At 63.3% G+C, this 56,809-nt stretch carries 50 protein-coding genes and 1 other RNA gene; 32 read left to right on the top strand and 19 right to left on the bottom strand.

Annotated elements, in window-relative coordinates; all coding sequences use genetic code 11:
- Positions 1-50: 50 nt before the first annotated feature.
- The 4 genes from B0G73_RS21420 to B0G73_RS21405 form a co-directional block, all read right to left on the bottom strand.
- Positions 51-1,430 (bottom strand): amidase, encoded by a 1,380-nt coding sequence (locus tag B0G73_RS21420; RefSeq protein ID WP_106283291.1) that lies wholly within the window; start codon positions 1,428-1,430, stop codon positions 51-53.
- 101 nt (positions 1,431-1,531) lie between these two features.
- Entirely contained in the window at positions 1,532-2,212 is a 681-nt protein-coding gene (locus tag B0G73_RS21415; RefSeq protein ID WP_106283290.1) for a GntR family transcriptional regulator, read from the bottom strand.
- A 208-nt stretch (positions 2,213-2,420) separates the two neighbouring features.
- Positions 2,421-3,770 carry an MFS transporter gene (locus B0G73_RS21410; RefSeq protein WP_106283289.1) on the bottom strand — a complete coding sequence of 450 codons (1,350 nt, stop codon included), beginning with the start codon at positions 3,768-3,770 and terminating at the stop codon, positions 2,421-2,423.
- 7 nt (positions 3,771-3,777) lie between these two features.
- Positions 3,778-4,467, bottom strand: a complete 690-nt coding sequence (locus tag B0G73_RS21405) for a DUF2848 domain-containing protein (protein WP_106283288.1) — start codon at positions 4,465-4,467, stop codon at positions 3,778-3,780.
- 205 nt (positions 4,468-4,672) lie between these two features.
- On the opposite strand from B0G73_RS21405, the gene B0G73_RS21400 reads away from it, so the two are divergent.
- The 3 genes from B0G73_RS21400 (at position 4,673) to B0G73_RS21390 (ending at position 9,327) form a co-directional block, all read left to right on the top strand.
- Positions 4,673-6,430, top strand: coding sequence for a cation:proton antiporter (locus B0G73_RS21400; protein ID WP_106283287.1), 1,758 nt, complete (start codon positions 4,673-4,675; stop codon positions 6,428-6,430).
- A 150-nt stretch (positions 6,431-6,580) separates the two neighbouring features.
- Positions 6,581-8,077, top strand: a complete 1,497-nt coding sequence (locus B0G73_RS21395; RefSeq protein WP_106283286.1) for a gamma-glutamyl-gamma-aminobutyrate hydrolase family protein — start codon at positions 6,581-6,583, stop codon at positions 8,075-8,077.
- A 524-nt stretch (positions 8,078-8,601) separates the two neighbouring features.
- A complete protein-coding gene (locus B0G73_RS21390) occupies positions 8,602-9,327 on the top strand; it encodes a DUF2968 domain-containing protein (RefSeq protein ID WP_106283452.1) in 726 nt (241 codons plus the stop codon).
- Between the two features lie 102 nt (positions 9,328-9,429).
- Here B0G73_RS21390 and B0G73_RS21385 read toward each other — a convergent pair whose 3' ends face one another.
- Complete coding sequence (locus B0G73_RS21385) at positions 9,430-10,539, bottom strand: hypothetical protein (protein WP_106283285.1); 1,110 nt, start codon at positions 10,537-10,539, stop codon at positions 9,430-9,432.
- Between the two features lie 302 nt (positions 10,540-10,841).
- Positions 10,842-11,366 (bottom strand): GNAT family N-acetyltransferase, encoded by a 525-nt coding sequence (locus B0G73_RS21380; protein ID WP_106283284.1) that lies wholly within the window; start codon positions 11,364-11,366, stop codon positions 10,842-10,844.
- A 300-nt stretch (positions 11,367-11,666) separates the two neighbouring features.
- Between B0G73_RS21380 and B0G73_RS21375 the strand changes: the two genes are divergently transcribed.
- Positions 11,667-12,968, top strand: coding sequence for an MFS transporter (locus B0G73_RS21375; protein ID WP_106283283.1), 1,302 nt, complete (start codon positions 11,667-11,669; stop codon positions 12,966-12,968).
- Positions 12,969-13,080: 112 nt separating this feature from the next.
- On the opposite strand, the gene B0G73_RS21370 is transcribed toward B0G73_RS21375, so the two are convergent.
- Positions 13,081-14,928 carry a tetratricopeptide repeat protein gene (locus tag B0G73_RS21370; RefSeq protein ID WP_106283282.1) on the bottom strand — a complete coding sequence of 616 codons (1,848 nt, stop codon included), beginning with the start codon at positions 14,926-14,928 and terminating at the stop codon, positions 13,081-13,083.
- A gap of 137 nt (positions 14,929-15,065) precedes the next feature.
- On the opposite strand from B0G73_RS21370, the gene B0G73_RS21365 reads away from it, so the two are divergent.
- The 3 genes from B0G73_RS21365 to B0G73_RS21355 all read left to right on the top strand — a co-directional run bounded on the left by B0G73_RS21365 (position 15,066) and on the right by B0G73_RS21355 (position 18,380).
- Positions 15,066-15,425: a helix-turn-helix transcriptional regulator gene (locus B0G73_RS21365; protein WP_181196614.1), complete on the top strand. Its 360-nt coding sequence runs from the start codon at positions 15,066-15,068 to the stop codon at positions 15,423-15,425.
- On the top strand, positions 15,422-16,519 hold the full coding sequence (locus tag B0G73_RS21360) for a cation diffusion facilitator family transporter (protein WP_106283280.1): 1,098 nt from the start codon (positions 15,422-15,424) through the stop codon (positions 16,517-16,519). The genes B0G73_RS21365 and B0G73_RS21360 overlap by 4 nt, the downstream gene beginning before the upstream one ends.
- 136 nt (positions 16,520-16,655) lie before the next feature.
- Entirely contained in the window at positions 16,656-18,380 is a 1,725-nt protein-coding gene (locus B0G73_RS21355) for an FAD-dependent monooxygenase (RefSeq protein ID WP_106283279.1), read from the top strand.
- A 237-nt stretch (positions 18,381-18,617) separates the two neighbouring features.
- On the opposite strand, the gene B0G73_RS21350 is transcribed toward B0G73_RS21355, so the two are convergent.
- From B0G73_RS21350 to B0G73_RS21335, 4 genes are read right to left on the bottom strand one after another with little or no spacing between them, the layout of a single operon-like run.
- Entirely contained in the window at positions 18,618-18,869 is a 252-nt protein-coding gene (locus tag B0G73_RS21350) for a formate dehydrogenase subunit delta (RefSeq protein ID WP_106283278.1), read from the bottom strand.
- Positions 18,870-18,877: 8 nt separating this feature from the next.
- Positions 18,878-21,826: a formate dehydrogenase subunit alpha gene (fdhF, locus tag B0G73_RS21345; protein WP_106283277.1), complete on the bottom strand. Its 2,949-nt coding sequence runs from the start codon at positions 21,824-21,826 to the stop codon at positions 18,878-18,880.
- A gap of 14 nt (positions 21,827-21,840) precedes the next feature.
- Positions 21,841-23,406 (bottom strand): NADH-quinone oxidoreductase subunit NuoF, encoded by a 1,566-nt coding sequence (locus tag B0G73_RS21340; RefSeq protein WP_106283276.1) that lies wholly within the window; start codon positions 23,404-23,406, stop codon positions 21,841-21,843.
- Positions 23,403-23,888, bottom strand: coding sequence for an NAD(P)H-dependent oxidoreductase subunit E (locus B0G73_RS21335; protein WP_106283275.1), 486 nt, complete (start codon positions 23,886-23,888; stop codon positions 23,403-23,405). Before B0G73_RS21335 ends, B0G73_RS21340 begins: the two co-directional genes overlap by 4 nt.
- Before the next feature lie 134 nt (positions 23,889-24,022).
- Between B0G73_RS21335 and B0G73_RS21330 the strand changes: the two genes are divergently transcribed.
- Both B0G73_RS21330 and B0G73_RS21325 read left to right on the top strand, forming a co-directional pair.
- The gene (locus B0G73_RS21330) at positions 24,023-25,102 is read left to right on the top strand and encodes a substrate-binding domain-containing protein (protein ID WP_106283274.1); all 1,080 of its coding nucleotides are present in this window, start codon (positions 24,023-24,025) and stop codon (positions 25,100-25,102) included.
- Between the two features lie 108 nt (positions 25,103-25,210).
- On the top strand, positions 25,211-25,477 hold the full coding sequence (locus B0G73_RS21325; RefSeq protein WP_106283273.1) for a hypothetical protein: 267 nt from the start codon (positions 25,211-25,213) through the stop codon (positions 25,475-25,477).
- Between the two features lie 106 nt (positions 25,478-25,583).
- On the opposite strand, the gene B0G73_RS21320 is transcribed toward B0G73_RS21325, so the two are convergent.
- From B0G73_RS21320 to ompA, 5 genes are all read right to left on the bottom strand, one after another.
- Positions 25,584-25,943, bottom strand: coding sequence for a hypothetical protein (locus B0G73_RS21320; RefSeq protein WP_106283272.1), 360 nt, complete (start codon positions 25,941-25,943; stop codon positions 25,584-25,586).
- A gap of 273 nt (positions 25,944-26,216) precedes the next feature.
- Positions 26,217-26,586, bottom strand: a transfer-messenger RNA (tmRNA) gene (ssrA, locus tag B0G73_RS21315).
- 125 nt (positions 26,587-26,711) lie between these two features.
- Positions 26,712-27,425, bottom strand: a complete 714-nt coding sequence (gene gph / locus B0G73_RS21310) for a phosphoglycolate phosphatase (protein WP_106283271.1) — start codon at positions 27,423-27,425, stop codon at positions 26,712-26,714.
- A 31-nt stretch (positions 27,426-27,456) separates the two neighbouring features.
- The gene (gene ubiG, locus B0G73_RS21305) at positions 27,457-28,155 is read right to left on the bottom strand and encodes a bifunctional 2-polyprenyl-6-hydroxyphenol methylase/3-demethylubiquinol 3-O-methyltransferase UbiG (RefSeq protein ID WP_106283270.1); all 699 of its coding nucleotides are present in this window, start codon (positions 28,153-28,155) and stop codon (positions 27,457-27,459) included.
- A gap of 193 nt (positions 28,156-28,348) precedes the next feature.
- The gene (ompA, locus tag B0G73_RS21300) at positions 28,349-28,996 is read right to left on the bottom strand and encodes an outer membrane protein OmpA (protein WP_106283269.1); all 648 of its coding nucleotides are present in this window, start codon (positions 28,994-28,996) and stop codon (positions 28,349-28,351) included.
- A 488-nt stretch (positions 28,997-29,484) separates the two neighbouring features.
- Here ompA and gyrA point away from each other — a divergent pair, with 488 nt between their 5' ends.
- Together gyrA and B0G73_RS21290 are read left to right on the top strand one after the other, a co-directional pair.
- The gene (gene gyrA / locus B0G73_RS21295) at positions 29,485-32,121 is read left to right on the top strand and encodes a DNA gyrase subunit A (protein ID WP_106283268.1); all 2,637 of its coding nucleotides are present in this window, start codon (positions 29,485-29,487) and stop codon (positions 32,119-32,121) included.
- Positions 32,122-32,244: 123 nt separating this feature from the next.
- The gene (locus B0G73_RS21290; protein ID WP_106283267.1) at positions 32,245-32,847 is read left to right on the top strand and encodes a DUF2059 domain-containing protein; all 603 of its coding nucleotides are present in this window, start codon (positions 32,245-32,247) and stop codon (positions 32,845-32,847) included.
- Between the two features lie 45 nt (positions 32,848-32,892).
- Here B0G73_RS21290 and B0G73_RS41375 read toward each other — a convergent pair whose 3' ends face one another.
- On the bottom strand, positions 32,893-33,303 hold the full coding sequence (locus B0G73_RS41375) for a hypothetical protein (RefSeq protein WP_258193416.1): 411 nt from the start codon (positions 33,301-33,303) through the stop codon (positions 32,893-32,895).
- On the opposite strand from B0G73_RS41375, the gene serC reads away from it, so the two are divergent.
- The 15 genes from serC (at position 33,193) to cysM (ending at position 49,300) form a co-directional block, all read left to right on the top strand.
- Positions 33,193-34,239 (top strand): 3-phosphoserine/phosphohydroxythreonine transaminase, encoded by a 1,047-nt coding sequence (gene serC, locus B0G73_RS21285; protein ID WP_258193410.1) that lies wholly within the window; start codon positions 33,193-33,195, stop codon positions 34,237-34,239. The genes B0G73_RS41375 and serC overlap by 111 nt on opposite strands.
- A gap of 78 nt (positions 34,240-34,317) precedes the next feature.
- On the top strand, positions 34,318-35,400 hold the full coding sequence (gene pheA / locus B0G73_RS21280; protein ID WP_106283266.1) for a prephenate dehydratase: 1,083 nt from the start codon (positions 34,318-34,320) through the stop codon (positions 35,398-35,400).
- Between the two features lie 78 nt (positions 35,401-35,478).
- A complete protein-coding gene (gene hisC / locus B0G73_RS21275; protein WP_106283265.1) occupies positions 35,479-36,591 on the top strand; it encodes a histidinol-phosphate transaminase in 1,113 nt (370 codons plus the stop codon).
- A gap of 52 nt (positions 36,592-36,643) precedes the next feature.
- Positions 36,644-37,585 carry a prephenate dehydrogenase/arogenate dehydrogenase family protein gene (locus B0G73_RS41370; protein ID WP_258193409.1) on the top strand — a complete coding sequence of 314 codons (942 nt, stop codon included), beginning with the start codon at positions 36,644-36,646 and terminating at the stop codon, positions 37,583-37,585.
- 18 nt (positions 37,586-37,603) lie between these two features.
- Positions 37,604-38,908 carry a 3-phosphoshikimate 1-carboxyvinyltransferase gene (aroA, locus tag B0G73_RS41365; protein ID WP_258193408.1) on the top strand — a complete coding sequence of 435 codons (1,305 nt, stop codon included), beginning with the start codon at positions 37,604-37,606 and terminating at the stop codon, positions 38,906-38,908.
- Positions 38,909-38,943: 35 nt separating this feature from the next.
- The gene (cmk, locus tag B0G73_RS21265) at positions 38,944-39,630 is read left to right on the top strand and encodes a (d)CMP kinase (protein WP_106283264.1); all 687 of its coding nucleotides are present in this window, start codon (positions 38,944-38,946) and stop codon (positions 39,628-39,630) included.
- Between the two features lie 164 nt (positions 39,631-39,794).
- Positions 39,795-41,528, top strand: a complete 1,734-nt coding sequence (gene rpsA / locus B0G73_RS21260) for a 30S ribosomal protein S1 (protein ID WP_106283263.1) — start codon at positions 39,795-39,797, stop codon at positions 41,526-41,528.
- A gap of 21 nt (positions 41,529-41,549) precedes the next feature.
- Positions 41,550-41,873 (top strand): integration host factor subunit beta, encoded by a 324-nt coding sequence (locus B0G73_RS21255; RefSeq protein ID WP_012433973.1) that lies wholly within the window; start codon positions 41,550-41,552, stop codon positions 41,871-41,873.
- A gap of 600 nt (positions 41,874-42,473) precedes the next feature.
- Positions 42,474-42,767: a lipopolysaccharide assembly LapA domain-containing protein gene (locus B0G73_RS21250; protein WP_012433972.1), complete on the top strand. Its 294-nt coding sequence runs from the start codon at positions 42,474-42,476 to the stop codon at positions 42,765-42,767.
- Positions 42,768-42,835: 68 nt separating this feature from the next.
- Positions 42,836-44,011 carry a lipopolysaccharide assembly protein LapB gene (gene lapB, locus B0G73_RS21245; RefSeq protein ID WP_106283262.1) on the top strand — a complete coding sequence of 392 codons (1,176 nt, stop codon included), beginning with the start codon at positions 42,836-42,838 and terminating at the stop codon, positions 44,009-44,011.
- Positions 44,012-44,167: 156 nt separating this feature from the next.
- The gene (locus B0G73_RS21240; RefSeq protein ID WP_106283261.1) at positions 44,168-45,571 is read left to right on the top strand and encodes a UDP-glucose/GDP-mannose dehydrogenase family protein; all 1,404 of its coding nucleotides are present in this window, start codon (positions 44,168-44,170) and stop codon (positions 45,569-45,571) included.
- Entirely contained in the window at positions 45,537-46,544 is a 1,008-nt protein-coding gene (gene rfaE1, locus B0G73_RS21235) for a D-glycero-beta-D-manno-heptose-7-phosphate kinase (RefSeq protein WP_106283260.1), read from the top strand. The genes B0G73_RS21240 and rfaE1 overlap by 35 nt, the downstream gene beginning before the upstream one ends.
- A 145-nt stretch (positions 46,545-46,689) precedes the next feature.
- Positions 46,690-47,682 (top strand): ADP-glyceromanno-heptose 6-epimerase, encoded by a 993-nt coding sequence (gene rfaD / locus B0G73_RS21230; RefSeq protein WP_106283259.1) that lies wholly within the window; start codon positions 46,690-46,692, stop codon positions 47,680-47,682.
- A 77-nt stretch (positions 47,683-47,759) separates the two neighbouring features.
- The gene (locus B0G73_RS21225) at positions 47,760-48,125 is read left to right on the top strand and encodes a helix-hairpin-helix domain-containing protein (protein ID WP_106283258.1); all 366 of its coding nucleotides are present in this window, start codon (positions 47,760-47,762) and stop codon (positions 48,123-48,125) included.
- A 272-nt stretch (positions 48,126-48,397) separates the two neighbouring features.
- The gene (cysM, locus tag B0G73_RS21220) at positions 48,398-49,300 is read left to right on the top strand and encodes a cysteine synthase CysM (RefSeq protein WP_106283257.1); all 903 of its coding nucleotides are present in this window, start codon (positions 48,398-48,400) and stop codon (positions 49,298-49,300) included.
- 106 nt (positions 49,301-49,406) lie between these two features.
- Here cysM and mltB read toward each other — a convergent pair whose 3' ends face one another.
- Positions 49,407-50,585 carry a lytic murein transglycosylase B gene (gene mltB / locus B0G73_RS21215; RefSeq protein WP_374957026.1) on the bottom strand — a complete coding sequence of 393 codons (1,179 nt, stop codon included), beginning with the start codon at positions 50,583-50,585 and terminating at the stop codon, positions 49,407-49,409.
- 264 nt (positions 50,586-50,849) lie between these two features.
- On the opposite strand from mltB, the gene B0G73_RS21210 reads away from it, so the two are divergent.
- Both B0G73_RS21210 and B0G73_RS21205 read left to right on the top strand, forming a co-directional pair.
- On the top strand, positions 50,850-51,773 hold the full coding sequence (locus B0G73_RS21210) for a histone deacetylase family protein (protein ID WP_106283255.1): 924 nt from the start codon (positions 50,850-50,852) through the stop codon (positions 51,771-51,773).
- A gap of 48 nt (positions 51,774-51,821) precedes the next feature.
- Entirely contained in the window at positions 51,822-52,622 is an 801-nt protein-coding gene (locus B0G73_RS21205; RefSeq protein WP_106283254.1) for an enoyl-CoA hydratase, read from the top strand.
- Between the two features lie 28 nt (positions 52,623-52,650).
- Here B0G73_RS21205 and B0G73_RS21200 read toward each other — a convergent pair whose 3' ends face one another.
- A complete protein-coding gene (locus tag B0G73_RS21200) occupies positions 52,651-53,562 on the bottom strand; it encodes an alpha/beta hydrolase (protein ID WP_106283253.1) in 912 nt (303 codons plus the stop codon).
- Between the two features lie 240 nt (positions 53,563-53,802).
- Here B0G73_RS21200 and B0G73_RS21195 point away from each other — a divergent pair, with 240 nt between their 5' ends.
- From B0G73_RS21195 to B0G73_RS21180, 4 genes are all read left to right on the top strand, one after another.
- Complete coding sequence (locus B0G73_RS21195) at positions 53,803-54,837, top strand: methionine ABC transporter ATP-binding protein (protein WP_106283252.1); 1,035 nt, start codon at positions 53,803-53,805, stop codon at positions 54,835-54,837.
- A complete protein-coding gene (locus B0G73_RS21190) occupies positions 54,827-55,480 on the top strand; it encodes a methionine ABC transporter permease (RefSeq protein ID WP_106283251.1) in 654 nt (217 codons plus the stop codon). Before B0G73_RS21195 ends, B0G73_RS21190 begins: the two co-directional genes overlap by 11 nt.
- Positions 55,481-55,514: 34 nt before the next feature.
- Complete coding sequence (locus B0G73_RS21185; RefSeq protein ID WP_106283250.1) at positions 55,515-56,312, top strand: MetQ/NlpA family ABC transporter substrate-binding protein; 798 nt, start codon at positions 55,515-55,517, stop codon at positions 56,310-56,312.
- A 237-nt stretch (positions 56,313-56,549) separates the two neighbouring features.
- A partial coding sequence (locus B0G73_RS21180) for an electron transfer flavoprotein subunit beta/FixA family protein (RefSeq protein ID WP_374957025.1) occupies positions 56,550-56,809 on the top strand: 260 nt, incomplete at its 3' end.

Genomic DNA, 56,809 nt, shown 5'->3' with positions numbered 1-56,809 from the left:
ATCCTGCTTTTACGGCGTATTTCCCGATCGAGCGCGTTGGCGTCGCTCGGTCAGCGAATCGCCTTGAGCACCGCTTCGGCGCCGCGGCCGATGGCCAGCAGCGCGTCGTCGGCGTGCGGCGCGCCGGCCAGCATCAGGCCGACCGGCGCGTCGCCGCGCAGATGGCACGGCAGCGACAGCGCGCAGGTGTCGAGGAAGTTGAACACGCTCGGGTTGCGCAGGATCAACGCGTTGGTGCGGCCGAAGGCGTCATCGTCGTCGACCAGATCGGCGACGCGCGGCGGCACCACCGGCACCGTGGGCGCGACGACCGCGTCGAACCGTTGCCACAGCGTGCGGGCGGCTTCAGCCAACATCGCCTCGCGTTCGGCGAGCAGGTCGAGATAGTCGGCGGCGCTGGCCGGCTCGCCCTTCAGAATGCGCACCAGCACACGCGGATCATATTGCTCGCGATGTTTTTCCAGCAACGGACGATGCCACGCATACGCTTCGATCGGCGAGAACCCGAAGCGGTTGATCTCGGGCAAACGGTCGAGCGCCGCGAACCGCACTTCGCTGACGATCGCGCCAGCCGCTTCCAGATGCTTGAGCGCCGTGTCGATTGCGGCGGCGACCGCCGGCTCGACGCCGTCGGTAACGAAATTGGTGAGCACGCCGAGGCGCACGCCTTCCAGCGGCCGGGCGGCCGGAATGCGCGGCTCGAGCCCGGCCAGCATGCGGTCCACTAGCGCGCAGCACGCCACCGAAACGCCGATCGGCCCGAACGAATCGAGGGTCGACGAAAGCGGCACGCCGCCCTGTTTGGGAATGCGGTCGGCGGTCGGTTTGAAGCCGGTCAGGCCGCACAGGGCAGCCGGAATGCGGATCGAGCCGCCGGTGTCGGTGCCGAGCGCAACGGCCGCCATGCCGTCCGCGACGGAAGCCGCCGCGCCCGAGGACGAGCCGCCCGAAATCCGCTCATCGCCTTTCACGCCGCGCTGGTACGGTGACAGCGGATTGCCGTAGTGCGGGTTCAGACCGAGTCCGGAAAACGCGAACTCGCTCATATTGGTCCGGCCGACGAGCACCGCGCCCGCCCGCTTCAAACGCGCGACCGCGACGGCGTCCGCCTTGGCGGCGGGGGCGTCGGCGAGCACGGTGGAACCGGCGCGGGTCGGCTGGCCTTCGATATCGAACAGGTCCTTGACGGACACCGGAATCCCGGCGAGCGGCGAGAGCACGGTGCCGGCGGCACGCAGACGGTCGTGTGCGTCGGCGGCGGCGCGGGCGCCGTCGGCGTCGACATGCATGAAAACGGCGGCGCCCTGGCCGGCCGGATCGGCGATCCGTTCGAGCGCGGTCTCGACGAGCGCGCGGCTCGTGGTGCGTCCGGCGGCGAGGTCGGCGGCAAGCTGGGCTAGCGGCGGAAAGGGCGTGAATTCAGTGGCCATGATGTCGGTAGAAATCCGGTTGAACCGGGCGAAGCCGGTCGTTGGGCTAATGCGTGAACTTGGATGTGCGGGCTCGAATACGGTCGATCAGATGCGACTAATCAGATGCGGTTGAAAAGCGTGGCGCGGAACGCTTCGATATGTTTTTGCACGGATTGGCGCGCGCCTTCGGCGTCGCGTTTGCGCAGCAGGTCAAACAGTTCGAGATGTTCCTCGTGCACGTCTTCCAGATGATGCGGCTCGGACAGCGAAATAAACCAGAAGCGCAGCGAGCGCTCATGCAGCCCGCGCAGGATGTCGGCCAGCACCGGGTTCCGCGAAGCCGCCGAAATCGCCAGATGAAACTCGCGGTCGATATCCATCATGCCCTCGATATCGTGCGCGGCGACGCACACGGCCGAGCGGTCCAGCAGCGCCTGCATCGCGTCGTAGTCGTGCTGTTGCGCGTGGCGTGCGGCCAGTTCGACGCAGTAGCTTTCGTTCACGAGACGCACGTCGATGATCGCCAGCACGTCGTCTAGCGAAACCGGGCGGACCATGATGCCCTTGCGCGGCATGATGGTCAGCATGCCTTCATGCACCAGCCGATGCAGCGCCTGATGAACCGGCGTCCTGCCGATGCCGGTCAGCGCCATCAGTTCCGCTTCGTTGAGCACCTCGCTCGGCCGCAGGCGCATGGTGATGATCTCGCGCTTGACGAACGCATACGCCTGCTCGGCGAGACTCGCGGCGGCGGTCGCGCGGGCGGGCGTGGAAGAGCGGGCGGTCTGCAAAAGCGTCATGTGAAGTGGCAGCGGACAATGTCGTCCGCATTGTAGAGCAAGGTTTTGCGCGCGCGACGCGGGCCGGCTGCGCTCCACGGCTGGTGGGCGATCAGCCCGCGCTATCCAGACGCGGCGCGCATGGAACGCGGTCCCGCGCTCGCTTTCGTTTCGCACGACGCGTGAACGCTGCGCGGGCGCGTCGCCAGATCGCGTCCATCACCGTCTGTCAGGCGCGGCTCGGCGCGACCGCCGCCGCATGCTGCACCTTGACGCGCGGCATCATCAGCGTAACCAGCCCGCCTACAATCAGCGCCCCCGCGATCAACACGAGCCCGAACGTCACGCTCTGCGTCGCGTCCTTGACGATACCGAGCACATACGGGCTCACATACCCCGCGAGATTCGCGATCGAGTTGATCACCGCGATTCCGGCGACCGCGGCCGTGCCTTGCAGGAAGGTTGTCGACATCGACCAGAAAATGCCGAAGCCCGCGAGAATGCCGATGTACGCGATCGACAAACCGGTGACGGCGAGCGGAATGGAGTTGGTTACCGAGGCGCTGCCGAGCAATCCCGCCGCGCCGATGAAGCAGCACACAGCGTAGTGCCAGCGCCGCTCGCCGGTGATGTCCGACGAGCGCCCGATCAGGATCATGCCGATGCCCGCCGCGAGATACGGGATCGCCGTGACGAAACCGTTGGTGACGAGGTTCGTCACGCCGAGATCCTTGACGATCTGCGGCAGCCAGAACGAAAAGCCCGCATTGCCGGTAACGAGGCAGAAATAGATCAGCGTGAGCAGCCAGAAACGGCCCGAGCGCAACGCCACGGCGAGGCTATGCTCGGCGCCGGCCGCCGCGGCCGCGCTGTTTTCCCGCGCCAGACGGCCGAGAATCACGCGCTTTTCGTCGTCGCTCAACCAGGCGGCTTCGGCGGGCGTGTTGCGCAGCACGGCGAGCGCCCAGAAGCCGGCGAGGATCGACGGAATGCCTTCGATCAGGAACATCCACTGCCAGCCGCGCAAGCCGTGCGCTTCATGCAGCGCCGACATCAGAAAGCCCGACAACGGTGCGCCAATGATGCCGGCCACCGGAATCGCCGCCATGAACACGGCGACCATGCGCGCGCGGCGGTCCGACGGAAACCAGAAGGTCAGATAGAGCACCACGCCCGGCACCAGCCCGGCTTCGGCGACGCCCAGGAAAAAGCGCAGCACGTAGAACATCGTTTCCGAGCGCACGAACATCATCAGACACGACAGCAGGCCCCACAGCATCGTGATGCGGGCGATCGTGGCGCGCGCGCCGAACTTCTTCAGCAGCAGATTGCTCGGCACTTCGAACACGAAGTAGCCGAAGAAGAAGATCCCCGCGCCGAGTCCGTACGCCGCGTTCGACAAGCCGAGGTCGCCGGTGAACTGCAGCTTCGCGTAACCGATGTTGACGCGGTCCAGATACGACAGCACGTAGACGAGAAACAGGAACGGCATGATGCGCCAGGTGATTTTGCGCAGGGCGGCGGCTTCGAGCCAGGCGTCGGAAGACGCGTCGGCGGCGGATAGCGAAGGGGAGCTCATGAATGCCTCATTCGACGATAGGTAGCGCGCGCACGCGATAGGCGTGGCGCAGCGTGCGGTTCAGGATGGGATCGTGCAATTCGAGTTCGAGCGCGTCGCCGTCGGCCATGCCGACGATGCCGCCCTGTACCGCCAGCGTGCCGCAGAACATCGCCGCGCCTTGCACGAGCGGCGCGCGCGCGAGCAGATCGGCGGCCGGCAGCAGCGATGCCACGCTGCCTTGCTGATAGACGCGCCGCTCGCCGGTGTGGGTGACTGCGAAAGCGCGTAGTTCGAGCTGATCCCAGTGGCCGGCCACGTCGTCGAAACGCCAGGCGTCGCGCGCCAAGGGTTTCGGGCAGACCTGTTTGGAGACGGTCACGCCGTAGGCCTCGACTTCGCGGTCGGTGTGATCCGAACCCACGGTGACGAGCAAGCCCGTCTTTGTCTGCACCAGCACGCATTCGGCTTCGCCGCTCGACTTCACGCCGACCACGTCGATCTGCTCGGCCTGCGTCAGCAGTTCCGCGCCGAGGCGGTAGAAGCACGGCGTGGTGGACGGCCGCTTCACGCCGAGTTCAGCCAGTTCGGCGATGTGATGCTCGATCGCGGCCTGATCGCGCCCGGCCCAGCCGGCAATGGTCAGGCGATTCACCTCGGCGATCGCAGCGCAGCTGCCGCCGGAACGGTCTACAACATTGAAGGACACCTGCTGCATTGCTCGACGCCGAAAGAAAATATGCTGCAAATATTATTGTGATATTTCACAGGAGTCCAGCGCGCCAAAAACATTCTTGCGGACGGCGCGGGTGAGGCCCGCAGCTTGCCGCAATGCCATTTCGTCGAGCGTCGACGTGAGGCGAGGTGTCGCGTTCCTTTGCTAAACTGCGTTTTCAATATTACTTTTTGTAAGGGACGTATCCATGCACCATGGCATCGGCTTCATTCAGGACCTGGCGGTCGTGATGGCGCTCGCCGGCGTCGTCACCGTGCTGTTCCATCGCCTGAAACAGCCGGTGGTGCTCGGCTACATCGCGGCCGGCGTGATCATCGGGCCGTACACGCCGCCATTCCAGTTGATCCACGACGAGCAGACCATTCAGACGCTCGGTGAACTCGGCGTGGTGTTCCTGATGTTTTCGCTCGGCCTCGAATTCAGCCTGCGCAAGCTCTTCAAGGTCGGCGCGACGGCGATCGTCGCGGCGCTCTCCGAGATCGTGCTGATGCTGTGGATCGGTTACGAGATCGGCAGCGCGTTCGGCTGGAGTTCAATGGATTCGCTGTTCCTCGGCGCGATCCTCGCGATCTCGTCGACTACCATCATCGTCAAGGCGCTCTCCGAACTGGGCCTGAAGCGCGAGAGCTTCGCGCAACTGGTGTTCGGTATTCTGATCGTCGAGGACATTCTCGCCATCGCCATGCTGGTGCTGCTGTCGGGCATCGCGCAGACGGGGCAGTTGAGCGCGGGCGTCGCCGTGGTCACGCTCGGCAAGCTGCTGCTGTTCATGACGGTGTCGCTGGTGGTCGGCATTCTGGTCGTGCCGCGCGCGTTGAACTACGTGGCGCGCGCGAAGAGCGACGAGATGCTGCTCGTCTCCGTGCTCGGCTTCTGCTTCGGTTTTTGTCTGCTGGTCGTGAAGCTCGACTACAGCATCGCGCTCGGGGCGTTCCTGATCGGCGCGATCATGGCCGAATCGCGCCATCTGCATCGGATCGAGCATCTGATCGCGCCGCTGCGCGACGCCTTTTCCGCGATCTTCTTCGTGACCATCGGTTTGATGCTGAACCCGGCCGTGCTGGTCGACTACGCATGGCCGATCGCGGTGATCACGGTGGCGGTGATCGTCGGCAAGATCGTGTCGTGCGGGCTCGGCACCTTTCTCGCCGGTAAGGACGGCCGCACGGCGATGCGTGTCGGCATGACCGTTTCGCAGATCGGCGAGTTCTCGTTCATCATCGCGTCGCTCGGCTTGACGCTGAAGGTGACCAGCGCGTTTCTATATCCGATCGCGGTGGCGGTGTCGGCGTTGACCACGTTGTTCACGCCGTATCTGATCCGCGCGGCCGACCCGCTGACGCAGCGCCTCGGTCACGCCATGCCGCGCACGCTCGCGAACGTATTCGGCATGTACGGGCAATGGTTGCGCAGCTTGAGCACGGGAAGCGGCGAACCCACGCTGTTCAGCATGACACGGCGGATCATTCTGCAGATCGCTGTCAATCTGGCGCTGGTCGCCGCGATATTTTTGATCGTGACGTATAGCGCGCCTTATACCAGTGCGTGGCTCGCACATTGGGTGAGTTCGGAGCCGATGCAACGCGTCGTGCTATGGAGTCTCGCCCTGGTGGTGTCGATGCCGTTTCTGGTGGCCGTGTATCGCAAGCTCAAGTCGCTTGCGTTGCTGCTTGCCGAAGTCAGCGTGCAACCGGCGACGGCGGGGCGATTCACGAGCGCGATCCGCTACACGATCTCCGATCTGGTGCCGGTGGTCTCGATGGTCGGCGTGTTTCTGCTGGTCGCGGCGCTTTCGGGCGGCATTCTGCCGCCGACCGGCCTGCTCGGCGCGGTGCTGGTTTGCGCCGCATTACTGCTCGCGCTGGTGTGGCGCTGGTGCGTGAAAATCCACGCGGCCATGCAGATCGCCTTGCGTGAGACGTTCGAAGAGCAGCCGGATCCTTGAGTCAGACTTGCCTCGCGGTTCTCCGGGCCAAGCACCGCGGGGCGCCCGCGACAATGTGAGCAATTGTGTGCGGGTTTGCGGCGCTTGGCTCGCTAGCGGATAATCAGGGCATATTCATTCGTTCGCGTGGAAGGCGCCTGTCTGACTGTCATGAGCGAAAACAAACCTGAAAATGCCGGCAAGCCCGGCAATCCCACGCCGCCTTCGGCGTCGCCCGCGCCGTCCGGCACTCCGCCCTGTGCGTCGACAGCCGGCTCCGTGCCGCCCGATCCGGCGGCCTCGCTACCCCTCTCGCACGAAGATGCCATCCAGTCGCCGATCAAGGATGTGACGCCGCCGGATGTTTCATCCACGCCCACGCCGGCTGTGGTCACCGCGACGCCGGCTGCCGAGGAGGCCGCCGTGCGATCGTCGACGGACGATCCCGACAGCGCGTCGGCGGTCACGCCCGCCGATCCGCAAACGGCGCGGCAACGCGACGCGGCGGAAGCACGCAGCGCGGCCGCGGCATCCACCGCAAAGCAGGAAGCGGCAGTTCATGAACGGGACGCGCGGCGTGCCGGCGTCCATGCGATGAGACCGTCGCCAACTGTCGGCAGTGAACCCGTGGACGGCGAGCTGGTGAGCTCCGTCGAAGACGTTACAGTGAACGAAGAGATTCCGGCTTCCACCGAGCGCCGGGCGGGCTCGCCGCCGCCCGGTTTCGGCGCGGCGCCCGACTTCACCGCGTCCAACCCGCCGCCGCCCAACGCCTTGCCGCCGTCGCCGCCGCGCTATCTGAAGCACAACGATTCGGCGTGGACCGTGTTCGGCCGCATCGTCGCGGCGCGTGCGCGCCAGATTTTCGATCGCGCGGGCCAGCGGATCACGCAGCGCACGCTGCGCATCGGCGTGTCGGCGCGTATCTTCCATCCCGAGCCGGGTGCGAAGGGATTGCGCGGCAAGACCTTGCAGTATCTCGAGGAATCGATCGCGCACTGGGTGATGTCGCGCGACGTTCTGGTGTTCATGATTCCGACGGTCGGTCATCAGGGCATGCTGCATCCGAGCAATATCCGTTTGCGCGACTACGCGAAGCATCTCGACGGCCTGCTGCTGCAAGGCGGTGCCGACGTCTCGCCGCAGTCCTACGCGGAACAGGCGACCAGCCACGAATGGCCGGGCGACCGCGTGCGCGACATGTACGAACTCGAACTGCTGCATGAGTTCGTCGAATCCGGCAAGCCGGTGCTCGGCGTGTGCCGCGGCTGTCAACTGATCAACGTGGCGTTCGGCGGCACGTTGTATCAGGACATCGCCACCGATGTGCCGACGGCGGCCACGCACGTCAACGAGAACTACGATCAGCATCGGCACGGCATTCATTTCCCGGACGGTTCGACGCTCGCCAACATGTTCCCGGGCCGGCGCGATGCGATCGTCAACTCGATTCACCACCAGGCGGTCAAGACGCTCGGCCGCGATCTCAATATCGAAGCGGTGTCGGCGTCGGACGGCATCATCGAAGCCGTGCGCTACCGGCGCGCGCCGTTCGTAATGGGCGTGCAATGGCATCCGGAGTTTCATCGCGCGGGCGGGCCGGAGTTGCTCGACTGCACGCCGTTGCTCGATACGTTCCTGCGGGTGGCGCGCGAGACACGGTTTTAAGACGCGCTGGCTGGCGAGGCGGGGTGGCTCGCCGAGTAGGTCGTTCGCTGGAGGCGCACCGCCGCGGTTGTCAACGGTGCGCCTCTTGTATTTTTCTCCCGCTGCTTTACCGATTCGTTTCTCGCTCGACTCTCGCATCGGCCTGCCGATGCAGGCGGCAGTACTATTTCTTTGAAGTCGCAGACATCTTGTTACCGAGACAGATAATCAGGAATGCGAGTTTTTTCTTGATTAAACTGTACGCATCTTACTGCCAGGCGCTTTATCTCCATATTGCGCATCCGCTTACCGCTGAGTTCGTGCCACCGTCACGCAAATTCAAGTCATTCGCACGAGGCGGAACGTCGCATTTTCGTCGTATCCGGACATGTTTATTTCGCGATGGACGCGCTGACTTGATCAAATCATTCGTCAGCCGTTTATCTCGATTTAAAGTCCGTCGCCGTGACGTTTCAATGCTTCGCTTAAAGGCGAATCCGCGCGATAATCTGCGGCTGTTTTGGATTCGCATGGAGCATGCACGTATGAAGTATCCCTTATTAATACGGCGCGCCATGCTGCTCGCGACCTCGTGTGCGCTATTGCAGCAGGGCGGTTTCGTGCTGGCCGCGCAAGGCGACGAGGCCGCGCCGGTGGTCGGTACACGGCCAGCCATCAACACCCTGACGCCGCAGCCTGTCGCCGAGGCGCTGCGCAACGCGGCATCAACCGCGTCGGCCACGTCGCCTACGGCCGGCGATGCGCAAGGCAATGTCGCCGAACTGATGCAGATGATTCACGACGCGAAGCTGAGCGAACTGCGCACCACGTATAACGGCAGTTATGGCGCCAGTCTGTTTTTCCATCCACGGGAAATGACGTACTACGTCGCGTTATTTCAGGACAAGCATTTCTGGCGTGTGATCAAGTCCGAGGACATGGCGCGCGCGGAAGCGATCTATGCGGGCTTTGCCCAGCAGACGGCGCAACTCGCTGATGTCGAGATTCGCCGCACGCAGTTGCAGGCGCAGAAGGCGTACATCGAAGACGTGATTGCAATGTCCGAAGATCGCGCGAAACGCTTGCAGGCCGATCTTGAAGTGGCTCGCACGCAGCAGGCCAAGGTCAACGACTATCAGCGTCAAACGCAAGGCGAAGCGGCCACGCTGCACGCGGAAAAGGAAAGGGCGCAAGCGCAACTGCGTCAGGTGCAGGGCGAAGTGCTGCAACTTCAGCGGCAAACCGAAATGGGATTGCCGATTCAGAGGTAACATTCAGAAGTAAATGTATGAACGTAAAAAAGCCCGGCCAATTCGTGGATGAATTGGCCGGGCTTTTTTTGCTACGCGACGTCTATGCGGTCGCGCGGGTGCTTACTTCGCAAATTGATCCGGAACGTCGGTCACGCGCCGATGTGAAAGATGGTTCATCCATTCGGTGCCGCTGGTGCCGGACGCATTGTTTGACGAACCGGTGCGCGGCATTGGCACGGTATCGCGGACATGTGTAGCAGCTGACATGGTTACGCCCGCGTATTCGTCGACGCCGAGTCGAGCCGGAGCGACCGGCGAATAAGCTCCGGCAGCCGACAGCTTTGGCGACGCATTTGCTGCGACCCGTGGGGCCGCGCTGCGTGTCGCCTCTGCGGCGCTAACCATTGCGTGCGATGGTCGGTTTGCGGCGACGAAACGCGCGATGCGCCGGTTAATTTGTCCGTGTTGCTTGCGGCTTTGCTCGCGGACGAGCTGACCGCGATGTGAGACGGCTTTATCGGCGATGACATGCGCCGAAGCGAAGCGCAATGTGGAGGCAGAGTTCGAAGCGGGCACCGACACCGCCGCCGCCGCTGCCGCCGCAGAGCCGGACGCAGGCGCCGCATTCGAGAGCGCGGGCATTGATGCCGCGACTGCTGCGGACCTGCTCGCCGCGACGTTATCCACGGCGCGAGCGTTGACTGCGGCCGGTGGCTGAGCCTTCACTGACCGCGAGTCGCGTTCGTGCGAGACCTTGCCCGCGGAATCCATATGAGTGACGGTGTCACGATGCATCAGATGATCGAACCCGATCCATCCAAGCATCGCAGTACCGCCGAGCACGCATGCGCCGCCTGCCAACGCACTCCAGTGATGGGCCGACCCGCGTACGGCCGTTGCATACGCATGCGGCAGAACCGGCGGGACGGCCGCAGCAGCCGCAGCCATTTGCGCTACCGCGTCGAATGGTTTTTCGAACACCGGAGCCGGCACCGTGGTCGCGCGCTGTTGTTCCGACGGCGACCATCGGCAAAGCGAGCGAATGGCCTGGTCGCTCAGGCAGAACGTGCGCAGCATGGCTGCGTAGAGTGCCTTGAGTTCCGTGCGCAAACTGTAGCCCGGCGGAAGCAGTGCCCAGTCCCGGCCGAAGGATGCCGGCACATGACCCAGCGGACGCAGGCGCGGCACGGCCAGATGGCCCTGGATCGGGATGAAAGGAATGGTGGACATCGGTCGTTTCCAGCGCCTCTTAAAGGGGCCGCCGCTCGGCGGTCACGGGATCTGCGGGGACTCAGGCCTCGGTGCGATGCGCGTGAAACGCCAGACATGCACGCCGTACGTCGACGCCGACCACCCGCGTTGTGCTGGGCAAGCACACGGGCGCATGGGCGTGTCACTCAGTGAAGCCGTAGGGGTGTGGAGGATGCTACCGGGATGCAGTCGAGTTGGAGTGCGGAAACTTCCGAATGGTCGTGTCGAATCGTCTTGGCTTGAGTCGGGCCTCGACATCGCTCAAACGAGCCATGCTCGTCCTATCGATCGAGTCTGTAGACGTAGCGCAACGCTGTAATATCCACGCCGCCCATATGATCCGGTTCGGCGCCGACGAACTGCCAGCCTTGCCGCTCATAGAAGCCGATTGCCGGCGCGTTCCCTTCGAGCACATACAGATAGAGTTGCGCTTCGCCTTGCGCGCGAGCCCAGTCTTTGGCGGCACGCATGAGCAGCTTGCCGACACCGATGCCCTGATAGTCCGGCAGCGTGTGCAGGTTATCGAGCAGCACGCCCCACGCGGACTCCGGTTGACGTTCGACGCAGACAAAACCCGTCGGCTCGCCGGCGAGTTCGGCGATCAGCACGATGCGGCGTTCGCCGCCGGGGGCGCTCAGCCGCGCTTCCCAATAGGCCGCGCGTTCGCGCGTCACTTCGCCGTCGAGAAATGTGTCGGGCAGCAGGTTGCGATAGGTGGCCTGCCAACTGGTGGTGTGGATCGAAGCGATAAGCGCGGCATCCGCAAGCGTGGCGGGGCGCAGTGAAAGAGCGGGGGTGGTTCGCATCGGGGTAGTGATCAACGGAATGCCTGACTGCGAATGTTAGCGCGACGGCCGGCCATTCTATGTAAGGAAACTGTATGCATTTCGCGACAGCGGCTTCAACGGTAACATTACGTGGAGCAGCTACCACGTGAATCACAACGTTTACCCTGATATCGCAACAATGCGTTCAGCATGAAAATGCGGCGCCCCGGGCGCGTTCTCTTGCAGCCGTCCGAGGCGTCCGCTTGACAAAACCGGTGGATCGTTTCAACTGCCTGCCGTCGCCGATCCCGCGTGGCGACAGGCTTATCAGAGAATGTCATGTCAACAGCGACACACGCTACTTCCACATCGCAAGAATCCAAAGTCAAGACGGTCTTCCGCGTAGTCAGCGGCAACTTCCTTGAGATGTACGACTTCATGGTTTATGGCTATTACGCTTCGGCGATCGCCAAGACCTACTTTCCAAGCGGCAACGAATTCGCGTCGTTAATGCTGTCGCTGTCGGTGTTCGGCGCGGGCTTCCTGATGCGGCCGCTCGGCGCGATCGTCCTCGGCGCTTACATCGATCATCACGGCCGGCGCAAAGGTCTGATCCTCACGCTGGGCTTGATGGCGCTCGGCACGCTCACGGTCGCATCGATTCCGGGTTACGCGACGATCGGCTTGCTGGCGCCGGTGCTCGTTCTGGGCGGCCGGCTATTGCAGGGTTTTTCCGCCGGGGTCGAACTGGGCGGCGTGTCGGTGTATCTGTCCGAGATCGCCACCAAAGGCAACAAGGGCTTCTACTGCGCATGGCAGTCGGGCAGCCAGCAGGTTGCCGTGGTGTTCGCCGCGCTGATCGGCGTGTTCCTCAACAAGATGTTGCCGGCCGACCAGATGAGCGCCTGGGGCTGGCGCGTGCCGTTCCTGATCGGCTGCCTGATCGTGCCGTTCCTGTTCCTGATCCGCCGTTCGTTGCAGGAAACCGAGGAGTTCAAGGCGCGCAAGCACCATCCGAAGATGGGCGAGATCATGAAGACGATGGCCGCGAACTGGGGCATCGTGCTCGGCGGCATGGGCATGGTGATCATGACCACGGTGTCGTTCTACATGATCACGGCGTACACGCCGACCTTCGGCAAGGAAGTGCTGAAGCTGTCGTCGATCGATACCCTGGTCGTCACGGTCTGTATCGGTCTGTCGAATCTGATCTGGCTGCCGCTCGCGGGGGCGTTGTCCGACCGTATCGGCCGGCGTCCGGTGTTGCTGACGTTCACGATCCTCACCATCATCACCGCGTATCCGGCGCTGCAGTGGCTGGTGGCGGACCCGTCGTTCGCGCGCTTGCTGGAGGTCGAACTGTGGCTGTCGTTCCTGTACGGCAGCTATAACGGCGGGATGGTCGTGGCGCTGACCGAAGTCATGCCGGTCGAAGTGCGGACCGCCGGTTTCTCGCTCGCCTACAGCCTCGCCACGACGATCGGCGGCTTCACGCCGGCAATCTCGACGTTGCTGATTCACTCCACCGGCAACAAGGCGGCACCGGGTCTGTTCCTGGGTGTGGCGGCGATTTGCGGGTTGATCGCGACGTTGGTGCTGTATCGCACGCCGGAATCGCGCAATCAATATCGGACGGCCTGAGCTTCACCGTTCCTGATTCATTCGGGCAAGAGAAAACCCCGCGTTCTCACGAACGCGGGGTTTTTGTTTTGTGCCCGGCGATGACGGCTGACTTCGCCGGGCGGCGTGCGCGCTAGCCCTTGCGCAACTCGTTCGCCACGGCCTCGACGACATCACCCCACGCGCCGGGTTGCGGCTGGCGCACCAGCGTTGCGCCCGGATACCAGGGGCTGCGTGTTTCGCCGACAAACCAGCGCCAATCCGCCGCGAACGGCAGCATCAACCACAGTGACTTGCGCAGCGCGCCGGCAACGTGCGCGATCGACGTATCGATCGACACCACCGCGTCGAGCCGTTCGATGATCGCCGCCGTGTCCGCGAAGTCGCCGATCCGCTTGTCGAAGCGGTGAATCGACGCTGCGCGCGGATGCGCGTCGAGCGCCACGCGTTCGTCTGCGCTCAACTCGGGCTGCAGCACGATCCAGTCGATGCCGTCGAGTGCGAACAGCGGATCGAGCGCGGCGAGCGGCATCGAACGCGTTTCGTTTTGCTGGATGCGTCCCGACCACGCGATGCCGATCTTGCGCTTCGCCTGGCCGCCAAGCGAGCCGCGCCATTTGCGGCCGTAGGCGGGCGGCACGCTGAGATAGGGCGTGCGGTCCGGAATGGTGTCGAAGCTCGTGCCGAGCGCGAGCGGCAGACTTAGCAGCGGACATTGCAGATCGGCGGCGGGACGCGGCGTGCCTTGGGCGATCAGCGTCACGCGCCAGGCTTGCGCGGCCGGAGCCAGCAAGGGCAGCAGTTGCGGCTGCACTTCGAGCACCACGCGCGCCGCGCGCTGCGCGACCAGCGGGACGAAGCGCACGAATTGCAGCGTGTCGCCGAAACCCTGCTCGGCGTGAACCAGCAGCGTACGTTCGGCGATCGGCTCGCCGTGCCAGCGCGGCAGCGTCTGGATCAGCGGCTGCGCCATGGTTTGCAGGCGCCACTCGTACTCCGGCAGCCCGCGTGCGAAATCGCGCAGCGCGAGCCACGCGAGCGCGCGGTTCATATGCGCGGAGGCGAGATCGGGCCGCAGACGCAGCGCCTGATCCAGCGCGCGCACGGCGGGGCCATGCGCGCCCAGCGCCTGGTGCGCGGTGCCCAGACTCAGCCACGCGAGCGCGAATTGCGGATCGAGACCGACGGCGCGTTCGAGATACGGGAGCGCCTCGGCGTGGCGTCCCAATGCCGCCAGCGCATTCCCCATGCCGAAGATCGCCGGCGGCAGGTTCGGCTGCAAGCTCAGCGCCGCCTTGAACGACGCGACCGCCTCAGCATGGCGGCCGGTGGCGTCGAAGGTGTTGGCGAGATTGAAGTGCGCGGCGACGAAGCGCGGCTCGGCCGCCAGCGCCGTCTCGAAACACGGGATCGCTTCTTCCGCGCGACCGAGCGCGTTCAGCGACATGCCCATGTTATTGAGCGCGCCGGCGTGACCGGGACGCAGTTCGAGCGTGCGCCGGAACGCGGCGATGGCTTCCGTGTGGCGTCCGAGCGCGTGCAGCGCATTGCCGAGATTGTTGTGCGACGAAGCGTCGTTCGGTTGCAGCCGCAACGACCTCTCGAACGCGTCGGCGGCGTCTTCATGACGGCCCGCCGCGGCGTACGCGTTGCCGAGGTTGTAGTGCGCCATCGGGAACGACGGCGCGAGCGTCAGCGCATTGCGGAACTGTTCGATGGCGTCGTCGATCTGGCCCAGCGCTTTCAGCGCGTTGCCCAGGTTCAACTGCAGCGCGGCGTCTTCCGGACGCAGGTTCACCGCGCGCCGCACGAGCTCGGCGGCTTCGGCGTGCTGGCCCTGCTGGTGGCGCAGAACGCCCAGCAGGTGCAACGCATCGACGTGCGCGGGATTGCCGTCGAGCGTCGCGCGGTAGCCCCGTTCGGCGTCGTCGAGGCGGCCGTCACGATGCGCCGCGAAAGCGCGGTCAAATACAGGTTGCATGACGGGGGATGGCATTCGGGTGAGGCAGAGGCCGCATTTTCCCACACTCGCCGGACCGCGCTCCGAATTGACCGATTGTCTCGATATCTATAACATATGAATACATGTTCATATGTTCTTCCGCAGCGCCGCCTGCCATGGCTTCTTCCCTTGCTTCCAACTCGTCGTCTGCGAGCGTTGACGATCGCTCGGTGGACACGATCGTGCCGCTTGCCGATCTGTTTCGCCTTCTCGGCGACCCCACGCGCTTGCGCATCGTACTGGCGTGCCTCGACGAGCGGCGCGCGGTCGGGGCGATTGCCGAGGCGCTGGGGTTGTCGTCGTCGCTCGTGAGCCATCATTTGCGGCTGCTTCGCGCGGCGCGGATCGTGCGCGCGGAACGACAGGGCAAGCAGGTCTTCTATCTCGCCGCCGACCGTCATATCAGCGCGATGCTGGCCGGTATGCTCGAACACGTGGCCGAACCGGCCGGCGATGATTCACTGGAACCGTCATGAAGAAACCGGAAACTCCGAACACTGTTGCTGCAGACCGTTACGATCGCACCTCGGGCCGCGCCGACCAAGCCGGTCAAGCGGACGGCGCCCACAGCCACAGTCACAGCCAAAGCCACAGTGAAAGCAGCCACAACCACAGTGGCCACGATCACAGTCATAGCGGTCACAGTCACGCCCACGGCCACGCCGGCCATCACCACGCCCATGCTCCCGTCGCAGGCCACGGCCGCGCGTTCGCGCTCGCGGTCGTGTTGAACATCGCCATCGTGATCGCGCAAGCCGTCTACGGTGTGCTTGCTCATTCCACCGCGCTGCTCGCCGACGCCGGCCACAATCTCTCCGATGTGCTCGGGCTGCTGCTCGCCTGGGGCGCGTCATGGCTCGCCACCCGTCGCCCGTCGGCGCGCTACACGTTCGGTTACGGCAGCTCGTCGATTCTCGCTTCGCTCATCAATGCCGGGCTGCTCTTGTTCGCATGCGGCGTGATCGTCGCCGAAGCAATCGGGCGGCTGATGAATCCTGCGCCGGTGGCGGGGCTCGCGGTGTTCGTCGTCGCGACGGTCGGCGTGGTGGTCAACGGGATTTCCGCGTGGCTCTTCATGCGCGGGCAGAAGGAAGACTTGAACATTCGCGGCGCCTTCCTGCACATGGCGGCGGATGCCGGCATCTCGGCGGCGGTCGCGGTGAGCGGCCTCGTGATTCTCTACACCAACTGGACGTGGCTCGACCCGGTCATGAGCCTGCTCGTGGTGGCGGTCGTGGTGGTCGGCACGTGGGGCCTATTACGCGATTCGGTGCGCCTCGCGCTCGACGCCGTGCCGCCCGGCGTCGATCTGCAAAGTATCCGCGATTATCTGGCGGGACAGCCCGGCGTCGTCGATGTGCACGATCTGCATGTGTGGGCGCTCTCGACCACCGGCAATGCGCTGAGCGCGCATCTGGTGATGCCGGACGGCCACCCCGGCGACGAGTCGCTCGACGTGATCGTCGTCACGCTGCGCGAACGTTTCTCGATGCATCACGCCACGCTGCAAGTCGACCTCGGCACCACGGACCATCGGTGCGCAATGGATCATGCGCCGCACGCGCATTGAGGCAAACGTGTGTGCGCAGTAAGCCCAGGCCAATCGCATGATTGATGCAGCGCACCGTCGGCGGCTTGCCAGCGACGCTTCAGGGCGACTTCCTCCGGGCGTACACTAGAACGCATTGTTGTTTCCGGAGTTCCGCATGGACGCTGCCGCAAACGATGCGTCGCCGGTGCTGATCGTCGGCGCCGGCCCCACCGGGCTCGCCGCGGCGATGAGTCTTGCGCGTGCCCACATCCCCGTGCGCCTGATCGACAAAGCCATGCAGCCGAACCCGTATTCGCGGGCCATCGGCATCCAGGCGCGCACGCTCGAGTTGCTCGAGCAGCATCGGCTGGTCGAACCGTTTCTCGAACTCGGCCATCGCGCGCGCATCGCCAATCTGTTTTCGAACGGCATGCGTCTCGCCCAACTCGATTTCGATCCGCTCCACACGCGCTATCCCTATCTGCTGTTTCTCGATCAGTCCGTGACCGAGCGCTTGCTGACGGAGCATCTCGCAACGTTCGGCGTGACGGTCGAGCGCGGTGTCGAGCTGACCATGTTCGCGCAAGGCTCCGCCAGCATCCAAGCGACGCTGCGCCGCGCGGACGGTCACACGGAGACGATGCGTCCTTCGTACATGATCGCCGCCGATGGCGCGCATAGTGCGATCCGTCATCGCCTGGGTCTGGGCTTTGAAGGCAAGACCTTCGAGCAGACTTTCCTGCTTGCCGATCTGCACGCCGAAACCGATTGGCCCGAAGACGAGTTTCATATCTTCGCGTCTGGCGAAGGACTGGTGGCGCTATTTCCAATGGGCCACGGCCGGCATCGCCTGATCGCGGATCATGCGCTCGAGCCTGCCGCCGTCGCGCCGCCCGCGACGCCCGCGGTGCTGGGTGAACCGCCGTTGAACAAAGTGCCGGCGCCGTCGCTCGAGGAATGCAAGGCGTTGATCGCCCGGCGCGTGCGCGAGCGGGTCGACGTGTCGGACCTGGCGTGGTCCTCGTATTTTCATCTGAACAGCCGCATGGTGGACCGGCTGCGCGTCGGCCGCATCTTCCTCGCTGGCGACGCCGCTCATGTGCACAGCCCGGCCGGCGCGCAAGGCATGAACACCGGCATTCAGGAAGCGTTCAATCTCGGCTGGAAGCTGGCGCGTGTGCTGAAGAGCGCGGCGCCCGACCGGCTGCTCGACACCTATCACACCGAACGTCATCCGATCGAACGTGACGTGCTGCGGCAGACCGGTTTCATCACGCATATGGCCGAGGCCGATCACGGACCGCTGAAGCTGCTGCGCGAACGCGTGATGCCGGTGCTCGCCGCGCTGGGTCCGCTGCGCGACGCGGCGCGCGCTACCATCAGCGAGTTATCGATCCAGTACCGGCGCAGTCCGCTGACGCTCGAACGTGTGCTCGACGGCGGGCCGCGTGCCGGCGAGCGCGCGCCCGATGCGCTGGTGCATGTGGTGGACGGACCGCTGGGCCGCGCGCCCGGCGTCGGCTGCGTTTTCGATCTGCACGACCCGGCGTTCTTCTCGCTGTTCCTGCTGGTGCCGCCGTTGCCCGTCGACGAAACGCCGCTCGATCCCGCCGCGAAGCATGAACCGCCGCCGGACGCGGAAATGGAGCGCGTGGCGGCGGAAGTCGAGCGATTGCTGCCGGGCGCGGTGCGCATCTGGCGCATCACGGATACCAACGGCGACGGCGGTCCGGCGCTCTCCGAATCGTATGGGCGCACGCGGCCGTCGTTCTATCTGGTGCGGCCGGACGGTTACATCAGCGCGCGCGGGCGGACCGGTTCCGATCTGCACGGCCTGTTACGGCATTGCGAAGCGTGGTTCACGGTGAATGGTGAGATACCGGAGCAGGCGGCTTTGTGACGCGGGCGGCTTGCCGACCTTAAGCGGCAAGCGCAGCGATGCCCGCTGACTGGTTCACGGAGAACAGAGAGATAGCGGAGCAAGCGGCCTTATTACGGCCGCGTTCCGAGCCAGGCTGTCAGTGGTGCGAGGTCAGCGGCGCGTCGCGGTTGCGGCCCGGTATGACCTCATTGATGCGACCTGGCTTGCGCGTGCGAGCAAGCGGCCTGGCTGCACAGCCGCCGCCGCCGCACCCGGCTACACCGTTGTCGGCGCCGCCGGCGTCAATTGCTCGCGATGTTTGACCAGCGCTTCCTCGACGATAGCCGACATCTCGATGCCGCTCGCATCCGGCTCATCGAGCGAAGCGAGCAGCGCGCGCCGCATGCGCGGCTCCCAGAAGCGGCGGATATGGTCGGCGATGCCGGCGAGCGCTTCCTCGCGGTCTGGCATCGAATCGAAAAAATCGCCGATCCGGTTAGCCATGTCGATCAGGTTCTGATTGTCCATGCCCGGCCTCACTTGCCCGATGTCGCGTTGGCCAGCTCGCGCTGCTTCAGCAGATCGAGCTGTTCGGTGTTGAAACGTGAATAGTCCTTCTGCCATTGCGACGGCTGTTCGACCGGCATGACCTGCACCGCGGTCACCTTGTACTCCGGACAGTTGGTCGCCCAGTCCGAGCTATCGGTGGTGATCACGTTCGCGCCCGACTCGGGGAAGTGGAACGTCGTGTAGACCACGCCAGGCTGCATGCGTTCGGTCACCTTCGCGCGCAACACGGTCTGTCCCGCGCGCGATTCGATGCCGACCCAATCGTCCGTCTTGATGCCGCGTTCTTCGGCGTCGTGCGGATGGATTTCCAGCCGATCCTCGTCGTGCCAGCGCGAGTTCTCGGTACGGCGTGTCTGCGCACCGACGTTGTACTGCGACAGGATACGGCCCGTGGTGAGCAGCATCGGAAATTTGCGCGTGACTTTCTCGGGCGTCGCGATGAACTTCGTAATCACGAACTTGCCCTTGCCGCGCACGAAGCTGTCGATGTGCATGGTCGGCGTGCCGTCCGGCGCATTCTCGTTGCAAGGCCACTGAATGCTGCCCATCTCGTCGAGCTTCCTGTACGAGACACCGTGGAAGGTCGGCGTGAGACGCGCGATCTCGTCCATGATCTGCGACGGGTGCGTGTAGTCCATTTCATAGCCGAGCGCGCGCGAGAGCATCACCGTGACTTCCCAGTCGGCGTAGCCCGGCACCGGCGGCATGACCTTGCGCACGCGCGAGATGCGGCGCTCCGCGTTGGTGAACGTGCCGTCCTTTTCGAGGAACGATGAACCCGGCAGCAGCACGTGCGCGTACTTGGCGGTCTCGTTCAGGAAAATGTCCTGCACGACGATGCATTCCATCGACGCCAACGCAGCCGACACGTGATGAGTATTCGGATCCGACTGCACGATGTCTTCGCCTTGGCAGTACAGACCCTTGAAGGTGCCGTGCACGGCGGCGTCGAACATGTTCGGAATGCGCAGGCCCGGTTCCGGTTGCAGCGTGACCTTCCAGGCGTCTTCGAACAGTGTGCGCGTGACCGTGTCGCTGATGTGGCGGTAGCCCGGCAGTTCGTGCGGGAACGAGCCCATGTCGCACGAACCCTGCACATTGTTCTGGCCGCGCAGCGGATTGACGCCCACACCTTCGCGGCCGATGTTGCCCGTCGCCATTGCGAGGTTGGCGATGCCCATCACCATGGTCGAGCCTTGCGCGTGTTCGGTGACGCCGAGGCCGTAGTAGATCGCGGCGTTGCCGCCGGTCGCATAGATGCGCGCGGCTTCGCGCACGGATTGAGCCGGTACGCCGGTCAGCGCTTCGGTCGCTTCCGGCGCGTTCTCAGGCAGCGCGACGAAATCGCGCCATTGCTCGAACGCGCGGGTTTCGCAGCGCTCCGCTACGAACGCTTCGTTGACCAGACCTTCCATGACGATCACATGCGCCAGCGCATTCACTACAGCCACGTTGGTGCCCGGCCGCAATTGCAGATGATGCGACGCCTTCACGTGCGGCGTATCGACGATATCGATGCGGCGCGGATCCACGACGATCAGCTTCGCGCCTTCACGCACACGACGCTTCAGACGCGAGCCGAACACCGGATGGCCGTCGGTCGGATTTGCGCCGATCACCATGATCACGTCGGCTTTATCGACGGATGCAAAAGTCTGCGTGCCCGCCGATTCGCCCAACGTGGTCTTCAATCCATAGCCGGTCGGCGAGTGGCAAACGCGCGCGCAGGTGTCGACGTTGTTGTTGCCGAACGCGGCGCGCACGAGCTTTTGCACCAGATACGTTTCTTCGTTCGTGCAACGCGACGACGTGATGCCGCCGATCGAATCGCGCCCGTGCTTGGCCTGAATGCGGCGGAATTCCGACGCGGCATACGTGAGCGCTTCTTCCCAACTGACTTCGCGCCACGGATCGGTGATCTTCGCGCGGATCATCGGCTTGGTGATGCGATCCTTGTGCGTTGCATAGCCCCAGGCAAAGCGGCCCTTCACGCAAGCGTGGCCTTCGTTGGCCTGGCCGTTCTTGTGCGGCACCATCCGCACGACCTCGTTGCCCTTCATCTCCGCCTTGAACGAGCAGCCGACGCCGCAATACGCGCACGTCGTCACCACTGAATGCTCGGCCTGGCCGAGCATGATGACGGTCTTTTCCTGCAAGGTCGCGGTCGGGCAGGCGGCCACGCAGGCGCCGCACGATACGCATTCCGACTCCATGAACGGCACGTTTTCGCTGGCCGCCACGCGTGATTCGAAACCGCGCCCGGCGATGGTCAACGCAAACGTGCCTTGCGTTTCCTCGCACGCGCGCACGCAGCGATTGCAGACGATGCATTTGGACGCGTCGTAAGTGAAGTACGGATTCGACTCGTCTTTCTTGTCCTTCAGGTGATTCGCGCCGTCGAAACCGTAACGCACTTCGCGCAAGCCCGTCACGCCCGCCATGTCCTGCAGTTCGCAGTCGCCGTTGGCGGGGCAGGTGAGGCAGTCGAGCGGGTGATCGGAGATGTACAACTCCATCACGTTGCGGCGCAGCGACTGCAGACGATCGGTCTGCGTGCGGACCTTCATGCCGGCTTCGACCGGCGTCGTGCACGAAGCGGGATAACCGCGCTTGCCTTCGATTTCCACGAGACACAAACGGCACGAGCCGAACGGTTCCAGCGAATCGGTCGCGCAGAGCTTCGGCACGTTGACGCCCGCTTCGACGGCGGCGCGCATTACCGAGGTGCCGGCGGGAACCGTGACGCACTGGCCGTCGATTTCCAGCGTGACGTCGATGTCGGCGTGGCGCTCGGGCGTGCCGAAATCGGTGTCGTCGAAGAAAGAGCGGGGCGCGCGCTGCTGCTGGGCTTGCGATTTACACGCGCAGTTGCCGGAGCCGCAGCCGCCAGTGGGAGAGTTGAGCACGTCGGACATGGTGGGCTCCTGGGTCAGGCCGCTTTCGGCGCGTGATGAGATACGTCGGCGAGACCGAAGTCTTCGGGGAAATGATCGAGCGCGGACAACACCGGGAACGGCGTCATGCCGCCCATCGCGCAAAGCGAACCGGACACCATCGTGTCGCACAGATCGCGCAGCAATTGCACTTGTCGTGTAGACGTGTCGCCGTTGCGAATCCGGCCGATCACTTCGACGCCGCGCGTCGAGCCGATCCGGCACGGCGTGCATTTGCCGCACGATTCGAGCGCGCAAAAGTGCATGGCGTACTGCGCGAGTTCGGCGAGATTCGAGGTGTCGTCATGTACGACCAGGCCGCCATGGCCCACCACCGCGCCGACCGCCGCGTAAGCCTCGTAGTCCATCGGTATGTCCCATTGGCTTTCCGGCAGATACGTGCCGAGCGGGCCGCCCACTTGCACCGCACGCGCCGGCCTTCCGCTCGCCGTGCCGCCGCCGTAGTCGTACAGCAATTCGCGCAGCGTCACGCCGAACGCGAGTTCGACGAGGCCGCCTTGCTTCACATTGCCCGCGAGCTGGAACGGCAGCGTGCCGCGCGAGCGGCCCATGCCGAAGTCTTTGTAGAACGCCGCGCCGCGCGCGAAGATGATCGGCACCGTGGCGAGCGTGATCACGTTGTTGATCACGGTCGGTTGGCCGAACAGGCCGACGAGCGCCGGCACCGGCGGCTTGGCGCGCACAATGCCGCGCTTGCCTTCGAGCGATTCGAGCAGCGCCGTTTCCTCGCCGCACACATAGGCGCCGGCGCCTTTCGCGACGAACAGTTCGAAGCGATGCGCCGTTGAGCCGAGCACGCTGTCGCCGAGCCAGCCGGCGGCGCGTGCTTTCGCGATTGCCGCTTCGAGCGTGGCGATCGAATGCGGATACTCGCTGCGCACGTAGATATGGCCGACCGTCGCGCCCGTCACGATGCCCGCGATGATCATCCCTTCGATCAGCACGTACGGATCGCTTTCCATCACGAGGCGATCGGAGAAGGTGCCGGAATCGCCTTCGTCCGCGTTGCAGACGATGTACTTTTGCGCCGCTTTGGCGCCACGCACCGTGCGCCATTTGATGCCGGCGGGGAAGGCTGCGCCGCCGCGGCCGCGCAGGCCGGATTCGATCAACGCTTCGCAGGCGGCGTCGCCATCGGTTCGCAGAGCCTGGCGCAAGCCTTCGAGCCCGCCGTGAGCGACGTAGTCGTCAATTGAAAGCGGGTCAGTGATGCCGATGCGCGCGAAGGTCAGGCGCTGCTGCTTCTTCAGATACGGAATGTCATCGACCACGCCGACGCGGTTTGCGTGTGCGCCCCCTTCGAGGAAGCCGGCGTCGAACAGAGCGGCGACGTCGCCGGCTTCGGCATTCGCGTAGCCGATGCGGCCTTCAGGCGTCTGAACTTCGACGAGCGGTTCGAGCCACAGCAGGCCGCGTGAACCGTTGCGAACCAGTTCGATGGCGACGCCGCGGCGTGCCGCTTCGGCTTCGATTGCATGCGCGAGCGCGTCAGCGCCGAGGGCCAATGCCGACGAATCGCGGGGAACGTAGATGCGCGTCATGCCGTCACCTCCACGCACTTGCTGGCGGCCGCGAAGATCGCGTCGAACTTTTGCGGCGTGACCTTGGCGTGCAGCGTGCCGTTGAGCATCAGCGCCGGCGACAGCGCGCATTGGCCGAGGCAATACACCGATTCCAGTTCCACCGTCGCGCCATGCTGATGTTCGCCGTCGAAGCGGCAACCGGTGTGCGCCTCGATATGTTGCGCGAGCGCTTCGGTGCCCATGCTGCGGCAGGCTTCCGCGCGGCACAGTTGCACCGTGACGGCTGCGGCCGGCTGCGTGCGGAAGTGGTGGTAGTAGGTGATGACGCCGTGCACTTCCGCGCGCGACAGGTTCATGGCGCGCGCTAGCGGCGCGACCGCGGCGGGTGGCACGTAACCGACTTCGTCCTGAATCGCATGCAAGACCGCTAGCAGCGACACGCCCGGCTGCGCGTGACGCTCAACGAGTTGATCCGGCGCGACGGCGATGGAATCGTCCAAGTGGGGGCTCCTCCAAAGTCATATATGCACTTGTTATTCATAATGCGTGCACTTATGCTTCGTTTATTCGATATGGGATAGCCGAACAATAGGCGGGCATTTCGGCCGATGCAATAGGAAAGAGTTCAACATATATGATCAGAATCGAGTGTCAGGCACAACTGGTGGTGAAGGGTCCGGACGGCCGAGAGGCAAGCCTGTCGGACGTGGTGCCATTGCTCGCGCTGGTGAATGAATCAGGCAGCATCGCGCAGGCCGCGACGCTTAAGGGTTTGTCCTACCGTCATGCGTGGGGTTTACTGCGCAGCATCGAAGAGCGTCTGGGCGGTCCGCTGATCGCGAAAGAGCGTGGCCGCGGCTCGGTGCTGTCCGAACTCGGGCAAGCGGTCTTGCGTGCGCAGCGTCTGTGCGGCGAACGGCTCGACGGCAATATGCAGGCGCTCGCCAGCGAAGTGGCGAGCGATCTGAACCGCTGGCTCGCGCCGCCCGCCGACGACGTGCGCATTTTCGCGTCGCACGGTTACGCCGTGGCCGCGCTTGTGACGGCGCTGGTCGCCGACGAGCTGCCGGTCGACATCAAGTATCGCGACAGCGCGGACGCCGTCAGCGCGCTTGCGCGCGGCGAATGCGATCTGGCCGGCTTCCATTTGCCGCTCGGCGAGTTTCGTGCGGCATGCGCCGATGCGTATCGGCGCTGGCTCGATCCGCAGCGTCACGTGCTCGTGCATCTCACGCGGCGCAAGCAAGGGCTCTTTCTTGGTAAAGGCAACCCGAAGAGAATCGCCGGCCTGAGCGATCTCGCGCGCGACGATATCCGCTTCGTGAATCGACAACCCGGCTCCGGCACACGCATGTTGCTCGATCTCGCGCTACGGAAAGTCGGAGTCGATCCGGATCGGGTCAATGGTTATGCGTCGGCCGAACTGACGCATTCGGCGATTGCGGCGTTCGTCGCGAGCGGCATGGCGGATGTGGGTTTCGGCGTGGAGCCCGCGGCGCATCACTTCGGTCTCGACTTCATTCCGATTGTCGACGAAGACTATTATTTTGCGTGCGACCGCGCGCGCCTCGAACGTACGCCGCTTGCGACAGTGCTCGGATTGCTGCGCGGCAGCGCGTTTCGCCATAGCGTGGATCAGCTCGAAGGCTATGACCCGCAAGATTGCGGCAAGGTGGTGGATCTTGAAGAGGGCCTGGGTGAAGCGGTGGCGTAAGCGGCCGTAAACATCAGCCTATGTTTGGCGCTGCGTATGGCGTCCGTTTGGGATACTCTCTAAGCTTCCGCTTCCGCCTAAACTGCGCGCTATGTCGCGCCGATCAATATGAAAGTCATTCTTCACGTATGTGCTGCCGTTGCGACGGCTGGTGCGCTCCTCGCCACCTCGCCAGTTGCTTTCGCACAGAATTCGCCGGGTGTCCCGGGCGGCATTCTGCAAGATCAGTTCCGTCTCGCCGAACATCCGCAAATGCCGTTTGCGGCGTCGTCTCCTTCGGACAAATACCAGAGCAACAAAAAATCGGCCATGCGCAAGCGCGGCGATTTGGGCGATCCGAATGGTTGCAATCTGCAGTGTCCTAAAGACGAATAAGCGCAGGCAGGTGTCCGTCGTGAGTGCGACGCCGGCGTTCTGCCGGCGTCTTCCGTTTGACTCTCGGCTTTAGTCTGGCGTGGTGTTGCCGGCTCGCGGCGCGCGCTTAAGGTTTCGCCGTGTGCCACATGTCTTTGAAGCCTTCTCCCTTCATGTCTCCCGCCTGCTTGTCCGCTGCATAGCGGTAGAGCGGATGGCCTTTGTACGCCCATTGCGGCTTGCCGTCTGCGCCGGTGATCACGGTCCAGTCGCCGGAGGGTTTGTCCGACGCGCTAGCCGTGGCCGCGGGCCAGTAGTTCATGCAGCCGCCCGTGCAGGCGCTCACGCCGGGTGTGGTGTCCTTGTCGAAGGTATAGAGCGTCATGCCGTCCGCATTGACGAAGCGTCCGTCGACGATCTTTGGTGCTTCGGCGAAAGCGCTTTGTTGCAGAGCGAGAAGGGCGAGGCAGAAAAGAGTTTTGCGCATGATGTCGGCTCCTGATTTTGGTGTTGGTCTCACGCGAGGCACGGCGTGCGCGCGTGAGGATCAAACGACTGAGCGGATGCGTTTATTCCAATCGCTTCTTCATCCGAGGATCGCGAGAGGGTCGGTCACGCGACGGCGCGCGGATGAGATAAGAAAAGGATAGTGCGGGAAAGCGCGCAGCGGGAAGGGCGCGAGGGATAAGAAAAAACCCGCAAGCAGCAGGCCGCTTACGGGTTTTCGATGAGACTTGATGGTGCAGCGTGAAACATGTTCTGGTGGAGGCGGCGGGAATCGAACCCGCGTCCAGAAGCACTCTACGACTAGTTCTACATGTGTAGTTCTGTCTTTTGATTTAACCATAGTGACGCGGACGAACACGCTGCACTACGGCGATTCACTAGATTTTCGACCCGGATGTCGTGACACCACCCAGGCTTAACTGACGTATATGACCTCTGTCGGTATTGCTACCGGTCTTGCGACTCTAGCCCGTCAGTGAACTAGGCAGAGGACGGCGGCCCTTAGGCTGCCAGTGCGAACGTTTCGTCGTTTGCAGTTACGTTTTTCCCGCTGATTTACGAGGTGACGGGGCCTCGACATGCCCTAGCCGCTTCGCAACCCCTGTCGAAACCAGGTCGCCCCCGCGGTTCGTTGCTCAAATTTCTGAGCCAGACGGAGATTTTACAATAGTTTGACGGCTACGTCCTGACTCATTGGCGCAACCGGCGCGGCCCTGGTTTTCGCCTTTGCGCCGGTCGACGTCGCGGCTCAGCCGATGTCGCGCAGCAACTTCTGCAATTCCGCCGGCGACTGGACGACGTGTTGCGCATGCCATTGCGTCGGCGGGATGTCGTTGCCGCAGTAGCCGTACGCCGCCGCGACCGTCTTCATGCCGGCGGCGAAACCGGCCTGCACGTCGCGCAGATCGTCGCCCACGTAGACGATGCGCTCCGGCGCCACGTCCAGTTCGCGCGCCGCATGCAGTAACGGCGCCGGGTGCGGTTTCGAATGTGGCGTGGTGTCGCCGCTCACGACACAGCCCGCGCGCTCTTCGAGGCCGAGCTGTGCGATCAGCGGCTCGGTCAGCCGCGCCACCTTGTTCGTGACGATGCCCCAGCGCACACCGCGCGCGTCGAGTTCGTCGAGCATCTCGGGAATGCCTTGAAACAGTGTGGTCTCGATGCACAGATCGGCTTCGTAGTTGGCGAGGAACTCCTCGCGCATCGACGCGAATTCGTGACTATCGGGACCGATCCCGAACGCGCCGCCGATCAGCCCACGCGCGCCCGCGGATGCGAGCGGCCGCAGATCTTCGAGCGGCACCATCTCCAGCCCGCGATCGTGGCGCATCTTGTTGACGGCCGCCGCGAGGTCGGGCGCGGTGTCGGCTAGCGTGCCGTCGAGGTCGAACAGGACGGCGTGGCAAAGACCGAGTGCGTCTTCATTGTCTTCGCGCTGGGGCAGGGGCGTGGGATCGCTCATTGGTTCGATAGGTCCGGCAGGTCGGGGCGGATCAAACGTCGCGGCGGCAGGCGAGCATGTAGTTCACGCTCGTGTCGGCGGACAGCGTGAAATGCTTGCTGAGCGGGTTATACACAATGCCTTTGATATCGGCCGTGCGCAGGCCGGCGCCGCGCACAAAGCTCGCCAGTTCCGATGGGCGAATGAAGCGTGCGTAGTCGTGCGTACCCTTGGGCAGCATGCGCGCGATGTATTCGGCGCCGATCACGGCGAACAGGTACGACTTCACATTGCGGTTCAGGGTGGAAAAGAACACCCAGCCGCCGGGTTTCACCAGCGTCTTGCACGCCTCGACGATGGCGGCAGGCTGAGGCACGTGCTCGAGCATTTCCATGCAGGTCACGACGTCGTATTTGGCGGGTTCGCGAGCGGCGAGCGCCTCGGCGGCGATTTCTTCGTAATCGACGGTTACACCGCTTTCAAGGCTGTGAAGATCGGCCACGCCCAGCGCCTGGGTCGACAGGTCGATGCCTTTCACGTGCGCGCCCAGGCCCGCCATCGACTCGGACAGAATGCCGCCGCCGCAGCCTATATCCAGCACGGTCTTGCCCGCGAGATGCGCGTGTGCGTCGATCCAGCCCAGGCGGATCGGATTGAGTTCATGCAACGGCTTGAATTCGGCATTCGGGTCCCACCAACGATGCGCGAGATCGCTAAATTTCTGCAGTTCGTGGGGATCGGCGTTGGTCATGGCGGAAGCTGCCTCGAAGAGAGCGGTGAGCGGGCGCTCGAGGATAAACCCTGAGTATATAGGTCGAGGGACTGAGCGGCAAAATGCCACCCGCTCGAGGTCCGGGCCCGGTTCGGATGCGGGGCCGAGCACCTCGCCGGACATAAAAAAAGCCCCGCCGAAGCGGGGCTTTGATACTGCGGTATTTTGTAGCTTACTGCTTCGAAGTACCGACAACTTCGACTTCCACGCGACGATCCGGTGCGAGGCAGGCGATAAGTTGCTTGCGGTTCTTCTGGTTGCAACCGGTCGTGACCGGGTTGCGCTTGCCCTTGCCTTCCGTATAGATACGGTTGGATTCGATGCCCTTGCTGACCAGGTATGCCTTCACAGCTTGAGCACGACGCAGCGACAGACGGTCGTTGTACTTGTCCGAACCGATGCGGTCCGTGTAACCCGTTGCGACGACGACTTCGAGGTTCAGCGCGCCGATCTTCGATGCCAGATCGTCCAGCTTTTCCTTGCCGGCCGGCTTCAGGGTGGCCTTGTCGAAGTCGAACAGTGCGTCAGCTTGATACGTAATCTTCTGGCTCGTAATAGCCGGTGCAGGTGCGACCGGAGCCGGCGGAGTCGGAGCTTGAGCAACCAGAGCGCCATCGCACTTTGCGTTGGCCGTTGCCGGCGTCCAGAATGCATCGCGCCAGCACAGCTCGTTCGTGCCGTTCATCCACACGTATTCGCCGGTACCATTCACCCAGTTGTCGTTCGTAGCTTGTCGCGACGCCGGCACCGACTGTGCCATGGCGGATGCAGCCATAACCGCGGTAGCTGCAATGAACGCGAGCTTTGAAAGTTTATTCATATTTCTCCTCTCGAAATTGAGATTACCGCAGGTTTACTGCGAGCCTGTTGACGAAGACAAGTCATACATTGCTCGAAGTATAACATCGGTGTAGAACAAAAAACGTGCTGTGTAGACTTCGAGCCGTGTCTAACTCTTTGTGCGTTGGCATTTTGCCATATCGTTCCCGTCCAACGATAAAAAAATCTGCCCCCGATCGAATCACCCTCCAATTGTGGTGCATGCGCAACAGAAGTAATTCCCTGGAGGCTCCGCCAGTCATGGCTGAGCGGCGAATTGCCCCACGCACGAATCGAGCCTGACGGGTCTCAAAAAAGGAGCGTCGAGGAACGCCTCGTGCGCACCCCTGCTAATAGGTATACGTACGTTCGTCGGGAGCGGATTCGCGGCATGTTAGAATCGCGTGATGCGTTGCGCCTGCAATGCTTACGCGAAGGCGCGGCGAATTGAAGTTAAGCCGTCGTCTTGGCACGTAAAAGATACGGATAATGGATCAATTCGCCAAAGAGACTCTGCCAATCTCCCTAGAGGAGGAAATGCGCCGTTCGTATCTCGATTACGCGATGAGCGTGATCGTGGGGCGTGCGCTTCCCGATGTTCGCGATGGCCTGAAGCCGGTGCACCGGCGCGTGCTGTACGCGATGCACGAACTGAACAACGACTGGAACCGGGCGTACAAGAAGTCGGCGCGTATTGTCGGCGACGTTATCGGTAAATATCACCCGCACGGCGATACGGCTGTTTACGACACTATCGTCCGGATGGCGCAAGACTTCTCGCTGCGCTACATGCTGGTGGACGGTCAGGGCAACTTCGGCTCGGTCGACGGCGACAACGCCGCGGCGATGCGGTACACCGAAATCCGCATGGCGAAGATCGGCCACGAACTGCTGGCCGACATCGACAAGGAAACAGTCGATTTCACGCCGAACTACGACGGCAGCGAAAACGAACCGGCCATCCTGCCGGCGCGCATTCCCAATCTGCTGATCAACGGCTCGTCCGGCATCGCCGTCGGCATGGCGACCAACATCCCGCCGCACAACCTCAACGAGGTTGTCGACGCGTGCCAGCATCTGCTCAAGAACCCGGAAGCCACGATCGACGAACTGATCGAGATCATTCCGGCACCCGACTTCCCGACCGCCGGCATCATCTACGGCGTGGCCGGCGTGCGCGACGGCTATCGCACCGGCCGCGGCCGCGTGGTGATGCGCGCGCTCACGCACTTCGAGGAAATCGACCGCGGTCAGCGCATGTCGATCATCGTCGACGAACTGCCGTACCAGGTGAACAAGCGCTCACTTCTGGAGCGCATCGCCGAGCTGGTCAACGAGAAGAAGCTCGAAGGCATCTCCGACATCCGCGACGAGTCCGACAAGAGCGGCATGCGCGTCGTGATCGAGCTCAAGCGCGGCGAAGTGCCGGAAGTCGTTCTGAACAATCTGTACAAGGCGACCCAGCTTCAGGACACCTTCGGCATGAACATGGTCGCGCTGGTCGACGGCCAGCCGAAGCTGCTGAACCTGAAGGAAATGCTGTCGTGCTTCCTGTCGCATCGCCGGGAAGTGCTGACGCGGCGCACTGTATACGAACTGCGCAAGGCGCGTGAACGCGGCCACGTGCTCGAAGGTCTGGCCGTTGCGCTCGCCAACATCGACGAGTTCATCGCGATCATCAAAGCCGCGCCGACTCCGCCGATCGCCAAGCAGGAATTGATGGCGCGTCCGTGGGATTCGTCGCTGGTGCGCGAAATGTTGTCGCGCGCCGAGACGGAAAACGCGACGGCGGGCGGTCGCGAAGCCTATCGTCCTGACGGATTGAATCCGTCGTTCGGTATGCAGTCTGACGGCCTCTACCGTCTGTCCGACACCCAGGCTCAGGAAATTCTGCAGATGCGTCTGCAGCGCCTCACTGGTCTGGAGCAGGACAAGATCATCGGCGAGTACCGCGAAGTGATGGCGCAAATCGCCGACCTGCTGGACATTCTGGCTCGCCCGGAGCGCATTACGGCGATCATCGTCGACGAACTCACGTCGATCAAAGCCGAATTCGGCGACGCGCGCCGCTCGAAGATCGAGCTGAACGCCACCGAACTGAACACCGAAGACCTGATCACGCCGCAAGAAATGGTCGTGACCATGTCGCACGCCGGCTACGTTAAATCACAGCCGCTGTCCGAATACAGCGCGCAGAAGCGTGGTGGCCGCGGCAAGCAGGCCACGGCCATGAAGGAAGACGACTGGATCGACACGCTGTTCATCGCGAACACGCACGATCACATTCTGTGCTTCTCGAATCGCGGCCGTGTCTACAGCGTGAAGGTTTATGAAGTGCCGCAAGGTTCGCGGAACTCGCGCGGCCGACCGATCATCAATATCTTCCCGCTTCAGGAAGGCGAAAAGATTACGGTTGTTCTGCCGGTGAAGGAATTCTCGGCTGACAAGTTCGTCTTTATGGGCACCGCGTTAGGAACCGTAAAAAAGACGCCGCTTGAAGCCTTTGGCCGCGTGTTGCGCAAGGGTATTATTGCGGTCGGTCTGGATGACGGCGACTACCTGATCGGCGCCGCCATTACCGACGGCCAGCACGACGTGATGCTGTTCTCGGATTCAGGCAAAGCGGTTCGCTTCGACGAAAACGACGTGCGCCCGATGGGCCGCGAAGCGCGCGGCGTGCGGGGCATGCAGCTCGAGGAAGGGCAAAACGTGATCGCGCTGCTGGTGGCCGGCGACGAGCAGCAATCGGTGCTCACCGCAACGGAAAACGGTTTCGGCAAGCGCACGCCGATCACCGAGTACACCCGTCATGGTCGCGGCACGAAGGGCATGATCGCGATTCAGACGTCGGAGCGTAATGGCCGAGTCGTGGCCGCGACGCTGGTGGATCAGGAAGCGCAGATCATGCTGATCACCAATACTGGCGTACTGATCCGTACGCGGGTCTCGGAAATTCGAGAAATGGGACGCGCAACCCAAGGTGTTACACTCATCAGCCTTGACGAAGGGACCAAGCTTTCAGGTCTGCAACAGGTTGCTGAGGCCGAGGCAGAAGGTGATGCGGAAGGCGACGCCGAAGGTCCCGCAGAAGGTGACAACGGTGGCGAAGAGGGCGGTGCGGCCTGATTCGCATCAGCGCCTTACAGTCTCAGTGATTAGTTGAAAGCTGCGCCGGGAATAATGGCGTGTCGGGCTGATACGTGTCCCGCGCGGCTTGCTGCTCAAGTTCATTTCTATTAGGGAGTAATGATGCAAAAACGATTCAAACAACTGATGTTGCTGGCTGCCCTCGTGCCGACCTTTGCCATGGCTCAAGCGCTTCAGAGCTCGGCTCCGGCGGCTCCGGCTACTGCCGCAGCACCGGTTGATCCGGCCAAGCAGGCTGCAATCAAGGACCTGTTGGACGCAATCGACGCGCAGAAGCTCGTCGGCGCGATCGGCAACAGCGCCCAGATGCAAGCCAAGCAGCTGGTTCCGGCTATCCTGTCGGACGCTTTGAGCGAAAACAAGACGATGACGGACAAGCAGAAGCAGGCTTCCGTCCCGACGCTGCAAAAGAATGCAGTGCCGAAGCTGGTTGACGGCGCAGGCCAGGTATTCGCCACGGACAATTTCCGTCAGGACGCCATGCAAGCTCAGTACGACGCTTACGCGAAGTACTACAGCACGTCGGAAATCAAGGATCTGACGGCGTTCTACAAGAGCCCGACTGGCCGCAAGTTCATCCAGGTGCAAGACCAGGTTGGCCGCGACGTCGTGAACGGCTTGATGCAAAAGTACATGCCGCAATCGATCAAGGCAACGCGTGACCAGGCCGACAAGGAAGTCGCTTCGGTCAAGCCGGCCAAGTAAGTCTGGTCAACAGACAAAAGGTCGAAAGGCTGCGCTGACATCGCGCTAGCCGCCGCCCGGCAGGTTCGCCCCGTAGGCTATATGGCGCGCCGGGTTTGGCGGCATTGCGTTGACAATGCGATAATGGCCGTTTGCGCACACGCGCAGACGGCCATTTTCTTTTTCGGCGCGAAATGGTCCGAAATCCGCGTCAGAAAATCGCGCCGGCAAAATTGCGTGGTCAGCGTCATGGCGGTTGTTTTCTCGGCTGCCAACTTCGCCGATCTTTGCGCGCTCTTCTTTTTTTGCGCCTGCTTCCAGGATCTCACGATGCGCGTCTTTAATTTCTCCGCCGGCCCTGCGGCCATGCCCGAAGAAGTGCTGCGTCAAGCCGCCGACGAAATGCTCGATTGGCAAGGCAGCGGCATGAGCGTGATGGAAATGAGCCATCGCGGGAAAGAGTTCATGTCGATCCACGAGGAAGCGCTCGTCGATTTGCGCGACTTGCTCGAAGTGCCGGCAAGCCATCGCATTCTGTTCCTGCAAGGCGGTGGTCTCGGCGAGAACGCAATCGTGCCGATGAATCTGATGGGCGCGAAGCCGCGCGCGGATTTCGTCGTGACGGGCTCCTGGTCGCAGAAGTCGTTCAAGGAAGCGCAGAAGTACGGCACCGCGCATCTGGCGGCGAGCGGTCAGACGGCAGACGGTTTCACGCGCGCACCCGCCCGCTCCGAATGGCAACTGTCGGACGACCCGGCTTACGTGCATCTGTGCACGAACGAGACAATCCACGGCGTCGAGACATTCGAGATTCCCGATCTCGGCGATATTCCGCTCGTGGCCGACGCCTCGTCGCACATCCTGTCGCGTCCCATGGACATCGCCAAATACGGCGTGCTGTTCGGTGGCGCGCAGAAGAACATCGGCATGGCCGGCGTGACGGTGGTGATCGTGCGCGAGGACATGCTGGATCGTGCGCAATCGATCTGCCCGTCGGCGTTCGAATGGAAGACCGTCGCCGAGAACAATTCGATGTACAACACGCCGCCCACTTATGCGATCTACATCGCCGGGCTGGTGTTCAAGTGGTTGAAGAAGCAGGGCGGCCTGGCCGCGATCGAAGCGCGTAATGTCGAGAAGTCGAAACTGCTGTACGACGCGATCGACGCGAGCAGCTTCTATCTGAACAAGGTCGAACGCGGCTCGCGCTCGCGGATGAACGTACCGTTCTTTCTCGCGGACGAGTCGCGCAACGAGGATTTCCTGGCCGGCGCGAAAGCGCGGGGAATGGTGCAGCTGAAGGGCCACAAGTCCGTCGGCGGCATGCGGGCGTCGATTTATAACGCCGTCCCGCTCGAGGGCGTCAAAGCGCTTGTCGAATACATGAAGGAATTCGAACAGCGCAGCGCTTGAGCCACACTGGCTAGCAGGCGCGCGCATCCTTTCCAGCACGCATTTTTGCAGCAGCTACCGGCAGGGCCGTTTTCACGCATGGACGACGAACTCAATACCCGACTCAAACCGCTTCGCGAACGCATCGACGCGCTCGACGCGCAGCTGATCGCGCTTCTCAATCAGCGCGCCGCCGTGGCGCTCGAAGTGGGCGAGGTCAAGAAGCATTTCAACGCGCCGGTGTTCCGCCCCGAGCGCGAGCAGCAGGTGATCGCGCGCCTGCAGGACATGAGCGAGGGGCCGCTCGCCAGCGAGCATATCAGCGCGATCTGGCGCGAGATCATGGCCGCGAGCCGCGCGCTCGAGAAGACGATCAAGGCCGCGTATCTCGGCCCGGTCGGCACTTATAGCGAACAGGCAATGCATGAGTACTTCGGTCAGTCGATCGAAGGCCTGCCATGTCCGTCGATCGACGAAGTGTTCCGCTCGGTCGAAGCCGGCGCCGCGGAATTCGGCGTCGTGCCGGTCGAGAATTCGACCGAAGGCGCCGTGTCGCGCACGCTCGATCTGCTGCTGCAAACGCAACTCACGATCGGCGGCGAACTGGCTTTGCCGATTCACCACAATCTGTTGACGCTGAACGGTGGGCTCACGGGCGTGACGCGCGTGTGCGCGCATGCGCAGGCGCTCGCGCAGTGCCAGCGCTGGCTGTCGACCAACGCGCCGCATCTCGAACGCCAGGCGGTGTCGAGCAACGCGGAAGCGGCGCGCATGGCAGCGGAAGATCCGAGTGTGGCGGCGATCGCCGGCGATCGGGCGGCGACCCATTACGGCCTGCAAGTCGCGTATGCGTTGATTCAGGACGATCCGCACAACCGCACCCGCTTCGTGATGATCGGCAAGCAGCCGGCCGGTCCGAGCGGTTACGACCAGACTTCGCTGATCGTGTCGGTCGTCAACGAACCGGGCGCGATGGTCAAACTGCTGGAACCGCTGGCGCGTCACAGCGTGTCCATGACGCGCTTCGAATCGCGCCCGGCGCGCGTCGGCACGTGGGAGTACTACTTCTACATCGACGTCGAAGGCCATCGCGACGATCCGGCGGTCGCCGCCGCGCTCGCCGAACTCGGCGAGAAGGCCGCGTTCCTGAAGATTCTGGGCTCGTATCCGCGCGCCCGCTAATGATATTCACGCGGCGGCGCGCGGCATCACGCAGCGGCCGTCGCGCATTCAATTACTCATCGTCGTTCGGAGATTTTCATGACAGCGCCTTTCGGTCCTTCCTACGTGCGCGCGATTGCGCCTTACACTGCAGGCAAACCGATTTCGGAAGTGGCCCGCGAGTTCGGTCTGGACGAAGCGACCATCGTGAAACTCGCATCGAACGAAAATCCGCTCGGCATGCCGGAGTCGGCGCAACGCGCCATGGCGCGGGCCGCAAGCGAACTGGGCCGTTACCCGGACGCAAATGCGTTCGAATTGAAGGCTGCGCTGAGCGAGCGTTACGGCGTGCCCGCCGATTGGGTCACGCTTGGTAACGGCAGCAACGACATCCTGGAAATCGCCGCGCACGCGTTCGTGGAAAAGGGTCAGTCGATCGTCTATGCGCAGTACTCGTTCGCGGTTTACGCGTTGGCCACGCAAGGCCTGGGTGCGCGCGCGATCGTCGTGCCGGCCGTCAAATACGGTCACGATCTCGACGCGATGCTCGCCGCCGTTACCGACGACACGCGCCTGATTTTCGTCGCCAATCCGAACAACCCGACCGGCACGTTCATCGAAGGCCCGAAGCTCGAGGCGTTTCTCGACAAGGTGCCGCGCCACGTGGTCGTCGTGCTGGACGAGGCGTACACGGAATATCTGCCGGAAGAGAAGCGCTACGACGCGATCGCGTGGGTGCGCCGCTATCCGAATCTGCTGGTGTCGCGCACGTTTTCGAAGGCTTTCGGTCTCGCGGGTTTGCGCGTGGGTTTCGCGATCGCGCAACCTGAGCTGACCGATTTGCTGAATCGCGTGCGTCAGCCGTTCAACGTGAACACGCTCGCGCAAGCCGCGGCGATCGCCGCGCTGAACGATAAGGCGTTTCTGGAAAAGAGCGCCGCGCTGAACGCGCAGGGCTATCGCCGTCTGACCGAAGCGTTCGACAAGCTCAACCTGGAGTATGTGCCGTCGCACGGCAACTTCGTGCTGGTGCGCGTCGGCAACGACGACGCGGCCGGCAACCGCGTCAACCTCGAATTGCTGAAACAAGGCGTGATCGTGCGTCCGGTCGGCAACTACGGTTTGCCGCAGTGGCTGCGCATCACGATCGGCCTGCCGGAAGAAAACGAAGCATTCATTGCCGCGCTGGAAAAGACGCTCGCCGCCGCGTAAGCGGTAACCCTGGACCCGCGCGCCTCGTCGGCATGAAAGGCGCGCTTTATTTGTGACCGACGTGGCCGCGTTTTCATTTAACAAGCTGGTAATTTTCGGTGTCGGCCTGATCGGCGGATCGCTCGCGCGTGCGTTGCGCGAACGTGGCGAGGCCGACGGCGCGCGCAAGGTGATCGGTGTGGGGCGTTCGTCCGCGTCGACTGAGCGTGCTCTGGAACTCGGTGTAATCGACGGCACGGCCGCGCTAAACGACGACGCCGCGCTCAGTGAAGCGCTCAACGGCGCCGATTTCGTGCTGCTGGCCGCGCCCGTCGCGCAGACGCAGCCGCTGCTCGAACGCATCGCGCCGTTCCTCGATGCCGCGACGATCGTCACCGACGCGGGCAGCACCAAAGCCGACGTGGTCGCCGCCGCCCGCGCGGCGCTCGGCGCGCGCATCGGCCAGTTCGTGCCGGGGCATCCGATTGCCGGCCGCGAAGCCAGCGGCGTGGAAGCAGCCTTGCCCGACCTGTATGTCGGCCGCAACGTGGTGTTGTGCCCGCTGCCTGAGAATGCGCCGGCAGACGTGGACCGCGTCGCGGCGATGTGGCGCGCCACCGGCGCGCTCGTGCGCAACATGGCGCCCGAGCAGCACGACCGCGTGTTCGCGTCGGTCAGCCATTTGCCGCACGTGCTCTCGTTCGCGCTGGTCGAGCAGATTCTCAATTCGCCCGACGCCGCGCTGAAATTCTCGTTTGCCGCGGGCGGTTTCCGCGACTTCACGCGGATCGCAGCGTCGAGCCCGGAAATGTGGCGCGACGTGTGCGTCGCCAACCGCGTCGCGTTGCTCGACGAACTCGACGCTTACACGGCCGTACTCGCCCGTCTGCGCGCGGCCATCGAAGCCGCCGACGGCGCTGCCCTCGAAGCCGTGTTCGCGCGCTCGCGCGTGGCGCGCACCGAATGGCAGGAACAGCGCGCGGCCGGCGTCGCGAACAGCGACGCGTCGAAATAACCGGAACTGGACTCAATCATGGAATTCCTCGATCTCGGACCGTTTTCCCGCGCGTCCGGCACGATTCGTCTGCCTGGCTCGAAGAGCATTTCGAACCGGGTGCTGCTGCTCGCCGCGCTCGCCGAAGGCGAGACGACGATCACGAATCTGCTCGACTCCGACGACACCCGCGTGATGCTCGACGCGCTCGAAAAGCTCGGCGTGCGTCTGAAGCGCGACGGCGACACCTGCGTCGTGACCGGCACGCGCGGCGCGTTCACGGCGCGCACGGCTGATCTGTTTCTCGGCAACGCCGGTACGGCGGTGCGTCCGCTGACGGCGGCGCTGGCGGTCAACGGGGGCGACTATCGCATTCACGGCGTGCCGCGCATGCACGAGCGGCCGATCGGCGATCTGGTCGACGGACTGCGCCAACTTGGCGCGAAGATCGACTACGAAGAGAACGAAGGCTATCCGCCGCTGCGGATTCGCCCGGGGCGGATCAACGCCGACGCGCCCATCACCGTGCGCGGCGACGTGTCGAGCCAGTTCCTGACCTCGCTGCTCATGACGCTGCCGCTTGTGCGCACCGAAAGCGGCGTGAGCACCGTGCAGGTGGATGGCGAACTGATTTCGAAGCCGTATATCGAGATCACGATCAAGCTGATGGAGCGCTTCGGCATCAAGGTCGAGCGCCATGGCTGGCATCAGTTCGTGGTGCCGGCGGGGCAGCGGTATCAGTCGCCGGGCACGATCATGGTGGAGGGCGATGCGTCGTCCGCTTCGTATTTCCTCGCGGCCGGTGCACTCGGCGGCGGCCCGCTGAAAGTGGAGGGCGTCGGCCGGGCCAGCATCCAGGGCGACGTCGGCTTTGCCGATGCGCTCATCAAGATGGGCGCGAACCTGCAGATGGGCGACGACTGGATCGAAGTGCGCGGCGTCGGCCACGACAGCGGCAAGCTCGAACCGATCGACATGGACTGCAACCTGATTCCCGATGCCGCGATGACGATCGCCGTTGCGGCGCTGTTCGCGGACGGCGCGACCACGCTGCGCAATATCGCCAGCTGGCGCGTGAAGGAAACCGACCGCCTCGCCGCGATGGCGACGGAGCTGCGCAAGGTCGGCGCCAAGGTGCAGGAAGGCGAGGACTACCTCGTTATCGAACCACCTGAAAAGCTGACTCCGAACGCCGCGATCGACACTTACGACGATCATCGCATGGCCATGTGCTTCTCTCTGGTGAGCCTCGGCGGCGTGCCGGTGCGGATCAACGACCCGAAGTGCGTCGGCAAGACGTTTCCCGATTATTTCGAGCGCTTTACCGCGCTCGCCCAACCCTGATTCGATTTCGAATCGACTGACGTGCGACTTTTTCGATGAAACCGACCCGTCCCTTTCACCAGACGCCCGTCATTACGATCGACGGCCCGAGTGCCTCCGGCAAAGGCACCGTGGCCGCGCTGGTAGCCGCGAGCCTCGGCTTCCACTTGCTGGACAGCGGCGCGCTATACCGTCTCGCCGCGCTCGCCAGCCTGCGCTACGACATCGCGGCCGACGATTCCGACGCCCTTGTAAAACTGATCGACGACCTGCACATCACCTTCCGCGAGGGACTGGCGCAGCTCGACGGCGTCGACGTTTCGGCTGAGATTCGCGCCGAGGAAGTCGGCGCCCGCGCTTCGGCGATCGCCGTGCACGCGCCGGTGCGCACCGCACTGGTGGCGCGGCAGCGGGCTTTCCGTAAGGAACCGGGGCTGGTCGCCGACGGCCGCGACATGGGCACGGTGATCTTCCAGGACGCCGTGCTGAAGGTGTTCATGACAGCCAGCGTGGAGGCCCGTGCGGCGCGCCGGCATAAGCAATTGATCCAAAAAGGATTTTCTGCTAATATAGATGACTTGCTCCGGGATTTGCGCGAGCGCGATGAGCGTGACAGTCAGCGCGCAGCCGCGCCACTCAAGCCCGCGGCGGATGCAAAGCTGCTTGATACCTCGGCATTGTCGGTCGACCAGGCGGTCGAGCAAGTGGTGCAGTGGTATGAAGCTTTAGTCCCACATGCCTGATGAAAGTACGCGTTGTGCTTCAGGCGTGGGCGCAGTAGAAGTCCGTTGTCAGTAGGTGCTTCGCGATCGTCGTGAAGCGTTGTGTTTAACCCTATAACCCCGCGTGGCATTCGCACTCTAGCCGAAATTGCTGACCGTCCGGCCAGCCGGGCACCGCGAGAACCATGCAAATTTTGATTTTTATGTCCGACCTGCAAACCTCTACCCCGAATACCGAATCTTTTGCGGCTCTGTTCGAAGAGTCGCTGACCAAGCAAGACATGCGCGCCGGCGAAGTGATCTCCGCCGAAGTCGTGCGTGTTGACCACAACTTCGTGGTCGTCAACGCTGGTCTCAAGTCCGAAGCCTACATCCCGCTCGAAGAGTTCCTGAACGACGCGGGCGAGGTAGAAGTGCAGGCGGGCGACTTCGTTTCCGTCGCGATCGACGCGCTGGAAAACGGCTATGGCGACACGATCCTGTCGCGCGACAAGGCTAAGCGCCTCGCTTCGTGGCTGTCGCTGGAAAAGGCTCTCGACAACAACGAACTCGTGACCGGCACGATCACGGGCAAGGTCAAGGGCGGCATGACCGTCATGGTCAACGGCATCCGCGCGTTCCTGCCGGGTTCGCTGGTCGACACGCGTCCGGTCAAGGACACGACCCCGTACGAAGGCAAGACGCTGGAATTCCGCGTCATCAAGCTCGACCGCAAGCGTAACAACGTCGTGCTGTCGCGCCGCGCCGTGATCGAAGCGACCCAAGGCGAAGAGCGCGCAAAGCTGCTCGAAACGCTGAAGGAAGGCGCGATCGTGGAAGGCGTGGTGAAGAACATCACGGATTACGGCGCGTTCGTGGACCTCGGCGGTATCGACGGCCTGCTGCACATCACCGACATCGCATGGCGTCGCGTGCGTCACCCGAGCGAAGTGCTGTCGGTTGGCCAGGAAGTCACCGCGAAGATCCTCAAGTTCGATCAAGAGAAGAACCGCGTTTCGCTGGGTATCAAGCAACTGGGCGACGATCCGTGGGAAGGCATCTCGCGCCGTTACCCGTCGGGCACGCGCCTGTTCGGTAAGGTCACCAACATCACCGACTACGGCGCATTCGTCGAAGTCGAATCGGGCATCGAAGGCCTGGTTCACGTGTCGGAAATGGACTGGACGAACAAGAACGTTGCACCGTCGAAGGTTGTGCAACTGGGCGACGAAGTCGAAGTCATGGTTCTGGAAATCGACGAAGACCGCCGCCGTATCAGCCTCGGCATGAAGCAATGCAAGCCGAACCCGTGGGACGACTTCAGCCGCAACTTCAAGAAGGGCGACAAGCTGCAAGGCGCAATCAAGTCGATCACCGACTTCGGCGTCTTCATCGGTCTGCCGGGCGGCATCGACGGTCTGGTTCACCTGTCGGACCTGTCGTGGTCGGAAACGGGCGAAGAAGCAGTTCGCAAGTACAAGAAGGGCGACGAAGTGGAAGCGATCGTTCTCGGCATCGACGTCGAGAAGGAACGCATTTCGCTGGGCATCAAGCAGCTCGAAGGCGACCCGTTCAGCAACTTCGTTGCCATGAACGACAAGGGTTCGATCGTCGACGGCGTGGTCAAGACGGTGGACGCGAAGGGTGCAGTGGTTCAGCTGTCGACGGAAGTCGAAGGCTACCTGCGTGCTTCGGAAATCGCACAAGACCGCGTGGAAGATGCTCGCAACGTGCTGAAGGAAGGCGACAAGGTCAACGCGATGATCATCAACATCGATCGCAAGTCGCGTGGCATCAACCTGTCGATCAAGGCCAAGGATTCGGCTGAGCAGCAGGAAGCGATTCGTGGCCTGGCTTCGTCGGACTCGAGCTCGGCTGCCACCGGCACGACGAACCTCGGCGCGCTGCTGAAGGCCAAGCTCGACGGCCAGAACCAGTAAGTCTGAGAGGTCTGCTGCAGTATGACCAAATCGGAATTGGTCGCCCAACTGGCTGCGCGATTTCCGCAACTTGTCCTTAAAGATGCGGATTTCGCGGTGAAGACGATGCTCGATGCGATGTCGGAGGCACTTGCCAACGGTCACCGCATCGAAATTCGCGGCTTCGGCAGCTTCGGCCTTAACCGCCGTCCCTCCCGCGTCGGGCGTAATCCGAAGTCGGGCGAGAAGGTGCTGGTACCTGAGAAGTACGTACCGCACTTCAAGCCGGGCAAGGAATTGCGTGAACGGGTAGATCGTCGCGCGGGTGAGCCGTTGAAGGCCGAAGAGCCGGATGACGATCTGTAAATGCTTCGCTGTGCCGTTTGCAGCGTGGCATTGGTAGCGTCAGCGGCCAAAGCCAGTCGGCAAAAGACCAGAAAAAGCGCCTTCGGGCGCTTTTTTTTCGCCTGTATGTTGGCGGTTTGCTCGCGGCGTTTCGCCCCGGGCCGGCGCATGGCCGACAAGCGTGGCGCGCGAGCACGCCCGCAGCTCGTGTTTATGCGTAACGCGCAACTGTGCAGCAAGGCTTGCGCGGCGGCACACGTACCGCGAGCGCGCAAGCCGGCGTGGCAAACATGTACGGCGCGCGAACAGGCGGACAGACGCCCTCGCAGGCAAGCAAGGCCCACCGCACGCCGCCACGATGATCCGCATGCAGGCACCGCGCTGCCTGCAAGCACGCAAGCCGGCACGGCCCGCGAACACAGCCGCCGAGCGCTAACCCACCGCCGCACCCGCTCACCTACCGCCCAAACAAGACAACCTCGCGTAACCCTCAATCCGCCACTTCCTGCCCAGCCGCGAGGGCTTCAATTACAATACGGGTCACTTCGGCGCGGGCAACACCGTGGCGCGACGCGTCATCAAGCCGGCGTCACCCCGCAACTGCCGTCAAGAGACCTATTCATGAAATTTATCGTCTGGCTGATCCGTGTGCTGGTGTTCGTGCTGCTGCTGGTGCTGGCGCTCGCCAATACACAACCTGCTACGCTGAATTTCCTCGCCGGCTACGCGTGGTCGGCACCGTTGATCCTGATCGGCCTCGCGTTCTTCGTGGTGGGGCTGCTGGCCGGGCTGGTGTCGTCAATGCCAGCCATGCTGCGCTTGCGCATGGAAAACGGCCGGCTCAAGCGCGAGTTGCGGGTGGCGCGCGAAACCCCGGTCGTGGTCGAACAACCGCCCATGCCGCCGCTGATCTGAATGCCTTGCGCCGCGCGTTTTAAGCGCGGCTTTCCGTCTTCGCTTTCCCGCACATTTGCATTAATCGCATGGATCTAGACTTCTGGTGGCTGCTCGTCATACCCGTCGCGTTCGCGTTCGGCTGGATGGCCGCGCGCTACGACCTCAAGACGCTGCTGTCCGAAAGCGCCAACCTGCCACGCTCGTATTTTCGCGGCCTGAATTTCCTGCTCAACGAGCAGCCGGACCAGGCGATCGACGCGTTCATCGAAGTGGTCAAGCTCGATCCGGAAACTGTCGAGCTGCACTTCGCGCTGGGTAATCTATTCCGTCGCCGCGGCGAAACGGACCGCGCAATTCGCGTGCATCAGAACCTGTTGAGCCGCGCCGATCTGCCGGTCAGCGAGCGCGATCACGCACTCTACGAGCTGGGGCAAGACTTCCTGAAGGCGGGTCTGCTTGATCGCGCGGAAGAAACGTTCCGCTCGCTCGAAACCGGCGACTACGCGTTGGGCGCACAGCGCGCGCTCCTCACCATCTACGAAATCGAGAAGGACTGGGTCAAGTCGATCGACACCGCCCGTCATCTGGAAACGATGGGCGCCGAGTCGCTCGACAAGGAAATCGCGCAATTCCACTGCGAACTCGCCCAGGAAGCGCTACAACAGAAGAAGCCGGACGAAGCCCGCCGGCAGCTCGGCTTCGCGCTGAAGGCGAACCCCACCAACGTGCGTGCCACGATCCTGTTCGGCGACGTCGACGCGGCCGGCGGCGCGCAGGAAGCGGCCATCGCCCAATGGCGTCGGGTAGAGGAGCAGAATCCAGCCTATCTGCCGCTGGTCGCGGAAAAGCTGATGAAGGCCTACGAGGCGCTCGGCCGTCCGCAAGATGGCGCCGATCTGCTGACCACGTGGGTGGACCGCTATCCGACCAACGATCTGCTCGATGTTGCCTATCAGCACGTCGCATCGCTGCGAGGACCTGACGCCGCCCATGCGCTGGCGCGCTCGCAAATGCAGAAGTCGCCGAATCTGGCGGGCATGACGCGGCTGCTCGAAGCGCAGCAAGCCGTCGCGGAAGAACCGCGGCGCAGCGAACTCGAACTGATGCGCACGCTGATCCGTCAGCGCACCAAAAATCTGCCACGGTATACGTGCCAGAATTGCGGTTTCAGGGCGCGGCTTTTCTACTGGCAGTGCCCGGGTTGCAGCGGTTGGGAAACCTATGCGCCGCGCCGCGTCGAGCCGATCACCGCATCGAACTGATGCTCGCGCGGCAACGACGGTGACGCCGGTTTCCGGCGCGCGGTCGCGCCGCCGCCCGGCGTATGGCAACCGCCTCTGCGCGGGCGGATTTCGCAATGTGTTTCTGACCGGCTTCATCGCCGGGAATCCTCACCGGAACCCTCTACCGGAAAGCGTATGAAAATCACCATTATCGGCACGGGCTATGTGGGTCTTGTCACTGGCGCGTGTCTCGCCGAGATCGGTCACGACGTTTTCTGTCTCGACGTCGATCCGCGCAAGATCGAAATCCTCAACAGCGGCGGCGTGCCGATCCACGAGCCCGGTTTGCAGGAGATGATCGCCCGCACGCGCGCGGCACGCCGCATCACGTTTTCCACGGATGTCGAAGCCAGCGTCGCGCACGGCGACGTGCAGTTCATCGCGGTCGGCACGCCGCCGGACGAAGACGGCTCGGCCGACCTGCAATACGTGCTCGAAGCGGCCCGCAATATCGGCCGCACGATGAACGGCTTCAAGGTGATCGTCGACAAGTCGACGGTGCCGGTCGGCACCGCGCAGCGCGTGCGTACGGTGGTCGAGGAAGAACTGGCTAAACGCGGGCTCGCCGCCAGCGCGCAGCATCGTTTCTCGGTGGTGTCCAACCCCGAGTTCCTGAAGGAAGGCGCGGCGGTCGACGACTTCATGCGCCCGGACCGCATCGTGATCGGCATCGACGAAGACGAACCCGGCATGCGCGCGCGTGAACTGATGAAGCGTCTGTACGCGCCGTTCAACCGCAATCACGAACGCACTTTGTACATGGATGTGCGCTCGGCCGAGTTCACGAAATACGCCGCCAACGCCATGCTCGCCACGCGCATCTCGTTCATGAACGAGATGTCGAATCTGGCCGACCGCGTCGGCGCGGATATCGAAGCGGTGCGCCGCGGCATCGGCTCGGATCCGCGGATTGGCTATCACTTCCTGTACGCCGGCTGCGGCTACGGCGGCTCGTGCTTCCCAAAGGACGTGCAGGCGCTGATCCGCACGGCCAGCGAGAGCGGCCACAATCTGCGCATCCTCGAAGCGGTCGAGGAAGTGAATCACAAGCAGAAAGACGTGCTGGTGCACAAGATCACAAGCAAGCTCGGCGACGATCTGAGCGGCCGCACGTTCGCCGTGTGGGGCCTCGCATTCAAGCCGAATACCGACGACATGCGCGAGGCGCCGAGCCGTCGCCTGATCTCGGAACTGCTGGCGCGCGGTGCCCAGGTGCGCGCGTACGATCCGGTCGCGGTAACCGAAGCGCGCCGCGTGTTCGCCATGGACCTGCACGACGCACCGGACCAGTTCGCGCGTCTCACTTTCACGGCTACGCAGGACGAAACGCTCACCGGCGCCGACGCCCTCGTGATCGTGACCGAATGGAAAGAATTCAAGAGCCCGGATTTCGTTCATCTGAAATCGGTGCTGAAGTCGCCGCTGATTTTCGACGGCCGCAACCTGTATGAACCGGACGCGATGACCGAACTCGGCATCGACTACCACTCGATTGGACGCCCTTATGCCCAACCCTCTGAACTTCCGGCCGTTGCCTGAGACCGCGCCGGGCGCCGTGCCGAGCACGCCCGCACCGCAGCTCACGGTAGTGCCGCGCGAACAGCTCGCCGCCGCGCGCGTGCTGGTGGTGGGCGACGTCATGCTCGATCGCTACTGGTTTGGAGACGTGAACCGCATTTCGCCGGAAGCGCCCGTGCCGGTCGTGCACGTGCAGCGTCAGGAAGACCGCCTCGGCGGCGCGGCGAACGTCGCGCGCAATGCGGTCGCGCTCGGCGCGCAAACCGGCTTGCTGTGCGTGGTCGGCCATGACGAACCCGGCGAGCGCATCGTGCAACTGCTCGACGAAAGCGGCGTGAAGCCGCATCTCGAACGCGATCCGGCGCTGCTCACCACGATCAAGCTGCGTGTGCTGTCGCGCCAGCAACAGTTATTGCGCGTCGATTTCGAGAACTCGCCGGCGCACGAAGTGCTGCTCGCGGGTCTCGCGCGATTCGATGAACTGCTGCCCTCGCACGACGTGATTCTGATGTCCGACTACGCGAAGGGCGGTCTGACCCACGTCACGCAGATGATCGCGAAGGCGCACGCGGTGGGCAAGCCGGTGCTGGTCGATCCGAAGGGCGACGACTGGGAACGCTATCGCGGCGCCACGCTGATCACGCCGAACCGCGCCGAGTTGCGGGAAGTGGTCGGCCAGTGGAAATCGGAAGAAGATCTGATCGCGCGCGTGACGAAGCTGCGCGCCGATCTGCAGTTCAAGGCGCTGCTGCTGACGCGTTCGGAAGAGGGCATGACGCTGTTCTCGGACGACGGCATCCTGCACGCCTCGGCGGTTGCGCGCGAAGTGTATGATGTCTCGGGCGCGGGCGACACCGTGATCGCCACGCTCGCTGCCATGCTCGGCGCGGGTCTTACGCTGGTCGAGGCGGTCGGGCTCGCGAATCGCGCGGCCGGCATCGTGGTCGGCAAACTCGGCACCGCCACCGTCGACTACGACGAACTTTTTCACTGATGCGGCCCGCCGGGTCCCTCGCTGTGCTTCTGTGAACGGCGTGCAAATGGGATCCGCGTGGCGTCGACTGAACCTGTCGATCGGAGCGAGCGCCACGCGCTGACTCCGATCCAATGCCAAGCTCACTACCGCAGGATCATCAATCATGACCCTCATCGTCACCGGCGCGGCCGGTTTTATCGGCAGCAATCTCGTGAAGGCGCTCAACGAGCGCGGTGAACAACGCATCATCGCCGTGGACAATCTCACGCGCGCGGACAAGTTCAAGAACCTGGTCGACTGCGAGATCGACGACTACCTCGACAAGACCGAATTCGTCGAACGCTTCAAGCGTGGCGACTTCGGCAAGGTGCGCGCGATTTTCCACGAAGGCGCCTGTTCGGACACGATGGAAACCGACGGCCGCTACATGATGGACAACAACTTCCGCTACAGCCGCGACGTGCTCGATGTCTGCCTCGCGCAGAACATCCAGTTCCTGTATGCGTCTTCGGCGGCGACGTACGGCGGCTCGAGCCGTTTCGTCGAAGAGCGCGAAGTCGAACAGCCGCTGAACGTGTACGGCTATTCGAAGTTCCTGTTCGACCAGGTGATCCGCCGCGTGCTGCCCACGGCGAAGAGCCAGATTGCCGGCTTCCGTTACTTCAATGTCTACGGGCCGCGCGAAACGCATAAGGCGCGCATGGCGTCGGTGGCGTTTCACAACTTCAACCAGTTCCGCGCCGAGGGCAAAGTCAAGCTGTTCGGCGAATATAACGGCTATGCGGCGGGCGAACAGACGCGCGACTTTGTCTCAGTGGAAGACGTGGTGAAGGTCAATCTGTTCTTCTTCGACAATCCGGACAAGTCGGGCATCTTCAACCTGGGCAGCGGCCGCGCGCAACCGTTCAACGACATCGCCAGCACGGTGGTCAACACGCTGCGCTCGCTGAACAACGAACCGGCGCTCTCGCTCGCCGATCAGGTGCAGCGCGGGCTGATCGAATACATTCCGTTCCCCGACGCGTTGCGCGGCAAGTACCAGTGCTTCACGCAGGCGGATCAGTCGAAACTGCGCGCGGCGGGCTACGACGCGCCGTTCCTGAGCGTGCAGGAAGGTGTCGACCGTTACGTGCGTTGGCTATTCGGCCAGGTGTAAATAATTCGGATCCCTCTTTAAACTGGAATCTCCCGGTTGGTGATGGTCGCCAACCGGTTGTACGAGGGAGATTCCATATGTTTCGAAAAATTCTGGTTACCGCGGCCATGCTCGCCGCTTTTGGCCACGCTTATGCGGCGGTCGACGTCAACACGGCTAATGAGGATGCGTTGCGCGGCATCAAGGGCATCGGTCCTGCCAAAGCGAAAGCCATTCTCGACGAGCGTGCAGCGCATGGTCCGTTCAAGGATCCGGCCGACCTCGGCAAGCGCGTCAAAGGCATGGGCGGGCATACCGTCGAGCGCCTGCAGGCGGAGGGTCTCGCTGTCGGTCCGGCTGGCGCGGCTGCTAACCCGCAGGCTGCGGCGGCTGCACAGACCAAAGGCACGGCCGTTCCGGCCGCCACGCCGAAGAGCAACGCCACGGTGGCAGTGAAGAAATAGCCTGACGCGGACTCCGCGCGTGGGTTTCGTGACCCGCGCGCGGAGCCTGCTCCTTCGTTTCCCCTTCATGGTCGGAGTTGGCAATAACGCTCCTTCAGCTGTCATGCAGATGACTGGCTCCCGCGGTACTCAGCCGCGGGCTTTTTGCGTTGCGGACGCGCCCGCACGGGCGCCTGCATCCATGCGGGCAGAAGGGCCGCACGGCAGCCGCGGGCACGGTGGTTTAGAATCGAACGATTGAAGACTCCGCGCATCGACAGCTCCAGACCGATATGGCTTACAAAACGATTGAAGACACGATCGGCAATACGCCGCTCGTACAACTCGTCCGGCTTCCCGACGACGAGATCCGCAGCCGCAATAATGTGATTCTTGCGAAGCTCGAGGGTAACAACCCGGCGGGTTCGGTGAAGGATCGCCCCGCGTTGTCGATGATCAAGAAAGCGGAAGCGCGCGGGCGCATCAAACCGGGCGACACGCTGATCGAATCGACCAGCGGCAATACGGGCATCGCGCTCGCCATGGCGGCCGCGGTCCGTGGCTACAAGATGGTCTTGATCATGCCGGAAGATCTGTCGGTGGAACGACGTCAGAGCATGGCCGCATATGGTGCGCAGATCGTGCTCACGCCGGTCACGGGCGGCATGGAGTACGCGCGCGATCTGGCCGAGCAGATGCAGCGCGAAGGCAAGGGCATCATCCTCGACCAATTCGCCAACCCGGACAATCCGGCTTCGCACGTCGAGGGCACGGGTCCGGAAATCTGGCGCGATACGGAAGGGCGTATTACCCACTTCGTGTCGTCGATGGGCACGACCGGCACGATCATGGGCGTGTCCACTTATCTGAAAGAACAGAATCAGGCCATCGAGATCATCGGCGCGCAACCCGAAGAAGGTTCGCGTATTCCAGGCATCCGCAAATGGCCCGAAGCCTATCTGCCGAAAATCTTCGATCGCAGCCGCGTGGACCGCGTCGAGAACGTGAGCCAGGCCGCGGCGGAAGCGATGGCGCGCCGCATGGCGTCGGTGGAAGGGATCTTTGCCGGCATCTCGTCGGGCGGTGCGTGTGAAGTCGCGCTGCGCGTCGCGCGGCAGGTCGAGAACGCGACGATCGTGTTCATCGTTTGCGATCGCGGTGATCGCTACCTGTCGACGGGTGTGTTTCCCGCGTAAGCGCGTCGCTCAAAGACTCGCTCGCCAACGAAAAAGCGCCGGTTCGAGACCGGCGCTTTTTTTCATCTCGTCGACTCGCCAGGCGCACCCGGCGACCGAATGGAAATTATTGCGATGCCGCAGCCGGCGGCGCCGCGTTATTGCCCGCGTTCGTTGCGTCGCCGGCTTCCATCTGCGCCTTCACCCGCTGACCCAACTGATACACCGCGAGCGCATAAAAGAAGCTGCGGTTATAGCGCGTCAATACATAGAAGTTCTTCAGGCCCAGCATGAACTCGGTTCCGCGTCCCGGTGAGGGCAGGTCCACCACGGTCACCGGCGTGCCGGCTTCCGACGCCACATCCACACCCGGTTCGTTCAGCAGCAAGCCGGCGCGCAGCAATTGATCGAGCGGCCAGTGCGGTTCCGGTTGACCGTCCGCGGCCGCTTGCGCGACGCCCAGGCTGCCGGCGTCCGAGCCGATCTTCCACACCACCGGCCGGCCGTTTTCCCAGCCGTTCTGACGCAGATAATTCGCCACGCTGCCGATCGCATCCGCCTGGCTCGTGCGCAGATCGATCTGCTTGTTGCCGTCGTAGCTCACCGCGTATTGCACGATGCTGCTCGGCAGGAACTGCGGAATGCCGATCGCGCCTGTATAGGAGCCGAGCACCGCGGTCGGATCGATCTGCGAGTCGCGCGTCCACACCAGGTAGTCTTCGAGGTTCTTGCGGAAGGTCGCCTGGCGATCCGCGCGGTTGGCCGTGCTCGGATAGTCGAAGCTGAGCGTGGTCAGCGCATCGAGCACGCGGAAGTTGCCCATGAAGCGCCCATAGATCGTCTCGACACCAATGATGCCGACGATCACTTCCGGCGGCACGCCGAACTCTTCATAGGCGCGTTGCAGCGTGGCCTGGTTCGCGCGCCAGAAGCGCACGCCGGCATTGATGCGGACCTGGTCGAGGAAGCGCGACTGATACACGCGCCAGTTCTTGACCGACGGCGAGGGCGACGGCGTCACGAGCTTGACCGCGGTGGCCGAATAACTGACGCGGGCAAAGAGCGAGTGCAGCGTGGCTTCGTCGAAATCGTAGCGCGCGACCATGTCGTTGATGAACGCATTGACGTCGGCATTGTTCGCGTAGCGCTGCGGGATGATCTCTTCCTCAAACGTTTGCCCTTGCGGCACGGCGGGTTGCGGCTGGCCTTGCGCGAGCAGCACCGGCGGTTTCTTGCCGGCGCTTTGCGCGCTCGCCGGACTGGTTGCCATGAACATGCACGATGCGACGGACAGTGCGGCGGCCATGGTTCTGATACGTAGCCGGTTTCGTGCAGACAGAGCAAGCTTGACGGTCATAGTGAGCTAAAGGCGCGTGGCGCAGGAGACAAGGGAAAGACGGGGAAAAACCGATCGGGGCAGTATACCCGACGCCTCCGGCAAAACTGTGCCTGACGCGTCACAGCCGCATCGTGTGGTAACTTGATGAATGTTGGCGCGCCGAGGGCGCGCGCCCCTGGATGGAGACATGCCGCGCGCGCCTCGAAGGCGTGACGCCGCAGAAAGAGAATCATGGCAACAGGCTTCTATTCCCACGCCGACTGTCTGCTGCACGACATGGGGCAATGGCATCCCGAATGCCCCGCGCGTCTGCAGGCAATCGAAGATCAGTTGATCGCGAGCCGCATCGACTCGCTGATCGAACGCGAGTCGCCGCCGCTCGCCGACGATGCCGCGCTGCTGCGCGTGCATACGCAAGCTCACGTCGACTATATCCGCAGCCGTTCGCCCGTTGAAGGAACCGCCGAAATCGATCCCGATACGACGATGAATCCGCATAGTTTGCAAGCCGCGTTGCGTGCGGCGGGCGCAGCAGTCGCCGCGACCGATGCGGTGATCGAAGGCCGTTACGACAACGCTTTCTGCAGCGTGCGCCCGCCCGGCCACCATGCGGAGCCGGCGCGCGCCATGGGATTCTGTTTCTTCAACAACGTCGCGATCGCCGCGCGTCATGCGCTCGAAGTGCACGGCCTCGCGCGCGTCGCCATCATCGACTTCGACGTGCATCACGGCAACGGCACCGAAGCGGCTTTCTCGGGCGACTCGCGTGTGCTGATGTGTAGCATCTTCCAGCATCCGTTTTACCCGTTCACCGGTGCCGACAATCAGGCGCCCAACATGTGCAACGTGCCGATGCCGGCGCGCTCGAAAGGCATGGCCGTGCGCGAAGCGGTGGACCTGCTGTGGTTGCCGCGCCTGCATGAGTTCAAGCCGGAGATGCTGTTCATCTCGGCCGGCTTCGACGCGCATCGCGAGGACGACCTCGGCAACATGGGCCTCGTCGAGGACGATTACGCCTGGATCACCGATCAGATGCGCGAGATCGCGAAGCGTTATGCGCACGGACGGATCGTCAGCTGTCTCGAAGGCGGCTACAACCTGTCCGCGCTCGGGCGCAGCGTAGTCGCGCACGTGCGCTCGCTGGCGGGGATCTGAGGCGCCAGGCCGCGGCGCTATTCACTCAAAACGCATTAGGACCGAGCCATGAATGCCGATGCGGGCAACGCTTCACTGATCGAGATCGAACACGGCGCGTACGGCGTGCCGGGCGTCGTGCGTGTGACGATGAACCGGCCCGATGCCTTCAACGCGCTCTCGGAAGCTTTGCTCGACGAGCTTCAGACGGCATTGAGCGAAATCGCGCGGTCGGATGCTCGGGTGGTCGTGATCGCCGGCGCGGGCCGGGCGTTCTGCGCGGGACATGATCTGAAGGAAATGCGCGCGGCGCCGTCGCTGGCTTACTACCAGGCGCTGTTCGCCCGCTGCACGAAGCTCATGATGACGATCCAGCGCTTGCCGCAACCGGTAATCGCGCGGGTGCAGGGCATTGCCACGGCGGCCGGCTGTCAACTCGTCGCCATGTGCGATCTGGCGGTCGCGGCCGACACGGCGCGGTTTGCCGTTTCCGGTGTGAACCTCGGGCTCTTCTGCGCGACGCCTTCCGTGCCGTTGTCGCGCAACCTGTCGCGCAAGGCAGCGCTTGAAATGCTGCTCACCGGCGATTTCATCGATGCCGCCGCGGCAAAGCAACAAGGTCTCGTCAACCGCGTGGTTCCAGCGGATGCACTTGACGCGGAAATCGCACGGCTCGCCACCAGCATTTGCGCGAAACCGGTCGAAGCCGTGAGCGCCGGCAAAGGTCTCTTCTATCGTCAGTTGGAGATGGGTGTCGAGGCGGCTTACCAACTCGCCGGCCAGACCATGGCCTGCAACATGATGGACGAGTCGGCGCTCGAAGGCGTGCAGGCTTTCATCGACAAACGGCCGCCGGACTGGGAGGCGTGACGCTAACTAGCCACGCGTGACTCAGGCTCTATCGGATCACCAGCCGTTTTTCAATCCACTCGATCAAATCGCCGATCACCCGATCGCGGTCGAGGTCGTTCATCGTCTCGTGATAGCTGCCTTCGTGCAGCGTGAGCGTTTTGTCCGGCGAGCCTGCATGCTGGCCGAATTCGCGGCTGCCTTCGGGTTCGGTGAGCTTGTCGGCGGTGCCGTGATAGACCAGCAGCGGTACCCGTAAGCCCGCACGGCCGCGTTCGATGCGCGCCATCGCCAGCAGAAGTTCCGCGCCGGTGCGCGCGGGAATCGCGCCGTGATGCACGAGCGGATCGTTGCGATTGGCGTTCACCACGGGCTGAAGGCGTGAGAGCAAAGCCGCGTCGATTTTCATCGCAGGGAAACTCGGATAGAGACGGCTGATCACCTGGCTCAGCTTGAGCATCCAGCGCGGCACGTCGCGGCCGGGTGCGAGCGCCGGGCTCGACAGGATCAGGCCATTCAGGCGCCGGCCGCTCGCGTCGAGGCGTTCGATCGCATACAGCGCGGCCACGGCGCCGCCCATGCTGTGGCCCATCAGGAAGAGCGGGGCGCAGCTTGGCGCGGCGGCGTCGAGCAAAGCTTGCGCGTCGAGCAGATAGTCGTCGAAGCGCTTCACGTAGGACCGCTTGCCGGGCGCGTGGCCGTGGCCGCGCAGATCGATGGCCACCAGTTCGATGCCGGCCGCGTTCAGCCGCGCGGCCAATGCCGCGTAGCGGCCGGCGTGCTCGGCGAGGCCATGCAGCAGTGCGACGGTGGCCCGCATTGGCGTGGTCGCCGGCCAGCGGTATAGCGGCAAGTCGACGCCGTCGGCGGTCGTCACCGAGTCGCGCTGCGGTTCGCCAGCGGTGTTGCCGCCGCTGTTGCCCGCGACGGACCGTACGTTGCTGCTTTGAAATGTGTCCATGCCTGCGCGCCTCTCCCGTTTTTGTTCCGCCGATCATAGTCGCAGCGACCGTGCGCGCGCGAGTGCCCCACACGGAGCGAGCCTCTAATGCTTTCAGGTTATGAAAAGATCGTAATTGATTATTAAAGGGAATGACGACGCTGCGGTAGAATTGCGGGCTCAAATCCCAATAAAAGCAACGGCGGCCGCTTGTCGGGAGCACACAACGCTCGCCGGCAGACTCCGCCGTTTCGTTTTTCCATGATCGAAATACGCAATATCTCCCAGCGGTTCGCCGGGCCCCGGGGCTGGGTCGAGGCGCTGCACAACGTCAATCTGTCGATTCCGGCGGGCGAGGTCTTCGGCATCATCGGCCGCAGCGGCGCGGGCAAGAGTACGCTTGTGCGCACCTTGAACCTGCTGACGCGCCCGAGCGAAGGCAACATCGTCGTCAACGGCCGCGATCTGACGACGCTGCCCGCCGCGCAATTGCGCGAGGCGCGCCGCGAGATCGGCATGATCTTTCAGCACTTCAATTTGCTGTCTTCGCGCACGGTCTACGAGAACGTCGCGCTGCCGCTCGAACTCGCCTGCATGAAGCGCGACGAAATCGAAGCGAACGTGCTGCCGCTGCTCGAACTGGTCGGCCTGTCGGCACAGAAAGATCGCTATCCGGCGCAGATCAGCGGCGGGCAAAAACAGCGCGTCGGCATCGCGCGCGCTCTGGCCAGCAAGCCCAAGGTACTGCTCTCCGACGAAGCGACCTCGGCGCTCGATCCCGAAACCACGCGCGCGATTCTCGACCTGCTCAAGCGCATCAACCGCGAACTGAACCTGACCATCGTGCTGATCACGCACCAGATGGACGTGATCAAGCAGGTGTGCGACCGCGTCGCCGTGCTGGATGCCGGCCGTGTGGTCGAAGAGGGCAAGGTCATCGACGTGTTCCTGCAACCGCATCACGAAGTCACGCGCGCGTTGATCGGCGACGTGATCGCGCAGGAATTGCCGCCCGCCATGAAGGCGCGTGTCGCGGAACGCCTGAAGACCGGCAGCGGCCACTTGCTGCGGCTCGCCTTCACCGGCTCAGGCGTCGATCAACCGATCCTGTCGGAGACGATTCGCCGCTACGAACTCGATTTCAACATCCTGCACGGCCAGATCGACGAGATCCAGGGGCAGGCGTTCGGCTCGCTCGCGGTGCTCGCGGGCGGCGAACCGGCGAAGGTGGCGCAGGCGCTGACGTATCTGCGTGAACAGGGCGTGGTGGTGGAGGAGCTCTCGTATGTTGAGTGAAATGTTCGATATGTTCGTCCAGTCGTTCTGGGAAACGCTCGTCATGGTGGGCATTTCCGGACTGGTCGGCGCTTTGGTGGGTTTGCCGCTCGGCGTGTTGCTGTATCTGACGGATCGCCAGGGCGTGTTGCAGAACATCGCCGTGAATCGCGTGATGGGCGTAGTCGTCAATGCGGTGCGCTCGACGCCGTTCATCATTTTGCTGGTGGCCGTGATTCCATTCACGCGTCTAGTGGTCGGTTCGTCGATCGGTACGGCGGCCGCCGTCGTGCCGCTGACGATCGCCGCCGCGCCGTTCATCGCGCGTCTGGTCGAGACGGCGCTGCGCGAAGTGGATCGCGGTCTGATCGAAGCGGCTCAGGCGATGGGCGCGACCACCAGCCAGATCGTCTTCAAGGTGTTGCTGCCGGAATCGCTGCCGGGCGTGGTCGCCGGTTTGACGATCACCTTCGTCTCGCTGGTCGGCTATTCGGCGATGGCGGGCGCGATCGGCGGCGGCGGTCTCGGCGATCTCGGCATTCGCTACGGGTATCAGCGTTTCCTGCCAGAAGTGATGTTGACGGTCGTGGTGATTCTGATCGTCTTCGTGCAGTTGGTGCAGTCGTTCGGGGATTGGCTCGTGCGTCGTTTGAGCCATAAGTAAAACAACAAAGTCGACAGGTTTGGAAAGGTCCATCATGCAACGTCGTTTCATTCTTAAGCTGGCTGCCGCGCTCGGTGCCGCATCGCTCATCGCCGCCAACGCGGCTTACGCCGAAGACACGATCAAGGTCGGTGTGACCGGCGGTCCGCACGCGCAGATCATGGAAGTCGTGAAGACGGTCGCGGCGAAGAACGGTCTGAACATCAAGATCGTCGAATTCTCCGACTACGTGCAGCCGAACGCGGCGCTCGCCGGCGGCGATCTGGACGCGAACAGCTACCAGCACGACCCGTATCTGCAGGCGCAGGTGAAGGACCGCGGCTACAAGCTGATCCGTATCGCGGACACGGTCACGTACCCGATGGGTATCTATTCGAAGAAAGTGAAGACGCTCGCCGAACTGCAGCCGGGCGCGAAGATCGCGGTGCCGAACGATCCGACCAACGGCGGCCGCGCGCTGCTGTTGCTGCAAAAGCAGGGTCTGCTGAAGCTGCGCGCCGACGCGGGCCTGAAGGCGACGCCGCTCGACATCGTCGACAACCCGAAGAAGCTGAAGGTCGTCGAACTCGATGCCGCGCAGATTCCGCGCTCGCTGAATGACGTGGACGCGGCTGCGATCAACACGAACTTCGCGATGGAAGCGGGTCTGAAGCCCAAGCAGGACGCCATCGCGATTGAAGACCCCAAAGGTCCTTACGTGAACGTCATCGCAATCCGCGAGGCGGATAAGAACAAGCCGTGGGTCGCCAAGCTGGTCGCGGCGTATCATTCGCCGGAAGTGAAGCAGTTCGTCGAAAGCAAATTCGGCGGAGCGGTCATCACCGCCTGGTGAGACGGCGGCCTGCAGAGCAAGCAGAACACGACGGCAATGCAAATTTAGAGTCGTAGGGCTTAACCCGGGGTTGTCGCCCGGGTTTTTTCGGGATTAAAATAGAACGATCGTTCGATATTGCCGTCGCGCCATTGAGGAGCGATATCCTCCTGCTAAAGCACCCGCGACCGGGCTGCCGTGAGGGCAGTCGTTATAATGTTCGTTGGGTTGACGTATTCGTAACTTTGGAGCGTGTGCATGAAAATCCTGGTGCCAGTCAAAAGAGTGGTCGATTACAACGTGAAAGTTCGAGTCAAGTCGGACGGCACGGGCGTCGACATCGCGAACGTGAAGATGTCGATGAATCCGTTCGACGAAATCGCGGTTGAAGAAGCCGTGCGTCTGAAGGAAGCGGGCGTGGCGACGGAAGTGATCGCCGTGTCGGCGGGCGTGACGCAATCGCAGGAAACGCTGCGCACGGCGCTGGCGATCGGCGCGGATCGCGCGATCCTGATCGA

Source organism: Paraburkholderia sp. BL25I1N1, assembly GCF_003002025.1.
Taxonomy (GTDB): domain Bacteria; phylum Pseudomonadota; class Gammaproteobacteria; order Burkholderiales; family Burkholderiaceae; genus Paraburkholderia.
Note: the sequence above shows the minus strand (reverse complement) of the source record. Positions and strands in the feature narration are given on the sequence as shown.

What these genes read in the sequence shown, in the direction of transcription:
- aroA (WP_258193408.1), top strand. Translation starts at nt 37,604, where the DNA reads ATGGAATTCCTCGATCTCGGACCGTTTTCCCGCGCGTCCGGCACGATT.
- cmk (WP_106283264.1), top strand. Translation starts at nt 38,944, where the DNA reads ATGAAACCGACCCGTCCCTTTCACCAGACGCCCGTCATTACGATCGAC.
- B0G73_RS21355 (WP_106283279.1), top strand. Translation starts at nt 16,656, where the DNA reads ATGGACGCTGCCGCAAACGATGCGTCGCCGGTGCTGATCGTCGGCGCC.
- B0G73_RS21205 (WP_106283254.1), top strand. Translation starts at nt 51,822, where the DNA reads ATGAATGCCGATGCGGGCAACGCTTCACTGATCGAGATCGAACACGGC.
- lapB (WP_106283262.1), top strand. Translation starts at nt 42,836, where the DNA reads ATGGATCTAGACTTCTGGTGGCTGCTCGTCATACCCGTCGCGTTCGCG.
- B0G73_RS21360 (WP_106283280.1), top strand. Translation starts at nt 15,422, where the DNA reads ATGAAGAAACCGGAAACTCCGAACACTGTTGCTGCAGACCGTTACGAT.
- B0G73_RS21210 (WP_106283255.1), top strand. Translation starts at nt 50,850, where the DNA reads ATGGCAACAGGCTTCTATTCCCACGCCGACTGTCTGCTGCACGACATG.
- cysM (WP_106283257.1), top strand. Translation starts at nt 48,398, where the DNA reads ATGGCTTACAAAACGATTGAAGACACGATCGGCAATACGCCGCTCGTA.
- B0G73_RS21410 (WP_106283289.1), bottom strand. Translation starts at nt 3,770, where the DNA reads ATGAGCTCCCCTTCGCTATCCGCCGCCGACGCGTCTTCCGACGCCTGG.
- B0G73_RS21195 (WP_106283252.1), top strand. Translation starts at nt 53,803, where the DNA reads ATGATCGAAATACGCAATATCTCCCAGCGGTTCGCCGGGCCCCGGGGC.
- B0G73_RS21385 (WP_106283285.1), bottom strand. Translation starts at nt 10,539, where the DNA reads ATGTCCACCATTCCTTTCATCCCGATCCAGGGCCATCTGGCCGTGCCG.
- gph (WP_106283271.1), bottom strand. Translation starts at nt 27,425, where the DNA reads ATGAGCGATCCCACGCCCCTGCCCCAGCGCGAAGACAATGAAGACGCA.
- B0G73_RS21375 (WP_106283283.1), top strand. Translation starts at nt 11,667, where the DNA reads ATGTCAACAGCGACACACGCTACTTCCACATCGCAAGAATCCAAAGTC.
- B0G73_RS21330 (WP_106283274.1), top strand. Translation starts at nt 24,023, where the DNA reads ATGATCAGAATCGAGTGTCAGGCACAACTGGTGGTGAAGGGTCCGGAC.
- pheA (WP_106283266.1), top strand. Translation starts at nt 34,318, where the DNA reads ATGGACGACGAACTCAATACCCGACTCAAACCGCTTCGCGAACGCATC.
- B0G73_RS21415 (WP_106283290.1), bottom strand. Translation starts at nt 2,212, where the DNA reads ATGACGCTTTTGCAGACCGCCCGCTCTTCCACGCCCGCCCGCGCGACC.
- B0G73_RS21190 (WP_106283251.1), top strand. Translation starts at nt 54,827, where the DNA reads ATGTTGAGTGAAATGTTCGATATGTTCGTCCAGTCGTTCTGGGAAACG.
- B0G73_RS21390 (WP_106283452.1), top strand. Translation starts at nt 8,602, where the DNA reads ATGAAGTATCCCTTATTAATACGGCGCGCCATGCTGCTCGCGACCTCG.
- gyrA (WP_106283268.1), top strand. Translation starts at nt 29,485, where the DNA reads ATGGATCAATTCGCCAAAGAGACTCTGCCAATCTCCCTAGAGGAGGAA.
- B0G73_RS21225 (WP_106283258.1), top strand. Translation starts at nt 47,760, where the DNA reads ATGTTTCGAAAAATTCTGGTTACCGCGGCCATGCTCGCCGCTTTTGGC.
- B0G73_RS21365 (WP_181196614.1), top strand. Translation starts at nt 15,066, where the DNA reads ATGGCTTCTTCCCTTGCTTCCAACTCGTCGTCTGCGAGCGTTGACGAT.
- B0G73_RS21250 (WP_012433972.1), top strand. Translation starts at nt 42,474, where the DNA reads ATGAAATTTATCGTCTGGCTGATCCGTGTGCTGGTGTTCGTGCTGCTG.
- B0G73_RS21380 (WP_106283284.1), bottom strand. Translation starts at nt 11,366, where the DNA reads ATGCGAACCACCCCCGCTCTTTCACTGCGCCCCGCCACGCTTGCGGAT.
- B0G73_RS21350 (WP_106283278.1), bottom strand. Translation starts at nt 18,869, where the DNA reads ATGGACAATCAGAACCTGATCGACATGGCTAACCGGATCGGCGATTTT.
- B0G73_RS21185 (WP_106283250.1), top strand. Translation starts at nt 55,515, where the DNA reads ATGCAACGTCGTTTCATTCTTAAGCTGGCTGCCGCGCTCGGTGCCGCA.
- B0G73_RS21240 (WP_106283261.1), top strand. Translation starts at nt 44,168, where the DNA reads ATGAAAATCACCATTATCGGCACGGGCTATGTGGGTCTTGTCACTGGC.
- rfaE1 (WP_106283260.1), top strand. Translation starts at nt 45,537, where the DNA reads ATGCCCAACCCTCTGAACTTCCGGCCGTTGCCTGAGACCGCGCCGGGC.
- B0G73_RS21400 (WP_106283287.1), top strand. Translation starts at nt 4,673, where the DNA reads ATGCACCATGGCATCGGCTTCATTCAGGACCTGGCGGTCGTGATGGCG.
- ompA (WP_106283269.1), bottom strand. Translation starts at nt 28,996, where the DNA reads ATGAATAAACTTTCAAAGCTCGCGTTCATTGCAGCTACCGCGGTTATG.
- B0G73_RS21255 (WP_012433973.1), top strand. Translation starts at nt 41,550, where the DNA reads ATGACCAAATCGGAATTGGTCGCCCAACTGGCTGCGCGATTTCCGCAA.
- B0G73_RS21290 (WP_106283267.1), top strand. Translation starts at nt 32,245, where the DNA reads ATGCAAAAACGATTCAAACAACTGATGTTGCTGGCTGCCCTCGTGCCG.
- B0G73_RS21340 (WP_106283276.1), bottom strand. Translation starts at nt 23,406, where the DNA reads ATGACGCGCATCTACGTTCCCCGCGATTCGTCGGCATTGGCCCTCGGC.
- fdhF (WP_106283277.1), bottom strand. Translation starts at nt 21,826, where the DNA reads ATGTCCGACGTGCTCAACTCTCCCACTGGCGGCTGCGGCTCCGGCAAC.
- B0G73_RS21370 (WP_106283282.1), bottom strand. Translation starts at nt 14,928, where the DNA reads ATGCAACCTGTATTTGACCGCGCTTTCGCGGCGCATCGTGACGGCCGC.
- serC (WP_258193410.1), top strand. Translation starts at nt 33,193, where the DNA reads ATGCCCGAAGAAGTGCTGCGTCAAGCCGCCGACGAAATGCTCGATTGG.
- ubiG (WP_106283270.1), bottom strand. Translation starts at nt 28,155, where the DNA reads ATGACCAACGCCGATCCCCACGAACTGCAGAAATTTAGCGATCTCGCG.
- B0G73_RS21200 (WP_106283253.1), bottom strand. Translation starts at nt 53,562, where the DNA reads ATGGACACATTTCAAAGCAGCAACGTACGGTCCGTCGCGGGCAACAGC.
- B0G73_RS21405 (WP_106283288.1), bottom strand. Translation starts at nt 4,467, where the DNA reads ATGCAGCAGGTGTCCTTCAATGTTGTAGACCGTTCCGGCGGCAGCTGC.
- rfaD (WP_106283259.1), top strand. Translation starts at nt 46,690, where the DNA reads ATGACCCTCATCGTCACCGGCGCGGCCGGTTTTATCGGCAGCAATCTC.
- B0G73_RS21395 (WP_106283286.1), top strand. Translation starts at nt 6,581, where the DNA reads ATGAGCGAAAACAAACCTGAAAATGCCGGCAAGCCCGGCAATCCCACG.
- hisC (WP_106283265.1), top strand. Translation starts at nt 35,479, where the DNA reads ATGACAGCGCCTTTCGGTCCTTCCTACGTGCGCGCGATTGCGCCTTAC.
- B0G73_RS21320 (WP_106283272.1), bottom strand. Translation starts at nt 25,943, where the DNA reads ATGCGCAAAACTCTTTTCTGCCTCGCCCTTCTCGCTCTGCAACAAAGC.
- B0G73_RS21325 (WP_106283273.1), top strand. Translation starts at nt 25,211, where the DNA reads ATGAAAGTCATTCTTCACGTATGTGCTGCCGTTGCGACGGCTGGTGCG.
- mltB (WP_374957026.1), bottom strand. Translation starts at nt 50,585, where the DNA reads ATGGCCGCCGCACTGTCCGTCGCATCGTGCATGTTCATGGCAACCAGT.
- B0G73_RS21420 (WP_106283291.1), bottom strand. Translation starts at nt 1,430, where the DNA reads ATGGCCACTGAATTCACGCCCTTTCCGCCGCTAGCCCAGCTTGCCGCC.
- rpsA (WP_106283263.1), top strand. Translation starts at nt 39,795, where the DNA reads ATGCAAATTTTGATTTTTATGTCCGACCTGCAAACCTCTACCCCGAAT.